The following is a 57,159-nucleotide window of genomic DNA, read 5'->3' on the forward strand; positions in this document are numbered from 1 at the left end:
CATACTCTTTCCAGACCCTTTCGATCACCAGTTCGCTCATGCCTGCTTCTCCAGCTCCGACCAGGGGAAGACGGCGATGCGGATGCGATCGAGGATATAATTCATGATCACGGCGAGCAGCGTGATCCAGACGACATAGGGGAAGATGACGTCCATCGAGAGATAGCGGCGGACGAGGAAGATGCGGTAGCCGAGACCGGAATCCGACGAAATCGCTTCGGCGGCGATCAGGAACAGCCAGGCAGGCCCGAGCTGAAGCCTGAGGCAGGTGATCAGCCGCGGGAGGATCTGCGGCAGGACGACACGAAGGCCGATCTGCCAGGAGGAGCCGCCGAGCGTTTCAGCCTTGACGATCTGTTCGCGCGGCAGCTCCAGCGCCTTCAGCGCAAGGTCGCGGATCATCGTCGGCGCAACGCCGATGACGATGAGCGCGATCTTCGAAGCTTCGCCGAGCCCCATGGCGATGAAGAGGATCGGCAGCAGCGCCAGCGGCGGCACCATCGAGATGACGGCGACGAAGGGCGAGAGCAGGGCTCGGAGATAAGGCAGCATACCGATCAGCATGCCGATGACGAGCGCCGTGACTGTGGAGATGCCGAGGCCGGCAAGCAGGCGGATCAGGCTCGCCCCCGTATCGGACCAGAGCAGGTATTGGCCGGTGCGCGGATCGGCGATGAAGGCGAGGCGGTCGATCGCATCGGCAAAACCGGCAAGACCGGGCAGCAGCTTGTCGTTGGCGTTTTCCGCCAGCCGTGCTGCTGAGCTGAAAGTATAGGCAACAATCAGCAGCACGAAGGGCAGCAGCGTCAAGGTAAGCTGCGCGCCCCGGCTCGGCCTCGTGTTGATCCAGCGCATAGGGGAAAGCTCCGCTGATGAAGGGTAGGGCGGTGCGGTCAACGCCGCACCGTTGCTTTGACATGGCTCAGAGCGAACCGTCGGCGGCGGCCTTCATGTAGGTCTCGGTGAAGCGCAGCTTGACGTTGCCGCTGTCGCCGAGGATCTTGCCATCAGGCATTTCGATGCCGATGACGTCGGCCGATGGCGCGCCATTGCCGAGCAAGCCTTTTTCGAACAGGAAGTTGCGGACGAGATCCATTGTCTTCGGCAGGCTGCCCGACGAAGTGAAGGCAACGGCATCGGCCGGCTTGGCAAACAGCTTGGTGGCGGCAAGCTGGGATTCGAAGCCCTTGAGATCGGTGCCCGATGCCTGGCCCATCGCCTCGCGGGCAGCCTTGCCGTCGGCACTGTCGGCAGTCAGAAGTGCTGCGGTTTCATACCAGATGCCGGCGAGCGCCTTACCGAAATTCGGATTGTCCTTCAGCACGCCTGAATTGGCGACCATCAGGTCGATGATCTCGCCCGGCACTTGCGAGCTGTCGAAGACCTTCTTGGCCGTGGGATCCTCGAGAATGGTCGAGACCAGCGGGTTCCAGGTGACGACGGCGGTCACGTCAGCCGTCTTGTAGGCGGCGACCATATCGGCGTCGGAGGTGTTGACCACTTTCACGTCGCGCTCGGTCAGCTTGATGCTTTCGAGCGCGCGGGCGAGCAGGTAGTGCGAGACGGAAAATTCGACGAGATTGACGTTCTGGCCCTTGATGTCGGCAAGGCCCGCCTTGTCCTTGAGGATGACGGCATCATTGCCGTTCGAGAAGTCGCCGACAATTACGGCTGTCGTATCGACGCCGCCGGCGGCCGGGATCGACAGGCCGTCCATGTTGGTCAGCGTCACGGCGTCGAAGGCGCCTGCGGTATACTGGTTCATCGATTCGACGTAGTCGTTGAACTGGGTGACCTCGATCTTGATGCCGTATTTGTCGGCCCATTTCTTGACGATGCCGTGATCAGCAGCATAACCCCAGGGCATCCAGCCGACATAGATCGACCAGGCGACCTTGAAGTCGGTCTTCTGTTCGGCCCTGGCGATGGAGCCCAGTCCCAGCGCCAGGGACGCCGTCAGTGCGGTAATCGATAGGATCTTCGAAAAAGTCTGCATTGAAATTCCCCTTTTGCTTTTCTTCAAAAGGGATCGGCAATGACCATCGTGCCGCCAATCCCTTGGCTTACGAGGTCTCCCGGGCTTTTGTCCCGCCGTGCACCCGGCGGGATGTCTCCCCTGCCGGTGGCAGCTCTCGGACCAGCCACGCCTTGCGACGCCGGAACCCTAGCCACCAACTCTGCAACTGTCGAAGCAAAGTGTGTGCCAAATTTTAAATCATTGATTTTAATGAGGGTGCGATGGCATCAATTCCCTGACAAATGCAATAGTGCATGCACTTGCACAGAAAATGTGCGTATTCTGCCGCCACCTTAGGCGTTGGTTCTTTTTTGCCCAGTGAAAAACAAACACAGGCAGAACGCACAGAACGCCGAATTGCGGCTGGGCCTGAGCTAGTTCCGGAAAGCGCCGGCCGGGACCGTCGTCACCAGCCGGATATCGCGGCGGAAGTCCGACGGCGACATGCCGGCGATATGGCGGAAGGACTTGTTGAAGGCGCTGATCGAGCCGAAGCCGCTGTCCATCGCCACCTGCAGCACATTGGCGCCCTCACTCATCAACATCGCCTGGGCGCGCGACAGCCGCAGCAGCGTCACATATTTGCTGAGCGTCATGCCGGTCGATCGCTTGAACAGGTTCATCGCATATTTCGGATGCAGGTCGGCGGCGCGGGCGATATCGACCGAATCGATGTCGTGCAGGAAATTGGCGGCGATGAAATCACACATGCGCGCGACGCTGCGCGAGGAATGCGGGTGCGGGTGATCGCCTTCGAGACTGATGATGGCTTGCGACGTCATCGAATAAGGTTCGAGCGCGATCCGCTCGATGCGCAGCAGCAACTCGTCGACGGCGTGCTGGGCCTTGGCGGCATCGCCTGAATTGGCATAGCGGAACCAGCGGGTGAAGTTTTCGTTGTCGGCGGCATCCGTTGCCGAGGTCAGCAGCGTCTCACCCTTCATCAGCCGGCTGGAAACGCTGATCGGCAGGCGCAGCCGGAAGAAATAGACGAGCGGCAGATGGGCTCCGGCATAGAGCGAATCGTCTGAGGATTCGTCCATCTGATGCGGCTGACCACCCCAGAAGAGGCACATTTCGCCGGCGTTCAGCCGGAATTCGTGATCGCTCATCCGGTAGTGCACGGTGCCGCGCATCACGTAGTTGACCTCGACCTGCGCGTGCCAGTGCGGCATGGCCATAACAGGCGGATGGGCATGGAACATCTGCAGCGCTGTCGGCAAACCCTCGATGCTGCTCGCGCCGGGCTGATAGATTGCACGTGTCCCGACCTTACTTTCCGCCAAATTCATGTTCCCTTTTTAGGAGACACCCGCTCCCTTACAGATAGTCTAACCGCGTTCGTGAAAGATCGGCAATTGAAAAGGGAGGATTTTCAATGCGCTTCAAACTTCTCGCTGCGACCGCAGCTGTCGCAGTGCTTGCTTCCGGCTCCGCATACGCGCAGTCGGCCAATCTCACCATCTGGAGCTGGAATGTCGCCGCGTCGGCATTGAAGTCCACGCTTCCAGGCTTCAACAAACAGTTTCCCGATATCAAGATCACCGTCGAGGACCTCGGCAACAGCCAGGTCTTCGATAAGACGCTGGCTGCCTGCGCGGCCGGCGGAGACGGCTTGCCTGACATCGTCAGCATCGAGAATTTCGAGGCTGAAATCTTCTGGAGCCGTTTCCCGGATTGCTTCGCCAATCTGAAAGAGCTCGGCTACACGGCCGATATCCAGGCGAAATTCCCTGATTTCAAGCGCACCGAGCTTGAAGTCGGCGATGTCGCCTATGCCATGCCGTGGGATTCCGGTCCTGTCGCCGTCTTCTACCGCCGCGATCTCTACGAAAAGGCCGGCGTCGATCCGAGCACGATCAGCACCTGGGACGATTTCATCGCTGCCGGCAAAAAGATTTCCGCCGCCAATCCCGGCGTCGTCATGGCGCAGGCCGACTTCAACGGCGACAGCGAATGGTTTCGCATGATCGCCAACGAACAGGGCTGCGGCTACTACTCGACCGACGGCCAGAATATCACCATCAACCAGCCGGCCTGCGTCGCCTCGCTGCAAAAGGTGAAGGAGATGAAGGATGCCGGGACGCTGACGTCGGCCAACTGGGACGAAAAGATCCAGGCCAATACCGCCGGCAAGGCTGCAAGCCAGCTGTATGGCGGCTGGTATGAGGGCACCGTGCGCTCGACCTCTCCCGATCTCAAGGGCAAGTGGGGCGTCTACAGAATGCCGAGCCTGACGGCCGATGGCCCGCATGCGGCCAATCTCGGCGGTTCGTCGCTCGCCATTTCGGCGACATCCGCGAATAAGGAAGCCGCCTGGAAATTCGTCAACTACGCCCTCGGCACGGATGAGGGCCAGATCACCATGCTGAAGGAATTCGGTCTGGTCCCGTCGCTGCTTTCGGCTGAGAAGGATCCCTTCGTCAATGAGCCGCAGCCCTATTGGGGCGGCCAGAAAGTCTGGGCGGATATTCTGGCGACACTGCCGAAGATCGTACCGAGCCGCGGCACCGCCTTCCAGAGCGATGCGGAAGCCATCTTCAAGGCAACGCAGACGAAGTTCTTCGCTGGCGGCTATCCCGATGCGAAGGCGGCTCTCGACGACGCCGCCAAGCAGATCGCTTCGGCGACCGGCCTTCCGATCGCGCAATGAATGACGATGCCGGGCGCTTCAGGCGCCCGGCTTTCCCCCGGTTTGCAAAGCGGCCGGTCATTCGTTCGTGAGGAGGAGGCTTGATGCCGTTCAGAACCCGGAGCGCCTATGCGTTCCTCGCCCCCTATCTGCTGGTCTTTGCCACCTTCTGGGTCTGGCCGATCATCAATTCGTTCCTGATTTCGTTTCAGAACACGCGAATCAATCCGTGGAAATTCAGTTTCCAGGCCAATTGGGGCCGGCTCTTCTATGACCCGGCTTTCTACAACGCTCTCTACAATACGCTGATCATCCTGGTGATCCAGGTGCCTGTGATGATTGCGCTTGCGACGGTCATGGCCGTAATGCTCAATTCGCCGCTGCTGAAAGCGCGGCCGCTCTTCCGCTTCGCCTTCTTTGCGCCTGTCGTCGTCGGCGAGGTCGCCTATGCTGCCGTCTTCCGGCTGATGTTCAGCCTCGATTTCGGCATCATCAACAAGCTGATCTCGGCCGTCGGTCTCAGCCCGGTCTCCTGGTTCGACAATGCGAATGCCGCCATGGCGCTGATCATCCTTGCCGTCACATGGCGCTGGGCGGGCTACAACGCAATCATCATCCTCGCCGGTCTGCAGTCGATTCCCGACGATGTCTACGAGGCAGCGACACTCGACCGGGTGAGCAAGATCCAGCAATTCTTTCATATCACCCTGCCGCTTCTGAAACCGATCATCCTCTTTTGCGTGGTTCTTTCGGTGATCGGCACCATGCAGCTGTTCACCGAGCCCTTCCTGATCACCAATCGTGGCGGTCCCGGCGGCGGCACCGAGACGCTCGGCCTGCTGCTTTATCGCCAGGGCTTCACCTCGCTGAACTTCGGCTATGCCTCGGCGATCGCCTATACGATGGCTGCCCTTGCCGTGGCGATCTCGCTTCTCAATCTCTGGGTCGGGAGGGATCCGAAATGAAATCCAAATCGCAATCCCTTCTGCTGCGCCAGATCGCGTTGCATGCCGCACTGGCTCCGCTTGCGATAATCTGGCTGTTTCCGCTCTGGATGATGTTCGTCTTCTCGACCATGCCCGACAACGGCATCTTCAGTCCTGACATCGTGCTCTGGCCATCGACCAATTTCGTCGAGAATTTCAAGAACCTACAGGCCGATACCGATTTCATCGGCGCCATGGTGATCTCCGTTGGCGTCGCGCTCATCTATACGGTCCTGTCGGTACTGCTGACCTCGATGGCGGGCTGGGCGCTGGCGCGTTACCGTTTCGTCGGCCGCTCCATCGTCATCGCCATCATCCTCGGCACGATCACGCTGCCGTTTTCGGTGGTCGTCATCCCGCAATTCATCATGGTGGCACGCGAATTCAAGCTGGCAAACACCTGGGTGGCGCTGATCGTGCCACCGCTGTTCAATTCGCTCGGGGTGCTGTTCATGCGGCAATCCTTCTCGATGATGCCGGGCGAGCTCTTTGATGCGGCCCGGGTCGAAGGCGTCAAGGAATGGCAGATCTTCCTGCGCATCGCCCTGCCGCTGGCGCGTCCGACCATGGCGGCACTGGCGATCATCCTCTTCCTCGCCTCGTGGAACAACTATCTCTGGCCGCTGCTGATCAATTCCAAACCGGGAATGATGACGGCGCCGGTGGCATTGGGAACGCTGATCGGTCTCACCAAGGTGTCATGGGGCGGCATCATGGCCGGCGCGGTGCTGCTGACGGCGCCGATCCTCGTCGTCTTCGTGGCTCTCCAGCGCCATTTCATCGCCGGCATCGCGGCCGGCGCAATCAAATAATCGAACAATAGGGAGGCCGCATGGCAGAGCTTTCACTCAGCAACATCGTCAAGCGCTTCGGCGGCTTTGAGATCATCCACGGCGCCAATCTGGAGGTGAAGGACGGCGAATTCGTCGTCTTCGTCGGCCCCTCCGGCTGCGGCAAGTCCACGCTGCTCAGGATGATCGCCGGCCTCGAGGACATTACGTCAGGCGAGCTTCAGATCGGGGGTAGAGTCGTCAACGACGTCGAGCCGGCCGATCGCGGCATCGCCATGGTGTTCCAGTCCTACGCGCTCTATCCGCATCTGACGGTCGAGGAAAATTTGAGCTTCGGCCTGCGAATGAACGGCAATCCGAAGGCCGATACCGAGCGGCGCGTGCGCCATGTCGCCGAGATCCTGCAGATCACCGAGTTGATGAAGCGGCGGCCGAAGCAGCTTTCCGGCGGCCAGCGCCAGCGCGTCGCCATCGGCCGCGCCATCGTCCGCGAACCCCAAGTCTTCCTGTTCGACGAACCTTTGTCGAACCTCGATGCGGAACTGCGCGTGCAGATGCGCGTCGAAATCTCCAGACTGCACAAGCAGCTCGGCACGACGATGATCTACGTCACCCACGACCAGACGGAGGCGATGACACTCGCCGACAGGATCGTCGTGCTGCGCGCCGGCAATATCGAGCAGATCGGCGCGCCGCTCGACCTTTACGACGACCCCGCCAACCAGTTCGTCGCCGGTTTCGTCGGTTCGCCGAAGATGAATTTCCTGAAGGCGGTGGTGGTCGAGACGCAGCCGGGCCGGGTGGTGATTGCCCTGGAAAGCGACGCCAATACGCGCCTGCCGCTGCCTGTCGCCGATCCGATCGAAGCCGGCGCAAAGGTGACACTCGGCATCCGTCCCGAACATTTCGTCGATGCGGGCATGGGTGATGCCGATCTCACCGTCACCATCGACGTCGCCGAACACCTCGGCAATACCAGTTACATCTACGCCACCATCGGTCCCGAGCAACTGATCATCGAGCGGCCGGAATCGCGCGTCGCCGGCAATCGCGAGACGCTGACAGTCGGCCTTCCCGCCAACCGCACATTCCTTTTCGACGGCGCCGGTAAACGGCTTCGCTGAACCAAATCCCAGGACAGAAAGACGAAAGAGGATTTTCCATGACTTCAGATCAACCGATCCGCTGGGGCATCATCGGCCCCGGCACCATCGCCCGCACCTTTGCAGACGGCGTCGCCCATTCGCGCACCGGCAGACTGGTGGCGATCGCCACTCGCAATCCGGCAAAGCCGGGCCTTGCCGAAAACTTCCCTGGCGCCCGCATCGTCGATGGTTACGAGGCGCTGCTCTCCGATAAGGAGATCGATGCGATCTATATCGCCGTCCCCCATACCGGCCATGCCGAATGGGCGATCAAGGCGGCACGTGCCGGCAAGCACATCCTGGTGGAAAAGCCGATCGCGCTCTCGGCCCATGATGCCGAAGCGGTTTACTACGAGGCGAAAAAAGCCGGCGTCTTTGCCGGGGAAGCCTTCATGTACCGCGTGCATCCGCAGACCGAGAAGCTGGTCGAACTCGTCAAAAGCGGCGTCATCGGCACCGTTCGCATCATCCGCTCGAGCTTCGGCTTCAACATGGGTAGCTACAAGCCGGAACACCGGCTTTTCGCAAATGATACCGCCGGCGGCGGCATTCTCGATGTCGGCGGTTATCCGGTCTCGATGGCCAGGCTGATTGCTGGCGCTGCAGAGGGCAAGGCCTTCCTCGAACCGGAAAAGGTTTCTGGCGTCGCCCATCTCGGCCAGAGCGGCGTCGATGAATGGGCATCTGCCGTGCTCAAGTTCCCGAACGAGATCATCGCCGAAGTCTCCTGCTCGATCATGGCGCAGCAGGACAATGTGCTGCGCATCATCGGCTCGGAAGGCCGGATCGAGGTCCAGGACTTCTGGTTTGCCTCCGGGCACAAGGGCGGCGTCGGCAAGATCGAGATCTTCAAAGGCGGCAGCCGAGAAACCGTCGAACTCAGGGAGGATCGCTGGCTCTATTCCTTCGAGGCGGATGCGGCAGGCGATGCCATCCGCGCCGGCAAGACCGAATTCAGCTCTCCCGGCATGAGCTGGGCAGATTCGATCGGAAACCTGCGTGTACTCGACCAGTGGCGTGCCTCGGTCGGCCTCGAATACGGCGTGGAAAAAGCCAGCAAACGCACGACAAACATTGCCGGCGGCGCGATCGCGCGCGGCAACAGCGTTCCGCAGCGTCAAATTCCCGGCATTTCCAAGCCGGCTTCGGTTGTGACGCTCGGCTTCGAGTTCTTCCCGAACTTCGCTGCGGCCTCGCTGACGCTCGACGCCTTCTACGAGGCCGGCGGCAATGCCTTCGACACGGCCTATGTCTATGGCGGCGGCAAGACGGAAGCGATCTTCGGCGACTGGCACACGAGCCGCAAGGTGCCGCGCGAGGAGATTGTGCTGATCGGCAAGGGCGCGCATTCACCGCTCTGCTATCCCGATATGATCGCAAAGCAGCTCGACCAGTCGCTTTCGAGGCTGAAGACCGACTATGTCGACATCTATTTCATGCATCGCGACAATACCGACGTGCCCGTCGGCGAGTTTGTCGATGCCATGGATGCCGAGGTCAGGCGTGGACGCATCCGCGGCATATTCGGTGGTTCGAACTGGACGCGGGCGCGCTTCGACGAGGCGATCGCCTATGCCGAAAAGACCGGCAAGACGGCGCCGGCAGCACTTTCCAACAACTTCTCGCTCGCCGAGATGCTCGACCCGATCTGGGCCGGTTGCGTTGCCGCTTCCGATGACGACTGGAAAAAGTGGCTGAACGAGAAGCAGATCCCGAACTTTGCCTGGTCGAGCCAGGGCCGCGGCTTCTTTACCGACCGCGCCGGCCGCGACAAGCGAGATGATGAGGAGATTGTCCGGGTCTGGTATTCCGAGCGCAATTTCGGACGTCGCGACCGTGCTATCGAGCTTGCCAACAAACTCGGCCGCAATCCGATCCACATCGCACTTGCCTATGTGATCGCCCAGCCTTTCCCGGTCATTCCGCTGATCGGGCCGCGCACCGTCGCCGAACTGGAAGACAGCCTCTCGGCGCTCGACATCAAGCTGACGCCCGATCAGGTGAAGTGGCTGGAAGGCTGAAGCAACAGGAAAGGGCGCGGTTTGAACCGCGCCCTTTGCTTTTCTACTTGTGCGGCTCGGAAGCTTTCTTCCTGGCCGCGTCGTCCATCAACTCGTACCACATGGCGTTGAGGACGGCGAAGGCTGCGGCCAGCGGCAGGCCGAGCATCCATGCAAAATACCACATCGTTTGGTCTCCCTCAGAGCAATTCCAGGAAAAGTGCGAAGCGGTTTTCCGTCCGGAATTGCGTAAAAACAAAAGGTTAGAGCGGTTCTCCTGAATCGCTCTAGTAAGCGTGGCTATTTTTATCGGTGATCGACTTCTCATCGACCTTGCCCCACAGAACCTTGTAGACCCAGGCCGTGTAGGCGAAGATGATCGGCAGGAAGATCACCGTCACCACAAGCATGATGAACAGTGTCATGTGGCTGGAGGATGCATCCCAGACCGTCAGGCTTGATCGCGGATCGAGCGAGGAGGGCAGGATGAACGGGAACATCGACAGGCCGACCGTCGAGATGATGCCAAAGATCGCCACCTTGCTGAAGAGCAGCGTCATGACCTCGCGCCTTGCCCGCATGGCAATGAAGGCCAGTGCCGCGCCGACGAAGCCGAGGACGGGCGCGATGATCATCCAGGAATGAGCGGCGTAATTGGTAAGCCACGCGCCTTTCTCCAGCGCCACGGTCTTCAGCAGCGGATTGGAGGGGCCGATCGGGCTGATATCGCCGGTGATGCGATAGCCACCGACGCCGATCCACAGGAAGAGGCCGCCGAGTGCGAAAAGCACGATGACGGCAAGGGCGGCGATGCTGCCATAGCTTCTGGCACGCACTGCGACCGGGCCACTCGACTTCAACACCAGCCATGCCGCACCATGCATCGTCAGCATGGCTAGGGAAAGCAGGCCGCAGAGCAGAGCATAGGGGTTGAGCAGGGCGAAGAATGAACCCTCATAGAAGATCCGCATATCGTCGGCAAAACGGAAGGGCACGCCCTGCAGCACATTGCCGACGGCGACGCCGAAGATCAGCGACGGCACGAAACCGCCGATAAAGAGCGCCCAGTCCCAGCCGCTCCGCCAACTGGCGCTTTCCCGCTTCGACCGGTATTTGAAGCCGACCGGGCGTAGGATGAGCGCGAAGAGGATCGCGAACATCGCCAGATAGAAGCCCGAGAAGGACACCGCATAAAGCGGTGGCCAGGCAGCAAAGATGGCGCCGCCGCCGAGGATCAGCCAGACTTGGTTGCCCTCCCAGGTGGCGCCGATGGTGTTGATCGCCACGCGCCGTTCCGTATCGGTCCGGGCGACGAAAGGCAGAAGTGTGCCGACGCCGAGATCGAAACCGCCTGTCGTCGCAAAGGCGATCAGCAGGACGCCGAGTAGCAGCCACCAGATGAGACGCAGGGTTTCATAGTCAATGAGTTCGTGAAGGATCATGGCAGGTCACTCCGCGGCCGGGACGAGGGTTTCGGAAATCAGAACCGCTTCCGGCTCGTCGTCCGGCTCCGGTCCTTGCTTGATTGCCTTGATCATCAGGCCCATCTCGATGACGATCAGCGTCGTGTAGAGCGCCGCAAAACCGATGATGGTCAGAAGCACGGTGCCGGCGCCGAGGCTGGAGACGGCGGCGGCCGTCGGCAACACGCCTTCGATCACCCAGGGCTGGCGGCCGAACTCGGCGACGACCCAGCCGAGTTCAATGGCAACCCAGGGCAGGGGGATCGCCAGCACGGCAATCTTCAGAAGCAGCGGATATTTGTCGAGATGGCGGCGCGCCGACAGCCAGAAGAAGGTGGCGGTCAGCAGGATGAAGAAGATACCGAGGCCGACCATGATGCGGAAGGACCAGAAGAGCGTCGGCACGTGCGGGATCGTATCACGCGCGGCCTGAACGATCTGCTCCTCGGTCGCCTGGCGCGGATCGTCGACATAGCGCTTCAGAAGAAGAGCGTAGCCCAGATCATGGCCGAGATCCTCGAAGGAAGTGCGCACTTCCTGCGCAACCTGACCCTGCGCCGGTACTGCACGGATCTGCGTCAGCGCGTCGTAAGCCTTGATGCCGTCGCGGATCCGGGTTTCGGCCTGCTGTTCGAGCTTGTCGATGCCGGGGATTTCGGTGGTCAGCGACCGCGTGCCGATCAGGCCCATGACCCAGGGAATGTGCACGGCAAAATGCGTTTCGCGGGCCTCCTGATCGGGGAAACCGAAGGCGGTGAAGGCCGCCGGCGCCGGTTCCGTCTTCCACATGCCCTCGATTGCCGCGAGCTTCATCTTCTGGTTCTCGGTCGCGAGATAACCGCTCTCATCGCCGAGGACGACGACCGAAAGCGCCGAAGCAAGGCCGAAGGAGGCCGCAACCGTCATCGAACGCTTGGCAAGCTCGATATGCCGCCCCTTGATTATATACCAGGCCGAGACGCCGAGCACGAAGATCGAGGCGCAGACGTAACCTGCCGATACCGTATGGACGAATTTCGCCTGGGCAACCGGGTTGAAGACCACATCGAAGAAGCTTGTGATCTCCATGCGCATCGTCTGCGGATTGAGCGCCGATCCCACCGGGTTCTGCATCCAGCCATTGGCAATCAGGATCCAGAGCGCGGAGAAGTTCGAGCCGAGCGCCACAGCCCAGGTGGCGACCAGATGGCCGACCTTCGACAGCTTGTCCCAGCCGAAGAAGAACAGCCCGACGAAGGTCGCCTCGAGGAAAAAGGCCATCAGGCCTTCGATCGCCAACGGCGCACCAAAGATGTCGCCGACATAATAGCTGTAATAGCTCCAGTTCATGCCGAACTGGAACTCCATGACGATGCCGGTGGCGACGCCGATTACGAAATTGATGCCGAACAACGTGCCCCAGAATTTTGTCATCTGCCGCCAGATCTGGCGGCCAGTCATGACATAGACGGTTTCCATGATCGCCAAGAGCACGGACAGGCCGAGCGTCAAGGGCACGAACAGGAAGTGGTAAAGCGCCGTCAGCGCGAATTGGAAGCGCGAAAGTGCTACGATATCTAGTTCCATTGTCTTCTCCCACGGTCCCACGGGGTACGGGCGTTCCTCAGCGCCGACGGCGCGTGAGGGCATGCAGTCTTGCCTAGATCCGGATGATTTTAGGCCGATCCGACCTAAAATCTGAATCCGTATCTAAATCAAAGAAGTAGAGCATGATGTCGTCCGAAAACCGCTCACACTTCTCGGCATCATGCTCTAGTCCGGCCGAAGCCGGTCGAGCGCCTTTTCGAACGCCGCCTCTCCGCGGCGCGAAATTTCTGTGATGCGACCGCCGTCGATGACGGCGATGCGGTCTGCGATCGCAGCCTCCCGGCGGATATGCGTGGCGATCACCAGCGAGCGGCCCGCCGCCATTGCCGACAGCCGGAGGAGCACGTCACGGGCGGTGACGCCGTCAAGGCCCTCGGTCGGCTCGTCGAGAAGCCAGAGCGGCGTGTCGCGCAGGAAAAGCCGGGCAAGCGCCAGCCGGCGCGATTGGCCGCCCGAAAGGCCGAGGCCACCTTCGCCGAGCGGCGTATCGATCCCCCCAGGCATGGCCTCGATATCGGCAAGCAGGCCGGCGGCAGCGAGCGCTTCGCGAAGGCGGGCCTCGTTCGCATCCGGGTTCGCAAGGAGTAGGTTGCCGCGCAGGCTGTCCTCGAAAAGCTCTGTCCGTTGCGTCAGCAGTGTCGCCGTCATCGCGGCAACATTTCCCGTCCTTGCCGGCAATTCGCCGGAAAGGAGGGCAAGCAGGCTCGACTTGCCGGCGCCGCTGCTGCCGATGACGGCCAGTCGTTCACCCTGTTGAAGCGCTAGTTCGATATCCTCGAGCGCCGGCACGGCGGAGTTTTCATGGAAGGCCGACACCTTCGCCAGTGAAAAAGCGCATCCCGGCAACGGCGGCGCCAATGCTTCGGGTGCCGCCGCAACGGCAAGCCGCGGCGCGATGCGTCTTGCAGCAAGCAGCGTCCTGCCGAGTTCCAGGGCGCCGCGACGTAGCGCTGCGAAGGGTTCGACTGCCGCAAAGGCGACGAGCAGGCCGAGTGCGGCAACAGGAGCGGTAATCACCTTCGTTTCCGCTAGTACCGCAACGGCAAGCAGCGATGCCGTCAACAGAAGTGTTGAAACGATGCCGAAGCCGAATGTCAGGCCGGTTTCGACGCGGTTGAGCCGGTCGTCGGCGCGGCCGGCGTAACGATCGGCTGCGGCAATCGCCTCCCTCTGCGCGGCAAGCCGACCGGCCATCAGGAGATCGGTCTGGCCGGCAACGAGATCGATCGTTCGAGACCGCAGCGCCTCGATGCCATGAGCGCGTCGGCGGGCATGTTTGCGCGCCGCCCGGCCGGCGATCAACGGCAGGCCAAGGCCGGCACCGGCGAGAAAAAGGCCGAAGCACAGGCCGAACAAGGGATGCATCAACCCCAGCACGAGGCTTGCCGCCAGCGCTGCACCGATCGCGACAACAGCCGGCACGAGGATGCGCAGGTAGAGGGAATCGAGCGCATCGATATCGGCGGTCAGCCGGAAGAGCAGCCGTGCGGGACGGTGTGACAGGGCGCGGCCAGCACTCGGTTCGGCAAAGCCGCGAAACAGCCTTTCGCGCAGGGCGGCGAGCACGCCGAGCGTTGCATCATGGGTCGCAAGCCTTTCGCCGTAGCGCGCGGCCGTACGGAGGATGGCGAGCAGGCGGATGCCGGCGGACGGCGCAAAGACGTCGAAGGTGATGGCGGCAGCGGTCGAAAGGCCGGCGAGCGAGGTGGCGGTGATGAACCAGCCGGACAGGCCGAGCAGGGCGATGCCAGCTGTCACCGTCGCAGCCGAAAGTGCTGCGCCGAGCAGCAGCGCCCGCCGGCGCTCGGCAAGGAACAGACGCAGGATCGGCTTGAGGTCTGCAGCAGATCCGCTCATTCGGCGGCCTCCCTGATAACGATGTCGGCATCGACGCGCATGGCGCGATGCATGCGGGCGGCAAGCAGCGGATCGTGAGTCGCAACGATCAAAGTACGGCCCCTGGAGAGCGTAAGCAGGCTCTCGGTAACCTCCGCGGCGGTGGCGGCGTCGAGATGCGCGGTCGGCTCGTCGGCCAGGATGATCCGGAGATCCGGATTGCAGGCGGCACGCGCGATCGCCAGCCGCAACGCCTCGCCGCCGGAAAGCCCGATCCCGCCTTCGCCAAGCGGCCGGTTGCCATAGGCGGCGGCGACCTTTCCGAGCCTGGCGGCGCCGAGCGCATCCGTCACGTCGCCACTGGAGATACCGGGCCTGCCGAGCGCGATATTGCCGGCGATGGTGCCTGCGAAAATATGCGGTCTCTGGCCGATCCATGCCATGCTGGCCCGCAAGGCGGCGGCGGTGTCATCCACAAGTTCGATGCCGCCGATGACGATGCGTCCGCCGGTACAGGGCGCCAGCCCTGATATGAGCGAAAGAAGCGTCGACTTGCCGGAACCGCTTGCGCCGAGAAGCGCCAGATGTTCGCCGGCTGCGATCTCGAGGTTGAAACCGTCGAGGATCAGCGGCTCAGCGGAGCCATAGTGGAAATCGAGATTTTCAAGGTGGATGGCCGGCGCTTCGGCGTCGGCAGAAGCCGTGGGCGTGGCTTCGGCCGCTCCCTGGATGGGCAGGCCGCCCTCGGAGAGAGCGTCCATGGCCTTCAGCGCCGCTTCGCCGGCCGCCCGATCATGCCAGACAGCCGAGAGTTCGCGCAGAGGCTCGAAGAAGGCCGGTGCGAGCAGCAGGATGAACAGTCCCTCGGTCAGGTCGAGCCGGCCCACCCAAGTGCCGAAGCGGATCTCGCCGAGCAGGCTGAAGCCGACGTAGACGGCAATCATCGCCACGCCGAGGGCGGCGAAAAGCTCGAGCACCGCCGAGGACAGGAAGGCGATCTTCAGCACCGCCATGGTGCGCGCACGCAGCGACTCCGCCTCCGACCGCAGGCGGAGTGCCGTTGCATCGACAGCGTCGAGCGCACGGATGGTCGCCAGTCCGCGCAGCCGATCGAGCAGGAAGCCGTTGAGGCCGCCGGTCGCGACGAGTTGCCTTTCGCTGGCCGCCTGGGCACGCCAGCCGATCAGCGCCATGAAGATAGGGATCAGCGGCGCGGCAAACAGCAAAACCAGCGCGGCGATCCAGGAGACCGGCAGAATGAAGGCAAGGATCACGAGTGGCACAAGGCTCGCCTTCATGCGCGCCGGCTGGAAACGGGCGAGGTAGGGCACGATCAGTTCGGCTTGTTCGCCAAGCACGCTTGCGGCTTTGCCCGAGGCAGGCCGGCCGCGATCGACCGGCGACGACATGGTAAGTGCCGCGGCAGCAATCTTCCGCCTGCGGCTGAGCTCGCCGCGGGCGGCCTGAAAGGCCATGCGGCCACCAGCCGCGTCGAGACAGATTCTTGCAAATCCGAGGACAAGGATGCCGAGGGCTGGCCAGAGAACGTCATGCATTCCGCCGCCATCGGCGATGCGGCCGACCGAGATGGCCAGCAACCCGGCCTGCGGGATCCAGACGGCGGCGCCCAGCGCCTGCAGCATTGCCGCTCTGCGCAGCCCGCCTTTCGCATCATCTAGGCCGGTGACAGGCAAGACTGTATCGCCGTCCGGCAACGGCTCGGCCTCTTGTGTGTCCTTCGCGTCGAAGAAAGCAGTGCCCATGGCGCTAACTCTTGTTCGCAGGATTCGGCCGGCGGCTGCGGCCGAGCGAAACGACCCGGTCCTTGGCCTCCAGAAGCTTGGTCACTTTCGCGCCCAGCGAGAGTAGCGTTGCAAGCCTTTCTGTTTCAAGTTGTTTTACGTCTTCATACCAATGCGTCAGTTGCTCGATCAGCGTGTGCATCTCGCTCATGCGTTGCTGCGCATGCCGCTCGGCTTCGCTGGCCGGCCGTTGCATCAGGATTTCACGCAGAACCGACAGCGTCGGATCGACTTCACGCTTCTTTCTCTCCTCGGCAAGCGTCCTCAATATGTGCCAGACGTCATCCGGCGTGGTGAAGAAATCGCGGCGATCGTCCGGCTTGTGTTTCAGGATGACGAGGTTCCAGGCCTGCAGTTCGCGCAGGCTCATCGAAACATTGGAGCGCGAGATGCCGAGCGACTCGGCGATCTCCTCCGCGCAGACCGGCGCGGGCGAAACGAAGAGCAGGGCATAGATCTGGCCGACCGTGCGGTTGATTCCCCAGCGCGATCCCATTTCGCCGAAATGGAGAACGAAGGACTGGACGAGAGGCGGAAGGTTCATGGTTGTTTCCGTTGCGTCTGTGATTTCAGAAATTTCTGAAATCACTATACTGACTTTCGCGTCTCGCCGCCAACCGGCAAGGCGGCCCTGCGTCAATTTGGATGTCCGTTCGTTGATCGTGAGTTGGGTATACCCAGGCGCGACGAGGCTGGATTTGACCTGGGTCAAGTCCGCAGCACTTTCCCGCAATGACGCAGAAACGCCCGGCATGCGCTACGCATACCGGGCGTTCCGTCGGATTGGGACGTCTAGGCCGCTGCTGCCCAGTTTTCGTTCAGGAATGCCGTCAGGCTCAGATCAAGCCGGCCAGAAGGCCGACGCCAGCAATGGCGGCAATGCCACCGGCCGTGCGCGTCACGAAGACGCCCTGACGTTCACCGGCGCCGCCGATGACGTAACCGACGGCGAGACCGGCGACATGCAGCAACGCCGTCGCGGCCATGAAGCCGGCGGCATAGGCGGCACCGGCGGCATCTTCCGGCATTTCGACGCCATGTGCATGACCGTGGAAGATGGCGAAGAGGCCGATGATGCCGAGCGCTGCGGCGAGCGGCGCCTTGACATTGAGCGCAACAACGGCGCCGAGGACGACGACGGAAAGCGCGATGCCAATTTCAACGAAGGGAACGTTGATGCCGGCAACGCCGAGAGCACCACCGAGTGCCATCACCAGAACGAAGGTGGTCGGCACGAGCCAGGTGGCGCGGCCGCCGAGCTGAAATGCGAAAACACCGACCATCACCATGGCGAGGACATGATCGAGGCCAGACATCGGATGGGCAAAGCCATGGCTGAAGCCTGCAGCTTCGCCGATAGCGGGATGGGCGGAGGCGACGGCTGGAAGCGCTGCGGCAGCCAAGGCAAGCAGGCCGCTCTTGATTGCTGATTTCATTGCTCATTCCCCTCGTGAGTTTTCGAATATCCCGCGGCCGCCGAACACAGGCATGGTTCCAAGTCGCGCGCATCACGCTAGTTCAAAGAATTCGCGCCGTCAACGAAAAGTCCACGAAATACCAAGCCAATTCAACTGCTTATCCGATAGGCAGATGCCGCTTTCGATAGCTTCTCTCAGCGCGCCGCACCTCAAGATCGAGCTGGAAACGGTTTCCGACAGGGGCTATCAATCGTTCGGCAGAGACGGCGCAACCCGCCGTGATGGAGGAGACGCCATGACGAATACCGAACGGCCGCTGGCGATCAGCGCGCCCGAACCGCGCACGCTCGATCTGATCTTCAGCGACAAGGCGCGCGCCGAACTGCATGCGAAATACGAGATCGTCGAGGCCGATCCCGAGAATATCGCCGGGCTCGGCGACGAGATCCTCGGCAGGGCACGCTACATCATCGGCCAGCCGCCGCTTTCGGCGGACACGCTGGGACGTATGCCGGCCTTGCGCTCGATCCTCAATGTCGAAAGCAATCTTCTCAACAACATGCCCTATGACGTGCTCTTCCAGCGCGGCATCCATGTCGTCACGACAGGCCAGGTCTTTGCCGAGCCGGTCGCCGAAATCGGTCTCGGCTTCGCACTGGCCTTGGCACGCGATATCGTCGATGCGGATGTCGCCTTCGGCCAGGGCACCGAACTCTGGGGCGGTGAGGGCAATTCGAGTGCGCGGCTGCTCGCCGGTTCCGAGATCGGCATCGTCGGCTTCGGCGATCTTGGCAAGGCGCTGCGCCGGCTCCTGTCCGGCTTCAGGGCGCGCATCAGAGTGTTCGATCCCTGGCTGCCGCGCTCGATCCTCGAGGAAAACGGCGTCGAGCCGGCAAGCCTGCAGGACGTCCTGACGAAGAGCGATTTCGTCTTCGTCGTCGCCGCCGTCACCAGCGAAAACAAGGGATTTCTCAGCACGGAGGCCTTTGCCAGCATGCGCAAAGGCGCGGCCTTCATCCTGCTCAGCCGCGCCGATGTCGTCGATTTCGATGCACTGATGGCCGCAGTCTCGTCAGGCCATATCGTCGCGGCGAGCGATGTTTATCCGCAGGAGCCGCTGCCCCCCGACCATCCGGTGCGGAGCCTGAAAGGTTTCATCCGTTCGGCGCATAGGGCCGGCGCGCTCGACAGCGCCTTCAAGAAAATGGGCGACATGGTGCTCGAAGACATGGACCTGATGGATCGCGGCCTGCCGCCGATGCGCTGCAAGCGGGCGGAACGCGAGACGGTTTCCCGCATGCGTTCCAAACCGGTGGCGGTGAATTAAAGCATGCCGCGCAAAAGTGTGCAGCGGGTTTAGACCAAAATGCCGATTTGGCGCGCCGCCTTAGGCAGCGCGCTGCTCGGCACCCTGGATCGCCGCAAGCTTCCAGTCGGCGCCAGACTTGCGCACGAAGGTCCAAATCTCGGTGCTTTCGCTCGGACGGCCGTCGTCGCCGGAAACGACGCGGCCGCTGTCGCGTTCGACCACGGCGTCGACCGAGGAATAACGCATGGCGAGCGTCGCATATTCCTGGCCGTCTTCCCGCCAGGCCTCGGCGATATCGCCTTGCAGCAGCTTGACGTCGGAGACGCGGTTGCGCACGCCGTTGGTAGCGTTTTCGCCGAGTTCCTCGGCAAGATAGGACATCGCCTCCGGCGTCGTCAGCCGGCGCAGCGTGCCGTAATCCTCAGCGCCGTAAGCGGTCTGCACTTGGGTCAGCAGTTCCTCGAACTGATCGAGATCGGCCTGCGCCAGCCCGATCTCGTCGCTCGGCCGATTGCTGCGCGACTGCCCGCCGAAACCGGCGCCCGAACCGATTGTCGGGATATGGAAGGACGACTTATTCGTGGGCGACATGTTATAGGACTGGCTCTGGCCGCCGACGCCGTAGGAAGGCTGGCGGCGGTTGGCGAAATAACGCATGGCGAGCATGACGGCGCCGCCGATCAGCGCGATCTGCAACAGCATGCCGAGGAATCCGAAGCCGCCGCCGAAACCGTGGCCGAGCAGCATACCGAGAAGACCGCCGGCAATCAGACCGCCGATCATCGAGCGGCCGAAGCCGCCGAAGAGACCAGGGCGCTGGGCGCCGAGAGGCTGCTGCGCGGTGGCAGGTGCCGTGGTCTGCGGACGCGGCGTCATCGACCGTTCGATCGGTGCTGCGGTCCCAGGCGCGGTGCTGGTGACAGGCGGAGCCTGGAAGGTGCGCGTGCCGCGGCTTCCGAAACCGAAGCTGCCCGCGCGGCGGGCTTCTGCATCGTCAAGGGAAGCAAAAACGGTAGCGCTCGTCAGTGCGGCAATGGCCGCGATCTTGGCAAAACGCGAAACGGCACTCGGCATTCCTGATCTCCTGTCATGCACAATCACGGCATATCGAGAGCTAATATAGGTACTCTTTCCCGAGTGTGAAGCTCTCCGGATGCGTTACTGGCAGACGTCGACCCAGTTGGCGCCGGTCAGCTCAGCCAGCCGTCCGGTTTCGATGCGGACGGCCGAGTTGGTCGAGCCGGCCGCCGGCACGACTTCATCGAAGCGTTTCAATGAGATATCGCAATAGATAGGCAACGGCGAGGGCAGGCCGAAGGGGCAGACGCCGCCGACCGGATGGCTGGTGACCGCCACGACCTCTTCGGCATCGAGCATGCGCCCCTTGGCTCCAAACGTGTCCTTGAACTTGCGATTGTCGAGCCTTGCCGTGCCGCCGGCTACGACCAGCATCATCTGCTCGCCGACGCGCAGGCAAATCGTCTTGGCGATCTGGGCCGGCTCGACGCCATGGGCTTCGGCGGCAAGTGCCACCGTCGAGGAACTCTCGGCGGTTTCGATGATTTCGACATCGGGTGCGTGGGCGCTGAGAAAGGCGCGAACAGATTCAAGGCTCATGGCGCAATGCTAGACCAGGAAAAGCGCAATTTGAAGCGTAAAAGACGCTCGTCGAAAACCGCCGCTTGCAAGTCGTGCGGACATCGTCATAATAATTTTGCACACGTGCTCAATTTTGTCATTCGGCCGTTACGTTCAACCCCTAGAGCGGGATACGCCACGTTTTCGTGGGGTTTCGGAGCGGTCATCATCAGCAGTGCTGACCCGTCAAGAGGCCTCACACTGCTCTTCTAGGGAGACGAAGAAGATGACCATTTTGCCGACACTGAAATCCTTTGCCGTCGCAGCCGCCATCCTGGCGTCGACCTCTGCAATTGCACTCGCCAAGGACGTTCACATCAGCGTCTGGGCCGGCGGCACCGGACCGAACGACGTCTATCGCCTCGACGCCATCGAGATCGCCGCCCAGCAGCTGCAGCGTGAAGCCGCTCTCAAGGGCGAAGACCTGAAGATCACCGTCGAGAAGAAGCCCTATTCGGCCTGGGAGGACTTCAAGCAGGCGCTGACCCTTGCCGCCGAAGCCAAGACCGCCCCGAATATCGTCGTCAGCGGCCATGAAGACATCGCACCCTGGTCGCAGGCCGGATTGATCGTTCCGATCGAGGATTATGTCGATCTCGACTCATGGCCGCTCAGCGATATCTATGAAAACCTGTTGCAGATCGCATCCTACAACGGCACCGTCTACGGTATCCCGCAGGACGCCGAATCCCGCCCGATGTTCTTCTGGAAGCCTTACATGAAGGCGATCGGTTACAGCGATGCCGATCTGGACGCGCTGCCGCAGAGCGTCCAGGACGGCAAGTACACCATGAAGAACCTGCTCGAAGACGCCAAGAAGATGCAGGACAAGGGCCTCGTCCAGGCCGGCTACGGATTTTATCCGCGCACCAGCAACGGTCCTGATTACTGGCAGTTCTACACCAGCTTCGGCGGCACGATGGAAGAAGGCGGCAAGCTCGTTTTCGACAAGGCCGCGATGACCCGCACCTATCAGTTCTTCGCCGATGCGGTGAAGGCCGGTGTTACCAAGAAGAACCACATCGGCATGCCGGGCGACCAGTGGTGGAAGGAAGTCGCCACCGGCAAGGCCGGCATCTGGGACGGCGGCACCTGGCACTATGCCCGCCTCGTCAACCAGGAAGGCTTGAAGGATTTCTTCGGCAACGTGATCTTCACGCTGATCCCCGCCGGCGAAGGCGGCAAGGCCAACACGCTGACCCATCCGCTCGTCTACCTGCTGACCGCAGGCCACGACAAGGAAGACACCGAAATCGCCGCCCAGCTGGTCAAGATCGCCTCCGAGCCGCGCACCAACGCGCTGCATGCGGTCAAATCAGCCCATCTCGGCATCTCCAAGTCGGAATCCACCGTCGAATTCTACTCGGCCGACCGCTGGACCCGCGAAGCCACCGAGCGCCTGCTGCCGCATGCCAATGCGATGCCGAACAATTCCGATTTCGGCAAATATTGGAACATCATGTGGAAGAACCTCGAAGCATCCTGGACCGGCGCCAAGACCGTAGACGCCGCGGTCAGTGATGCAGAGAGCGAGCTGAAGAGCACGCTCGGCGACAAGATCGTCATCCGCTAGAACAGGATGATTTCATGCCGACTCGGCCTGAAATCTGAATCCTGTTCTAAATTAAAGGGTTAGAGCATGATGGCGTCCGAAAACCGCTCACACTTTTCGGCATCATGCTCTAGGATCGAAGCACTCTTCCGGGCGGCGGCAGCGCTGCCCGGTCGGTCCGCGACGAGGGGGCTTCCATGAAATCGTCCAGAACGCTCGGACTGGTGATGATCGCGCCTGCGGCGATCATGATCATCCTCTTCTTCCTGATGCCGGTCGTTCTGACGGCGGTCTTCTCGATGACCAGCATGACGACAGCGACTGGCATATCAGGCGGTGTCTACCAGATCGCACCGAATTCCCTGATCGCGCTGAAATCGGCGATACCAGACATTGCCGCCGAGATGGCCGAACCGCGCTACACGATCGACGAGGCAGGCCTCAAGGCCATCGAAGGTCTCGGGCTTGCGCCGGGGATTGCTGGGGAATTGCGCGCCAAACATGCAGGTGAGGTGTTCACGGCACGCCGCGACGTCGAGCGCATGATCAAGGATCTTGCCGACCGGCCTTCGACGCGCGACGTCAAGCAGATTTCCGAACAGTTCAACCGCTCAGTCCTCAACACCCGCTTCGACAGCAAGGAGCAGCTCTTTTCGGCGCTGGATGGCCTGGGTTTCAAACTGACATCGGAGCAGAGGGAAACGGTCGCCAAGGCCACTTATACCGGCTGGGTTTGGACGACCGACAATTTCTCGCGCATGACCACCTCGCCCGACATGGCGCGCGTGCTCTTGAATACCGTGCTCTACGTCGCGCTGGTGCTGATGCTGTTCAATGTCGGCTATGCGCTGCTGCTGGCCATCTGGACGCATTACATGCCGCCGACGCCGGCCTCGATCTTCCGCGGCATCTGGCTCCTGCCGCGCATTACCCCCGTCGTCATCTACGTCATGCTATGGAAGTGGCTTGCCTGGGATACCGGCTTCATTTCGATCCTGATGGGCAAGTTCGGCTATCCGCCGAAGAACTACCTTCTCGACAACGCCTATAACGCCTGGTTCTTCGTCGTGCTGATCAACGGCTTCATCGGCGCCTCCATGGGCATGCTGGTCTTCTCCTCGGCGATGAAGGCCATTCCGAAGAGCCAGTTCTATGCGAGCGAGGTCGACGGCGCGTCGCGCTGGCAGCAGATCCGCTATATCATCCTGCCGCAGATGCGTTGGCCGATCCTCTTCGTTACCTGCTACCAGACCTTGTCGCTGCTTGCCTCCTTCAATGAAATCCTGCTTGCCACCAATGGCGGACCGGGCAATGCGACCGAGGTCTGGGCGCTCTCCGCCTATCACACTGCGCTGAGGAACTATGCCGGCAACCTGGAATATGGGTTGGGCGCCGCCATGGCATTGGTGCTCGTCGTCATCGGCGTGATGCTGTCGCTCCTCTATCTGCGCGTCTTCAGTTACGGCACGCTAGTCGCCAAGCCCTTGATCGAGGATTGACCATGGCCGAACGATCGCAGCCCTCGGCAAATTACCGCAACTGGCCTGTCATAACGGCGTTGACGATCGTCAGCCTGCCGCTGCTCCTCATGTATCTCTATCTCTTCCTCGACACCGTGACGGTGAAGCAGGCGGACGCGCTGTTGCCTTCGGGCTTGACGATCAATCACTGGCGCTTCCTGTGGCAGACGACAGAGGGCAAGGCGAACATCTGGCAGGTGACTGTCAATACGCTGCTCTTTGCGGCCTGCACCACCAGCCTCGTGCTTATCGTCTCGTCGATGGCCGGCTATGTTTTGTCACGACTGAACGTGCCGGCGCGCGGCTTCTTCCTTGCTGGCGTCATGGTGTTGCATGCCTTCCCCTCTGTGACGCTGATCATCGCCATCTTCATCGTGCTGCAGATGATCGGCCTCTACAATTCGCTGATCGGCGTCATTCTGGTGAAGGCGGCAATCGATCTGCCGCTCGGCATTTGGTTGATGAAGGGCTTCTACGACACAGTGCCGTGGGAAATCGAAATGGCCGGCGTCGTCGACGGCGCCTCGCGCTTCCGGGTCTGGCTCAGTCTCGTGCTGCCGCAGGTCAAGCCTGGCATCATGGCGCTCGGCCTCTTCTCTTTCCTCTCCGGCTGGGGCGAGTTCATCCTGCCGCAGGTGCTGGCGCCCGGTAATCAGGTGCAGGTGCTCTCGGTCTATCTCGCGGCCTTCCTCGCCGACGACAACAATTATGATTTCAACATGTTCAAAGCGGTCGGCGTCTTCTACCTCGTTCCGGTGTTGATCGTTTACGCGCTCTTCAACAAATATCTCATGAACATCTATGGCGGCGGGAGCAAAGGCTGATGCGCATCCTCCTCGACAATTTTTCGAAGAGCTTCGGCTCCACCAAGGTCATCGAGAACATGACGCTCGAAGTCGGCAACGGCGAAATGCTGGCGCTGCTCGGCCCTTCTGGCTGCGGCAAATCGACGACGCTGTTTTCCGTCTGCGGCATCCACCGGCCGAGCGGCGGGCGCATCCTCTTCGGCGACCGCGACGTCACGGACCTGCCGAGCCAGGCTCGCAATGTCGGCGTCGTTTTCCAGTCCTATGCGCTCTATCCGCACATGACGGTTACCGATAACATCGGCTTTCCGCTGAAGGTGAAGGGCATGCCGACCGCCGAGATCCGCAAGGAAGTCGACCGTATCGCCGCCCTCGTGCAGATCGGCAACCTGATGGGCCGCAGGCCGGCCGAGCTTTCCGGCGGCCAGCAGCAGCGCGTGGCGCTCGCGCGCGCGCTGATCCGCAAGCCGGATGTGCTGTTGCTCGACGAACCGCTCGCCAATCTCGATGCCAAGCTGCGCCTCGAAATGCGATCGGAGATCCGCCGCCTGCAACGCGAAACCGGCATTACCGCCATTCTCGTCACCCATGACCAGGTGGAGGCGATGAGCATGTGCGACCGCATCGCCATCATGAAGGAAGGCGAGATCGTCCAGATCGCCACGCCGGCTGAAATGTACAATGATCCAAAGACCGCCTTCGTTGCCGGCTTCCTCGGCAATCCGCCGATCACCTTCCTGCGCGGCGTCGTGGACAAGGGCGCCTTCACAATTCCGCAAAGCGAGATCCGCGTGCCGCTGCCTGATACCGTCGGAGCCGCCGAGGGCACGAAGCTGATGCTCGGTGTCCGGCCGGAGCATTTTACGCCGGCAGGCGACATCACCGTGCCCGGCAAGATCACCTTCGCCGAAACACAGGGTCGCGAGAACCTCTACGACGTGGCTCTTGCCGGCGGACCGCTGCTGCGCTCCATCCAGCCTGTACGCAGCGATATTCACGTCGGCGACGACGTCCGGTGGGCGATCGACAGCCGCGGCATATTTGTCTTCGACGAAAATGGCAGGAGGCTCTGATGACCCGCGACTTCTCGGCATTTTTCCAGCGTTACGGCTGGCCGTCAGGCAAGGGCCGGCTTCCCTTTTGCATCGGCCATCGTGGCGCAAGCGGCCATGAACGCGAGAACACCCTTGCCGCCTTCCGCCGCGCTGCCGAACTCGGCGCTGAGATGTGGGAGCTCGATACGCAGCTGACCAAGGACGGCGTGGTCGTCGTCTCGCATGACGACCATCTCGAGCGTGTCTTCGGCATCGACCGCCGCATTTCCGAAATGACGGCGGCGGAGCTTGGCGCACTCGACGGCGTCGACGTGCCGAGTTTTTCAGAGGTCGCCGCTCTCGGTCGCGAGACCGGGACCGGCCTCTACGTCGAGCTGAAGGTGCCTGGGACCGGCATGCGCTGCTGGCGGCACCTTGTCGAGATGAACCAGCGTTTCGCCTGTCTCGGCTCGTTCGACACGGCGCAGGTGCGCGAGCTCCGCGATGCGGCCTGCGATTTTCCGCTTTCCGTGCTGATCCGGGTCGACCACGATCCGCATGCGCTCGGCGACGAGGCCCGCGCCGATATCCTGCATCTTTGCTGGGAAAGGGCAGGCGAGCGTCCGCAGGATCTGGTGACCGACGCGCTGATGCGCCGCGCTTTCGATGCTGGCCGCGAGATCGTGCTCTGGCACGAGGAACGGCCGGCAATTCTCGATGACATCATGAAGCTTCCGGTTCTCGGCATCTGCACGGATCTGCCCGATCTGATGCGATCACCGGCGGTTAAGGAAAAAGCAATTGGCAGACGGGGATAAGGGACCGCGCAAGGTGACCTCCTTCGACGTGGCGCGCGTGGCCGGCGTTTCGCGCGCAGCCGTGTCGCGCGCCTTCACGCCGGATGCCAGCGTCTCGCCGAAGACACGCGAAAAGGTCTACCAGGCAGCCAAGGAACTCGGCTACCGGGTCAACTATCTTGCCCGAAGCCTGACCAACAAACGCTCCGATCTCGTCGGCGTCGTCGCCGCCGGCCTCGACAATCCGTTCCGTACGCTGCAGATCGAGAATCTGGCGAGGGTGCTGCTCGCCCGCAATTTCCGTCCCATCCTGCTGCCGACCTCGCCGGAGGCGGATACTTCGACGGTCATCGGCCAGCTGCTGCATTACGCCGTATCAGGCGTCATCGTCACCTCGGACGCACCGCCGACCGAGATCTGCGAGCAGTGCGCGGCCGAAGGCGTGCCGATCGTGCTGATCAACAAGGGCAATGACATCCCCTTCGTCGACCGCATCATCTCCGACGACCGCATGGCCGGCCATCTCGCCGCCACCCACCTGATCGACAGCGGCGTGCGAAAGCCCGCTGTAATGGCCGCACCCGCCATATCCTATACGGCACGGCGACGCAGCGAGGCCTTCATCGCACGCTGCAAGCAGCTCGGCGCCGAGGCCCAGTTCCTGCAGATCAGGATCAACGACTACAGGAGCGGCTATGATGCGGCGGCCGAACTTGCCGCATCCGGCATCGACGGGCTGTTCTGCGCCAACGACTACATGGCCTGCGGCGTGATCGACCACGTCATGCAGGGCCGCGGCCGCGGTGATGTGCCGCCGCTCTCCATCATCGGCCATGACGACATTCCCCAGGCGAGCTGGACCGCCTACGATCTCACGACCATCCGTCAACCCTGCGACGTCCAGGCCGAAAAGACGATCGACCTGCTGATGAGCCGGATGGCTGAACCGGACCTGACGGCGCGTGTCGAATTCACGCCGGTGACACTGATCAAAAGAAGGACCGCCTGATGAACTCCGCATTCGACGCCGCTGCCATCCGCGCACGGGCGGAGGTCGCCATCACCGTTGCCCTCGAGGTCGGACGGGAAACGGCCCGGTTTCGGCACGACTCTGAACTCGGCTCGCTTGCTGTCGAGAACAAGGGATTGCAGGATTTCGTGACCATCGCCGACAGGAGGGCCGAGCAGGCGATCCGCGAGGGGCTGCTCTCGCGCTTTCCGGATGATAGTTTCATGGGCGAAGAGAGCGGCGGACAATCGGGTAAGGGCGGCACCTGGGTCGTCGATCCAATCGACGGCACGACCAACTATATCAGAGGCTTCCGGCACTGGGGCGTCTCGATCGCCTTCGTCGTCGGCGGCAAGGTCGAGATCGGCGTGGTCTACGACGCCGCCGGAGACAAGGTCTTTCACGCCGTCCGCGGCGGGGGCGCCTTCAAGGATGACCTGCCGGTGCACGCGGCGGCGACCGTCGATCCGGCCAATGCGCTTGTCATTCTCGGCCATTCCCGCAAGACGAGCTTCGACGATCATCTCGCGCTCTCGCGGCGGCTCCACGAACGCGGCATGGATTATCGCCGCATGGGCGCGGCGGCGATCGACCTCGTTCGTGTCGCCGAGGGTGCTGCCGATCTTTATTATGAACGCCATCTCAATGCCTGGGACATGCTCGCCGGCGCGCTGATCGCCGAAGAGGCCGGCGCTGTGGTGGCGATGCCGCCGGTCGACAGGCTGCTTGCGCAGGGCGGACCCGTCATCGCCCATTCCCCGGGGCTTGCCGGCGAATTCGCGTTCATCCTCGACATCGAGGGGCTATAGATACACCGTCCCAGAGACGCGATCCGCCCGATTGGCGAAGCTGCGAGCGTTACGCAACAACGCGATTGCGACCGCTGTTTTTCGCCGCATAGAGATTCTGATCGGCGATCGCCAAAATCTCGTTCGGAGACTTGGCAGACAGGGTACCGGCGACACCGATGCTGATCGTCACGTGCAGCCCGTTGCAGATCTCAGACCAATCCCATCGTTCAATGGCTGAACGCAGTCTCTCGCAGAGATCTGCGGCCCCTCGGGGAGCGCCGGCGAACAGGACGACGAATTCCTCGCCGCCAAACCGAATTGCCTGATCGGTAATGCGCAACTGGCCGCGCAATATAGTTCCAATGGCACTCAGGACCCGGTCACCGATCATGTGAGAGAAGTTGTCGTTGATCGACTTGAAGTGATCGACATCCAGCATCGCGATGGAATATGGGCGCTTCTCAGATGTCAGCGCTTTAAAGCGGCTGTCGAGATATTTGCGGTTATAGAGCCCGGTCAGCGCGTCGAGATAGACGGCATTGGCAAGGATATCGGTTTGCTCCTGCAATTTCTGGTAGGAGGCCTCCAGCGTTTCTGCGCGCTTCGACTCCGTTTCGGCAACTTCCTTGAACCGTTTGGTTTCATAATAGATTTCGGCGAGACGTGCGCGTCGCTGCGTACTCTCGGCACTATTGCGCAAATAGGCTTGGTGGTATTTCTTATGTGCCTCCAGCGCCGGATCGAACTGCCCCAGCCCCTCATAGGCTTGCGACAGATAAAGATAGATCTGCACATAGGAATCGAAACTGCCGCCGGCGTCGATCAGCTCCACCGCCTCGAGCAGCGGCGGCAGGGCTTCGGTGAATTTTCCGGAATTGTTGTAGATCTGGCCCAAAGTGTAGAGATATTGCTGCCTGTCCCTGACATAGCTGTTCTCTTGAAACAGCCGATAGCGGGCCATGCACTGGAGCGCCTTCTCATGCTCGCCCAGGTGGCTGTAGAACTCGGCCTGGTTGCCGAGACAGAGGCGAGCGGCCCAGCTGTCGCCGATCTCGATTGCGATGTCGAGCGCCTGTCCGGTCAGTTCCAGCGCTCTGACCAGCATCCGGTGTTCTTCCTCCGGCTGGCCGAGCGCCCGCGCGATATATCCGCCTTCCGAATGAGCGCCGCCGAGATTGATGAGCCACCAGCATTCAAAGTTCTTATTGCCAATCGATCTGGCGAGTTCGACAGACCTCTCGCTCATCAAGATGGCCCGGTCGGGCTGTTTGTTGCACCAGAAGATAATTCCTATGACGTTGGTGGCCAGGCTTTGTGCTTTCGGGTCCGCGGCCTTGTCGGCCAGATCCAACGCGCGGGTAGCTTCTTCGATTGCTTCCTCCGGCAAGCCCAGTTCCAAGAGCAGCCATCCGAAATAGGCCCGGGCAACGGCTTCCTCTTTGCGCTCCCCGGTCAATTTCCAGAAGTCTATCGCCCGCCGGACATGCGTCAGTCCAAGTTCGGCCTTGCCGATTTGAAAACAGTACCAGGCAATATCCGTGTCGCATTGCGCGGCGAGCCGGTCGTCGCCCCGCGCCTTGGCATCAACAAGAATTTCTCCGGCCAGTGTAAGGGCCTCAACCGAACGGCCTGTACATCCACGATGCCACGCTTCCTGTAAGTTGGAATGTGCTTGTCGAGTATTTGCTTCGGCATCAACAACTTGCATATCGGACACCAACATTTGTCTGCTGGCTATGGATAGCATCAGAAGTTTAAAATGATGCAAACTGCAAAAAGCAGGCGACAAACCTAGAAACAGGGTATCGAAAGCCTCTCTCACCTTTCGCCATCATGCTCCAACGTCCGCCGGTTAATCCGCCATGCGGCGGCGCCAGGCGCGTTCGGTCGCCGGTGCCTCGTCCGTGGTGATCTGATCCGGCTTCAGGGCCATCAGCGTCGAAAAGCCTAGCCATTCCTCTTCGCTGAAGCCGGTATCCGGATCCTTCAGGGTGAAGGTCCAGGCATCGACGCGTTTGCCTTCGTCCTGGCAGAGCGCAATCATGTCGAGGCCTTCATTGGCGGCATCAAGGATCAGCGGCCAGTGGAGATAGATCGTGTCCGGTTCGGTCGGGCCGCGCAGGTCGGCACGCAGTTCCGTCTCGACCGCCTTCCAGCCGTTGGCCTTTTTGATATCGTAGAGCTTGTCGGTCGGATCGATCCCTCGCAGGAGATGCGGAAGCTTCTCCTTGACCGCGACGATGAGGTCGAGGCTGCCGCCGCTGACGATCACCGAGGCGGCGATATCTTGGAAATGCGCGGCCAGATGCGCAATGCCCCTGGCGCCGATCGCTTCAAAGTCATCCTTCATGTCGAATTGCAGCAGCGCGGCCGGGTGGGCCGATTGGAGCATGGCGGCGAGATCCTCGCTCAAGATCAGCGGCCGGTCGCCCTCCTGCATCCTGATAGCGGTGAGGTCGCCGATGCTCTTCTTGGCGATCGCTCCCTGCCCAGTCGTTTCACCTTCGAGCTCCTCATCGTGCAGCACGACGAAACCGCCGTCGGCGCGGACGCGCAGATCGAGCTCCATCGAGGCGCCTGCTGCAAATCCCTTCGCCATCACTTCGGCTGAGAACAACGGATCGGCAAACCGCTTGCGCAACCGGTGCCATTTCAGGCGGGTGCGATGCCCCTCATGTGAAATCTCCAGGCCCTGCGCATCCAGCAATCTTGTCATCTGCACCAAGTCTCCGCGATTGCTACTCTCCTGCCTTGATGAACCATGATTATCAAGGGCCGAATACGGCTTTCATCGACTGTAAGCTGCGGATATTGCCTCCGAAGCGGCTGATATATCCGAGGGATGGCCTGCCTGCCTGAGGGCGGCGCCATACGCCACGACATTCGACAGCACCGTCTGGAATGCAGCGCGCGGACCCGTGTGGTTCAGCCGCACGAGACGGGCCGGCGCGGTTCCGACGCCTTCGGTCAGCTCAACCCCGAGCTGCCCGGCAGCTGCGATCAGCGCGGCAGGCGCCAGCGCCTCCGGCACCGGCACGGCCGTCACCAGGTTCGACGCCTTTACTGCCGGCACCCAGGCTGGGGCTCCGAGTGCGGCAAGCCCCGCTCGCGTCGCCGATGCTGCCAGCGCATGGCGGGCGACGACATTCTCCAGGCATTCAGCCTCGATGCGGTCGAGCGCCGCCTCCAGCGCGAAGAATTCCAGCGGCGCCGGTGTTCCCGGCAGGCCGCTTCGGCCGCCATCGACCCATGACTTCTGATCCGCCAACGACAATATCGAATCGCGCGCGGCGCCATCTCTGAGAATGAGATCCCAGGCGCGGCCGCTGACCGAGAGTGCGGACAGACCGGCCGGCCCGCCGAGCGCTTTCTGCGGGCCGATCACGGCGATGTCGATGCCGAGATCGTCGACATCGAGCCGGTGGCCACCGACCGAGGCGACCGCATCGACGACGGTGACGACGCCGCGAGCCCGGGCAAGCGCCAATATCTCCGGCAGGGGGTTGAGAATGCCGCTCGCGGATTCGGCATGAACCAGCGCGAGCACGTCGATCTTCGGACCCGTCTGAAGTGCTTTGGCGACTGCTTCGATCTCGATCGGAAGGCCCGATTCGGCGACAACATCCTCTACTGTCGCGCCACCCCGCCGCAGCCATTGCCCGAACCAGCCGCCATAGGTGCTGGTGACGATGTTGAGTGCTGTCAGGCCAGGGCGCGCAAGGCTGACCGCCACCGCCTCGAGCGCCACCACCGCTTCTGCTTGCACCAGCAATATATCGTTGCGGCTGTGCAATATGCCGCCGATCCTGTCGGCGAGGACGGCGTAGCGCTCCGCGGGATAGGAGGGCACTCCATGCAGGGGATTCCAACCAAGATCGGGCATGGATACTTCCTTCAGCAAGGATCGGTCACGAGACGAGGGACGGCGGCAACGAGTGCGCGGGCGGCCTCCGATTGCGGCGCGGCAACGACCGCCGCTGCCGGGCCGGTCTCGACGATCCGCCCGCCATCCATGACGGCGATGCGGTGGGAGACGGCCCGGACCACGGCAAGATCGTGCGAAATGAACAGACAGGCAATGCCCTGTTCTTTCTGCAGATCGACCAGGAGCTCGAGGATCCGGCCGCGCACGGTCACATCGAGCGCCGAGACCGCCTCGTCGAGCACCAGCAGCGATGGCCGCGTCGCAATCGCCCGCGCAATCGCCACACGCTGCCGCTGGCCGCCGGAGAGTGCCCGCACCGGACGTGCGGCATGATCTGCGGTGAGGCCGACACGCTCGAGCAGCATGACGATCTCGCCGGGGCGCTGGTTCTTCGCGGCGACGCCGTGGATGCGAAGCGGATCGTCGAGCACCGTGCTGACGGTCGCCAACGGATTGAAGGCGGCGAGCGGATCCTGAAACACCATCTGCATTCGGGCCCGCCGGCGGCGCAAAGGCGCGCCATTCAGCGCGAGCCAGTCCTCTCCCTCGAAGCGAATCGAGCCGGCATCGGCAGCAACAAGCCGCAGCAGGATGCGCGATAGCGTCGATTTTCCACTACCGGAGGCGCCGACGAGACCGAGCGTTTCCCCAGGCGCGATCGTCAGCGATACATTGTCTAGAGCGGCAACCTGGCGGCCCGCAGAAGAAAAACCTTTCGACAGGTTTTCGATGGAAAGCAGCCTGTCGTTCATGACGGCACCTCCGCGATCAGCGGCGGCGTCGCGAGATCGCGATGGCTGGCGATGAGGGCGGCGGTATAGTCGCTTTTCGGCGCAGATAGCACTGAACGGACAAGGCCTGCCTCGACCAGCCTCGCATTGCGGAAAACGGCGATGCGATCGACGAATCCCGAGGCAAGCGCGATGTCGTGGGTGATGAAGAGCAGCGTCATGCCGTCTTCGAGTACGAGCCCGTCGAGCAGGCCGATGATCTCGGCCTGGACGACGACGTCGAGCGCGCTGGTCGCCTCGTCGGCAATCAGCAGCGCAGGCCTCGCGGCGATGGCCGCGGCAATCGCCACGCGCTGGCGCTGGCCGCCGGAAAGCTGATGCGGAAAGGCTCGTATCGCCTTGTCAGGCTGCTGTATCCGCACCCGCCCGAGCAATTCCTCAGCCCTGATATAGGCCTGTTTCCAGCTGAGGCCGAGATGGCGCCTGGCGCCTTCAGCGATCTGCTCGCCGATCGTCAGGACGGGATTGAGGCTGGAGCCTGGATCCTGGAAAACCAAGCCGAAATCGCGGCCTGGGCGGGGCGGATGGCCAAGGCCGGGCCAAAGTATCTCGCCGCCGACCTTCGTTCCCTCCGGCAGCAGACCGGCAAGCGCGCGGGCAAGCGTGCTCTTGCCGGAACCGCTTTCGCCGATGATCGCCAGCCTTTCGCCGGAGGCGATATCAAGATCGATATGGTCGAGCGCGGCTGCACCGCTGCTGCCGCGCCCATAGGTGACCGAAAGCTGTCGCAGGCTGCAGAAAATACTCATGCCGCCCTCACGCCATCATCGCCGAGCGCCTTGCCCAGACCCTCGCTGAAGAGATGGACGCCGAGCACGGTCACGGCGAGTGCCGCACCCGGTATGACCGAGAGATAGGATGCCGAACGCAACACGCTGCGGCCCTCTGCGATCATCGAACCCCAGGTGGCGATATTGGGGTTGCCCAGACCCAGGAAGGAAAGCGCTGCCTCGGTGAGGATAGCACCGGCGACGATGGTGGCCGAAAGCGCCAGCACCGGCGGCAATGCGTTCGGCAGGATTTCCCGGAGGGCGATCTCGGCCGGATGCATGCCGATCACCCTTGCCGAGGCAACGTAATCCTGCTCGCGGATCGCCAGCACCTGCGCTCTCGTCAGCCGGGCCGGATCGGCCCAGGTGCCGAGCGCAATGGCAATGACGACGACAGGCGTCGACACCCCGATGGTGCTGACGAAGGCAAGGGCGAGCAAAAAAGCCGGCACGATCTGGAAGGCGTCGATCACCCGCATCAGCGCCTCGTCGACGAGCCCGCCGGCAAAACCGGCCGCCATGCCTACGCACAGCCCCAGCACCATGGCCGAAAACGCTGCCGCCAGGCCGACGGCGAGCGAGGTTCGCGCGCCATAGAGCAGCCCCGCCAGGACGTCGCGGCCGAGACGGTCGGTGCCGAGCGGAAAAGCTGGATCGGCGAATGGCGTCAGCAGTGCGCGGCCGGCAATTTTCAGCGGATCGCCCGGCGAAATGACGGGTGCGAGCAGCCCGGCCGCAAGCAGGACGAAAAGGATCGCAAGTCCGGCCGCACCTTCCGGCGTGCGCAGCAGGCGCCGCAGCCAGCTCATACGCCGCCCTCCGAAGCGCCGATGCGCGGGTCGAGCGCGGCATAGACGAGATCGACGAGGAAATTGACCGAGATGACGAGGACGGCGCTGGTGACGACGATGCCCATCAATAGCGGCGCGTCGCGGCCGTTGACCGCCTCCTGCGCCAGCCGGCCGAAACCCGGGATCGCAAAGACGCTCTCGATCACCACGCTGCCGCCGAGCATGGCCGCCGATTGCAGTCCGAGCATGGTGATGAGCGGTAGCAGCGCATTGCGCGCCACGTGACGCAGCACGATCCGGCTGCGCGACAGCCCCTTGGCCCGGGCGAAGAGCACGAAATCCAGCTTCCACGCCTCGGCCATGCCGCTGCGCATCACCCGCAGGAACAAGGCGAGATAGATCAGGGCGAGCGTGCCGACCGGCAGAACCAGATGATCTGATATGTCGAGCGCGCGCGAAAAACCCGTCTTGCCGGAAGCGATCGTCTCAATGCCGGCGATCGGAAACCAGCGCAGCTTCACCGAGAAAGCGATGCTCAGGACCAGGCCGAGCCAGAAACTCGGAATGGCATAGACGATCAGCGAGCCGATCGACAGCAATCGGTCGCGAAAGCTTCCCGGCCGCGCCCCAGCAAGGATGCCGAACGCCGAGCCGAGACCGAAGGAAAGCGCCGTCGCGCTACCCATCAGGAGCAGCGTATTGGGCAGGCGTTCGGCAATGAGCGCCCCGACCGGCCTGTTGAAGGCGACCGACCAGCCGAGATCGAAGCGTGCGAGCGAGGAAAGATAGAGCCAGAGACGCGCGAGAACGGACCGGTCGAGACCGTAGCTCTCGCGCAGTGACTGCCTAAGTGCGGCATCGCCGCCGCCGATCGAGCCGAGATAGGCGTCGACGGCATCGCCCGAGGCGGATTCAAGCAGGAAAAAGGTGAAGATCACCACGATCAGCAGCACCGGAATGCTGCTGATCGCCCTGCGCCTCAGGAGGATGATTGCACGTCTCACGCCGGAGAGAGCCTCTGAAAGAGAATTGCCGCCGATCCTATCACGATTGCAGCGCGGTATCGCCCCAGTTCGAAACGGCCCAGCGCGGATTGTCCGCGACGTTGAGCACGGTATCGCGCGCAACGGTGATGAAACCCCATTCCGCGACGTTGATCAGCGGCAGGTCGGCGACGACGAGCTGCTGGAACTTGCGGTAGAGATCGGTGCGCGCCGCAGTGTCGACCGTCTCGGAGGCCTGCTTGATGATCTTGTCGAGCTCCGGATTGACGTAGCCGCCCTGGTTGGAGAAGGGCACACCATCAGGGGTGCCGGACTGGACGAGAATGGTGGTGGAGATCGCCGGATCGCCACGGAAGACCGGCGGACCGACGGCGAGGTCGAAGTCGTGATCGGTATAGACCGCCTTCTGGTGCGCGGCCGCATCGGCATTGACGATCTCGGCATCGATACCGATGACGGCAAGCGCCTGGCGAAGGTAATCGCCGAACTGGCGCGTCTCGTTGAAATAGGGCGCGGGACGGAGCTTCAGCGAGAAGCGGTTGCCGTCCGGCCCTTGGCTGTAACCCGCCTTGTCGAGAATGTCGTTGGCGGCCGCAGTGTCGAACGTGTAGGCCGCGACATCTGATGTATAGAACTGCGGCGCATTCTTCGGCACCGGGCCGGTCGAGGCGGCGGCGTAACCGAGGAAGATCGTGTCGACCACGAATTTCTTGTCGATCGCCTGGGCGATTGCTTGGCGCACCCTGAGGTCGGCCAGCTCCTTGCGGCGGTGATTGATCTCGACGACGAGCTGATAGGTCAAAGCCTCATAACCCTTCGAGATCACCTTGATGCCGGCGACCTTCGAGATGCGGTCGAGATCGGCCAGCGGCACTGCCGAGAAGGCGGCAAGCTGGATTTCCTCGGCTTCGAGCGCCGAACCCGCCGCTTCGCGATCGGGCAGCACGCGGAAGACGATCTCGTCGAGTTTCGGCTGGTCTTTGTCCCAATAATTTTCGTTGCGCGTCAGCCGGTAATATTCGCCCGGCTTGTGTTCGGCGAACTTGAACGGGCCGGTGCCGACGAGCGTGTTGTTGGCCGGGTTGGTGGCGATATCGGTTCCGTCGAAAATGTGCTTGGCGACGACGCTGGTGACAACAGGCAGTGCGTTGCGGATCAGCTGGAACGGCGTCGGCTTGGAGAAGCGGAAGATGGCGGTGTAATCGTCGGGCGTATCGACGGCTTCGAGATTGGCCAAGACCAGGCGGCCGAGATTCTGCAGCGGCTTCCAGATGTTGAGCGCCGAGAAGGCGACATCGACCGAGGTAAACGGCTTGCCGTCGTGCCAGGTGACGCCATCGCGGAGCTTGAAGGTGACGGAGAGGCCATCGGCCGAGCCCTCCCAGGAGGTGGCGAGGCGCGGCGTAAGCCCATCCTTGCCATCGAACGACGCTTCGGCGAGCGGCTCGATCACCTTGCTTGCGACGAAAAAGACACCGTTCGAGGCGACGATGGCAGGATTGAGGTTCTTCGGCTCGGAATCGGCCGCAACGATCAGCCGGCCGCCGGCAGGAGCAGCTTGCGCGAGCGCCTGCCGGGCGAGCGCAGTCGAGGCAAGGAGCAGGGCGGTGCCCTTCATCAGCGTACGCCGCGAGATGGATGATACGGTCATGATCCCTCCTGATCGGTAAAATTCGAGTGCCCATATTCAGGGCGAAATGCCAATTGTCATAGAGGTTAGATTCGAATGGTCGGGCTGGGCGAGATATTTTTTGTCACCCAGCCATTATTCGCTCAGCAGTTGGCCGCGACACGGGCGGGCGCGGTGAAGAGATTGCGATAAGCGGCACCGGGATGGGGCGCGACGAGCCGCGGTCCCGCTCCCCCGAGTTTTTCCCGCAGCGTTCCCTTGGCATATTCGGTCTTGTAGACGCCGCGCTTTTGCAGTTCCGGCACCAGCAGATCGACGGCATCCTCGAAGCTCTCGGGTGTCACGGCATAGGCAAGGTTGAAGCCGTCGACATCGGTGTCTTCGATCCATTCCTGCATCAGATCGGCGACCGTCTGTGGCGAGCCGACGAAGACAGGGCCGAACCCGCCGATGCCGACCCAGTCGGCCATTTCGCGCACCGTCCATTCCTTGGTGGGATCGATGGTGGTGAAAGTCTCGACGGCCGATTGCACCGCATTGGTATGGCGGTGCCGCAGCACTTCGTCCGGCCCGAACTGGCCGAAATCGATACCGGTCCAGCCGGAGATCAGTGTCAGCGCGCCCTCGAAGGAGGCGTATTTGCGGTATTCGTTGAACTTGCGCTGCGCTTCCGCATCCGTTTCGCCGAGGATCACGGTCTGCAGGTTGAAGGCAAGGATTTCGCGTGGGTTGCGGCCGGCGCGTTCGGCCGCCTCGCGGACATTGGCGACGTAACGCTTCAGCACGGGTTTCGACGGAGAGGCGACGAAGATGCATTCGGCATGGGCGCCGGCGAAATCCTTGCCGCGGCTGGAAGCGCCGGCCTGGTAGAGCACCGGTGTACGCTGCGGCGAAGGTTCGCTCAAGTGAATGCCCGGCACGTTGAAATGCCTGCCGGAATGGCGGATCGGATGGACTTTTTCCGGATGGGTGAAGATGCCGGTTTCCCGGTCGCGGACGACCGCGCCGTCATCCCAGCTTCCCTCCCAGAGCTTGTAGCAGACCTCGAGATATTCCTCGGCGAGGTCGTAGCGGTCATCATGCTTCGTCTGCGCCGGCTGGCCGATATTGAGCGCGCCGCTGTTGAGATAGGAGGTGACGATATTCCAGCCGACACGGCCTTTGGTCAGATGGTCGAGTGTCGAGATGCGGCGGGCGAAGGTGTAGGGATGCTCGAAGGAGAGCGACGCCGTCAGGCCGAAGCCGAGATGCTCGGTCTCGTAGGACATGGTGGGGATGAGCTGCAGCGGATCATTGACCGGCACCTGCGCCGAATGGCGAAGTGCGGCGTCGACATTGCCGTTCAGCACGTCGTAGACGCCGAGCACGTCGGCGATGAACAGCCCATCGAACTTGCCGCGCTCCAGCGTCTTTGCCAGATGCACCCAGTAGTCGAGATCCTTGTAGGTCCAGGACTTGTCACGCGGATGGCGCCAGAGCCCCGGCGACTGGTGTCCGACGCAATTCATGTCGAAGGCGTTCAGCCTGATTTCGCGGGTCATGTCTTTCTTCCTTGGAATTAGGGATTGCTGCGGCCGAGGCCGTAGGTCAGCGCTAAGGCTCCGACGAGCACGGCGCCCTTGACGAAATCCTGGGTGTAATAAGGGGCGTTCAGCATGGTGAGACCGTTCAGCAGCACGCCGACGAAGACGGCGCCGGCAATGGTGCCGAGCACGTTTGGACGCCGCAGGTTGAAGACGGCAAAACCGATCAGCGCGGCGGCGACCGAATCCATCAGCAGCGAGCCGCCGGAGGAAACATCGCCACGCCCAACGCGGGCGGCAATGACGATGCCGCCCAGCGATGCCAGCGTGCCTGAAATGACATAGGCGAGCGTCTTCAGCCGGACTGTGGACGCGCCGGCAAGCCGGGTCGCGACCTCATTGCCGCCGGTCGCAAACAACAATCGGCCGATGCGGGTGCGTTCAGTGAGAATGAAGAGTGCGACGGCGACCACCGCCATCAGCACCACGGAGACGGGCAGGGTGCCGAGGATGCTGTAGCGGCCAATCAGCAGAAAAGCCGGGTCGTAGGCGCCGGTCGCCTTCGACCCGTCGGGCAGGGTGAGGCCGGCGGAAATCGATCGGCCGGCGGTTGGGATCAGCTGCAGGCCCGAAAGCAGGAACATCATCGCCAGCGTCGCCAGGAGATCCGGCACCTTCAGGCGGACGATGAGGAAGGCGTTGACGAGGCCGATCAGGGCGCCAAAGGCGAGCACGAGCGGCACCGTCGCATAGGCATCAAGGCGCCAGACGATCATCGCGTAACTCGCCGCCATCACGCTCGATGCGGCGACCGCGCCGATCGACAGGTCGAAACCGCCGACAGCAAGTGTGACGGTGACGCCGGCGCCGAGAATGGCGACGACGGACACCGCCTGCAGGATGCTCATCAGATTGGCGATGTTGATGAAGGCGGGTTGGGCGATGGTGAAGCCGACGATGAGCAGTGCCAGCAGGATGAACACCGCGCCTGCCCGGAGGAACGCCCCGAGGGCGGCGAGACGGCCGTGATCGGCTTGCGGCGATGCCTTCGGCCGGGCGCTTGGCTGTGGAAGAGTGTCGTCGTCGATCGTCGTCATGCGGATATTCCCTGGATAGCGGAGGCAAGAGCGACCCCGTCTGCCGCGGGCCCCAGCACGTGGCGGTCGATGACGAGGATGCGGTCGGCCACCTCATGGGCCTCCTCAGGATCGGAGGTCGCGATCAGCGTCGCCCGGTCGGTGCGGGCGCGAATTGCCCGGATGATGTCGTGACGGGCGCCGACGTCGACACCCTGGAAGGGTTCGTCGAGCAGCAGCAGCCGGCTCGGTTCCGCCTCCCAGCGGGCGATCACCGCCTTCTGCTGGTTGCCGCCCGACAGCGACCAGATCGAGGCGAGTGGACCCGCGGCCTTGATGCCGAGACGAGTGATCGCCTGTTCGGCCTCGCGTCGCTCGCGGCCGCCGACAAGGAAACCGTGCGGATACCATTTGCCAAGATGCGGTAGGCTGATCGTCGCCGATAATGAATTACCGGGCCATGCCGGCGGCATCAGCGAGGAGCGATGACGGTCTTCGGCCGCCATCGCCACACCTGCGGCGATCGCTTCGGTCGGGCTTTTCGGCCGGTACGGCCGGCCGTCGAGAGACATCGTACCGCCGGCAAGCGCAGTCACGCCAAAGATCGCCTGGAGCAGCCGGCTCTTACCGGCGCCGAGCACACCGGTCACCGCGACCACCTCGCCCTCATGCAATGACAGATCGAAGGATGCGGCTTCAGGGAGCAGGCTGATATCACGCATCTCGAAAATCGCCGGACCGGTCGCAGGCCGCGCATCCGGCCGGGCTGCCTCCAGTCTGCGGCCGATCATCGTCTCGATGGCGCTCGAAAAATCGATCGGCCGCGAAAAGGTGCCGACGACGCGGCCGCCGCGCATGACGAGCGCGCGGTCCGCGATGGCTTCAAGATCGGCTGTACGGTGCGATATATAGAGGATCGCCAGGCCGCGCTTGCGAAGCCTAAGCAGAATATCGAAGAGGCGGCGGCTTTCCTCTCCGGAAAGGCTCGCCGTCGGCTCGTCGAGGATGAGGAGGTCGGCGCGGTTGGCAAGCGCGCGGGCGATTGCCACCAGTTGCCGGTCGGCGCTGGTGAGTTCGCCGAAATCACGGTCCAACGGCAGGCTGAAGCCGGCGGCATCGAGCATGGACTGAGCGGCACGGCGGATGCCGGCGCGCGAGACGAAGAAGGGCGTGCTGCGATCGGCGAACCGTTTGAGAAGCAGGGCATCGGCAACACTCAGGCCGGCCGCGCCGACGAGATCCGTCGACTGATGCACCGTGACGACGCCGGCCTTTGCCGCTTCGGCCGGGCTGCGAGGCGCAAAGGGGTGGCCATCGAGACTGACCGTGCCGCCATCGGCCGGAAGTACGCCGGAAAGGATCTTGACCAGCGTCGATTTGCCTGCGCCGTTTGCACCCATCAGCGCCACGATCTCACCGCGCTCCATCGAAAGATCGGCACCGGCAAGAGCCCGCGTCGACCCGAAACTGCGGGTGATATTTTCAATGTGAAGAAGCGGCATCGATAGTGTCCGGGACTGCATTCGAAGCGGGAGTGTGCCCTGTCCGGGCGGTCGAACTCCAGGCACGCCTTTCCCTCACAAACTGTCCTCGGGAAACAAAGAATCTCCCGCAGCCCGTAAAATCGGATCATTTACTCTACTAAAAACATAGAGATTATATCTAAATAATCTGACGCGTCGCGAGGGCTGTCACACCTGTCAGACGACGCTCCCGATTGCTAAAGGAACGCGACGATGAAATCCCTCGCACGGCTCGCACTGTCTGCCGCCGTCATTCCATTCATTTTCATACAAGGCGCAAAAGCCGATGGTCTGTCCGGCGCTCCTGCCCCTTTCGACAAGGGCGGCGTCAAAGTAGCGTTGATCAGCTACATCTCGGCCGGTGACTTCTTCCAAGCTTACCAGGCTGGGGCTGAAGCCCAGGCCAAGGCGCTGGATATCGACCTGCGCGTCTTCCCCGGACGGCAGGACGCCGCCGAGCAGCGAGAACAGATCCTGCAGGCGATCAATCTCGGCGTCTCCGGGATCGTCATCGACCACGGCCTGCCGGAATCGCTCGGCGACGTCGTGCAGCAGGCGCTCGACAAGGGCATCAAGGTCGTGGCCTTCGACGTCAACCTCAACAATCCCAAGATTCCGCAGGTGGAGCAGAGCGATCACGAGCTTGCCTCGTTGGCACTAGAACAGGTGGTAAAGGACAACGGTAGCAGCTTCAACGCCGGCTACGTTTATGTCGCCGGCTTTGCGCCGCTCGATCGCCGCAACGAGGTCTGGGATAAGTTCAAGTCGGACAATAAAGACGTGGTCGAAAAGGCCCGCTTCGGCAATGTCAGCGACACGACGGCGACCTCGACCGCCGACCAGGCGAAGGCCGCACTCACCGCCAATCCCGATATTTCAGTCGTCTTCGCTCCCTATGACGAATTCGCCCGCGGCGTGAAGCTCGCCGCCAACGACCTCGGCATAGCAAGCAAGCTGAAGATCTATTCCGCCGACGTCTCTACGGCCGATATCCAGGAAATCACCGAGGAAGGCAGCCCCTGGGTCGCGACCGTTGCAACCAATCCGGCCGTCGTCGGCGCCGTCTCCATTCGCGCCGCCGCCCTTGAGATCGCCGGGCAGACGGTTCCTCACCAGATCACCGTGAAGCCGACGCTTCTGACGCAGGAAAGCCTGCGCGCAGCCGGCGTCAAGACGATCGAGGAACTGGCCGAAAAGATCCCGGCCTTCAGCACGAGCGATGCGGCAACCGCCAGCTGGATCCCGGACAAGCTGTTCTGAGACTACGCACTTCGATCCTTCCGGCGGAAGCCTCTGCGGCTTCCGCCGGATCATCTTTTTGGAGAATTGGAGTTCCGCCCATGAGCCAGTCCAATGTCATCTTCGCGGCCAGCCGCAACCCGACGCGCGAAGACCTCTTTGCCCGTGCCGAGGAGATCTCTGCCGACCTTTCCAGGCGCGCCGCAGACCTCGACCGCGAAGGCCGCCCGCCGCTTGCCGAAATCATCAAGTTGAAAAATGCCGGGCTGCTCAATGCGCTGCATCCCACGCAAATCGGCGGCGGCGGCCTCGATTGGGTCGACGGGCTGAGGCTGGTGCGTATCCTCGCCCGTGGCGAGAGCTCGATCGGCCAGTTGCTCGGCTACCACTATGTCAACAGCCAGTACATCTATTGGGCCCTCGATGCCGCACGCGCCCATGCGCTGGGCAGCGATACCGTCGCCAGGAACCTCTATTGGGGTGCAGCCGTCAATCCGCGCGATCCCGGGCTGGTGCTCACCCGTCGCGGCAACGGTTATGTGTTGAACGGACGCAAGTCCTTCTCCACGGCGGCGCGGGTCTCCGACTATATCAATGCCAATGCGGCGCTCGACGACAAGATCGCCGGCTTCGCCGTGCCAACCAATCGTCCAGGCTACGTCGCCAACGACGACTGGGACAATATCGGCCAGCGCCTCTCCGACAGCGGCAGCGTCGAGTTCCGCGACTTCCCCGTCTACGAGGAGGATTTCGTCGGTGCGCCCGCTGCACCCGATGTGGCGCCGCCGGTTCTGTCGACCTTCAATACGCCGTTCATCCAGCTGGTCTTCGTCAACTTTTATCTCGGCACCGCCGAGGGCGCGCTGCAGGCGGCCGTCGATTACGTCCGCACGACAACCCGGCCGTGGATCACATCAGGTGTCGAGCGGGCAGCGGACGATCCCTATATCCTCGAACGCGTCGGCGAATTCACCGCCGCGCTGAAGGCTTCGGCGGCCCTTGCCGACAGTGCGGCATCAGCCGTGCAGGCGGGCCTTGCTCGCGGCAGCGATGTGACCGCACGCGAGCGCGGCGAGGCGGCGGCGGAAGCCTATGCCGCCAAGGTCCACGCCACTCATGTTTCGCTCGACATCACCTCGCGCGTCTTCGAGCTGACGGGCGCGCGCTCGACGGCCGACAAATACCGCTTCGACCGTTTCTGGCGCAATGTGCGCACGCACACGCTGCACGATCCGGTCTTCTACAAGGCGAAGGAAGTCGGTGAATTCGTGCTGAACGACAAGATACCGGAGGTCAGCCTCTATAGCTGAGGTTGCCACGCTGTCATCGAAAATGAATAACCCCATTGCCGGCACCGGCAATGGGGTTTTCGTTTGGAAGAGAGGGAGATCTCAGAGCGCGCCGTTCTTCGGCGGCGTTACACCGTTCAAATGGTAGTTGCCGACGACGTGGTATTTCCAGCGCACGGGATCGTGCAGCGTATGGGTGCGGGCATTGCGCCAATGGCGGTCGAGGTTGAGGCCAGCCTGCACCGACGAGGTCCCGGCAAGCTCGAAAAGCGTGTTCGAGGCCTCGAGCGCCACTTCGGTGGTCAGCACCTTGGCGGCGGCAACCGCAAGCGTCGCCGCGACCACCTTTTCCTCTGTCGTCTCGACCTGCGCGGCATCGACCTTGTGCCCTGCGCGCTCCACCAGAGCCGTTGCGGCTTCCAGCCGGATGGCGATCTGGCCGACTTTGGCGATCGTCAGCGGATCGTCGGAGGCACGCTCAAGGCCGCTATCCATCCAGGGGCGCGATTTCGTCCTGACGAACTCCAGCGTTTCAGCAAAGGCCGCCCGCGCAATACCGAGATCGACACCAGCATGGATGATCTGGCCGACCGAGCCGATCGTCGTCGGCCGCTCGAAACCCTTGTGATGGAAGACAACGGAATCGGCGCTGACATAGACATTGTCGAGGATGGTCGTGCCGCTGCCGGTGGTGCGCTGGCCGAAGCCGTCCCAGTCGTCGACGATCTCGACGCCTTCGGTGCCCTTCGGCACGAAGGCCATGGTCAGCCGATCCTCCGGATCGAGCGCAAAGATGGTGATCCAATCGGCGAAGAGGACGCCGGTCGAATAGAATTTGCGGCCGTTGATCCGGTAACCCGGACCGTCGCGGGTGATGCGCGTGTTGTAGTGGCCGACCGTCTTCGTGCCGCGCTCGGAAAGCGCATTGCCGAAACGGTCGCCGGCCAGCACCCGGCCGAAGAAATAGCGCTGCTGCTCCTCGCCGCCGTCGGTTCTGAGCGCCTCGAGAATATAGAAATGGTTCTGCGGGATCTGGCCGATCGAACCGTCCGCCTCAGACAGGATCGCGGTGATCTCGGCAAGCACGGCGTTGGAGACGTCAAGCCCGCCATATTGCGCTGGCACGGTGATCGCCAGAAGGCCGGACTGGGCGAGAAGATCCAGTTCGCTAAATGGCAGGATCCGCTCGGCGTCGCGCTCGGCTGCGCGTGCGGCAAATTGTGCCGCCAGTCTGCGGGCGGTGGCGATCGCCTCATCATCGCTGCCGATACGGTCGGCCACGGGCCGGATCTGATCTGCTTGCCTCAGCACGGTGTTCATCGATGTCTCCAATTCTGACGAGCTTATCGGTGAAAGAAATTAAGCGTCGAGATAAGAGCACAAATTCTATAGATGCGATGGAAAATGAAAAGTGTTTGCTTATCAGGCTTGGACCGCCGCCATTAGTGTTGCGGTCCGGCACTCGTGCGACGTGGTCGCCTGGGAAGCGATAAAATTCCTGCCCAGAACTGGCGCTCCCGGTCTCGTTTTGACGACGGCGACCTCCTACGTAACCGATGTCAGGTGCGTCACCGCGCCGGTTGCAGAAAGAACGCCCAATGCGGGGCAGGGCGGCCGCCTTGCCCGATCCATGAGGAAAATCATGACCCGTTCACGGCAGTTGCGCCTCGGCGCCTTCATGCGTCCCGTCAGCCTGCATACCGGCGCCTGGCGCTATCCCGGTTCTTATCCCGACGCCAATTTCAATTTCGCCCATCTGAAGTCCTTCGCGCAGGCGTTGGAGCGGGCGAAATTCGACGCCTTCTTCATGGCCGATCATCTTGCCGTGCTCAACATGCCGGTCGAGGCGCTGAGGCGCAGCCACACCGTGACCTCCTTCGAGCCCTTTACGCTGCTCTCGGCGCTGGCAGCGGTGACGGAGCGCATCGGCCTCGTCGCCACGGCCTCCACCACCTTCGACGAGCCCTATCACATTGCCCGGCGTTTCGCCTCGCTCGACCATATCAGCGGCGGCCGCGCCGGCTGGAACATCGTCACGACGTCGAACCCTGATGCCGCGCTCAATTTCGGCCTCGACGAACACGTGGAGCATGGCGAGCGGTATCATCGCGCCCGGGAATTCTACGACGTGGTAACCGGGCTCTGGGACAGCTTCGCCGACGATGCCTTCATGCGCGACCGGGAAAGCGGCCTGTTCTTCGATCCGGCAAAGATGCATGTGCTGAACCACAAGGGCGAGGAACTGAGCGTGCGTGGGCCGCTCAATATCGCCCGGCCGCCGCAGGGCTGGCCCGTCATCGTCCAGGCCGGCCAGTCGGACCCCGGCCGCCAGCTTGCCGCGGAAACCGCCGAGATGGTCTTCTGTTCGCCGCGCGATCTTGCCGCCGGCAAGGCGCTCTATGCCGATATTAAAGCCCGCATGGAAGCCATCGGCCGCAACCGCGACCATCTGAAGATCCTGCCCGCCGCCTTCGTCATCGTCGGCGACAGCATCGAGGAGGCTCGCGCCAAACGCGCCACGCTCGACAGCCTGGTGCATTATGACAGCGCCATCGCTTCGCTTTCGATCGCGCTCGGCCATGACGCTTCGGGTTTCGATCCCGACGCACCGCTGCCGGCCGATATTCCCGACACCAATGCCAGCAAGACCGGCCGCGCCCAGGTGCTGAAACTTGCCGCGGAAGAAAATCTGACGGTGCGGCAGCTGGCGCAGCGTTATGGCGGCTATGCCGGCCTTGCCTTCGTCGGCACGCCGGCCAGCATCGCCGACGAGATGGAAAGCTGGCTGGAGGAGGAAGGTTCGGACGGCTTCAACGTGGTCTTCCCCTATCTGCCCCAGGGTCTCCTCGACGTCACCGAACGGTTGGTTCCGGAGCTGCAGCGCCGCGGCCTGTTCCGCAGCGAATACGAAGGCACGACACTGCGCGAGCATCTCGGATTGCCGCGGCCGGAGAACCGGTTCTTTGCATCAGGTACATGAAGGGGCCTCGCTTCTGCTTTCCGGAAGCAAGCCGATCGCGTTCAGGCCATGACCCCAACCCGAAATGCGTCGCTTTCGCCCGCCATCAGTTCGAGCGGCCAGATAATATTGCGCCCGTTGCCTGGATAAAACTCTCGATAGACCGGCATGTTGGCGAGAAGCATGCGGCCGAGTTCGACACCGAGATCGTAGAGCGACATGCGAAAGCAGCTGAGCGAGGGCTGCAGGAACCGTGCGCGCGGAGCGTCGCGGAAGCCGATCACCGCAAGGTCACGGCCGGGCATGACGCCCGATTCCATCAGGCAGCGATAAAGGCCGATCGCCATCAACTCGTAGATCAGGATCACTGCCGTCGGCCGCTCTTCGAGCAGCAGCAGTTCATGAGCCGCCTGATAGCCGCCCTGTTCACTCGACTTGACGCGAATGACGAGCGAGGGGTCGAAGACAATATCGTGCCGCTCAAGCGCCCGGCGATAGCTATCGATAAAGAGATAGCCGAGGTTGGCCTCGCCCGACGGCGCGGTGATCGCGATCCGACGGTGGCCCAGCGCGATCAACCGCTCGACGGCATGGTCGGCCACGCCCTCGAAATCGAGATCGATCCATGGAAAATTGCCGGCCGAAAGGCTGCGGCCGAGCGCGACGAAGGGGATCTTCGCCCTCGACAGAAAATCAATGCGCCGATCGACGCGCTGCGTGTCCGAGATGATCATCGCATCGACGATGCGCCGCGCCACCATCCGCTTCAGATATTCGTGCGGGTCCTCGTCGCTCGGGCAGGGCAACATGAGGAGGTCGAGCTTGTGGCGCGTAAAGACGCTCTGCAGGCCGCTGGTGACGCCGAGGAAGAAGTTGTCGGCGTTCTCGACCGTCTCCTTGCTGGATTCGATCATCAACCCGATAACCTTCGTCTCCCCCTGCCTCAGGCTCCGCCCAGACTGGTTGGCGACGTAGCCGAGTTCCTCGGCCGCCGCCAGCACCCGCCGGCGGGTTTCCTCATTGACATCGGGCTTGCCGTTCAGCGCGCGGGAGACCGTGCCGATCGAGATATTCAAGTGTTCGGCAAGCTGGTGAATCCCCTTCATCGCTGACGATTTTCCTCCCGTCCGCAATTTCCCATTTTGCCTCTATTGACACCGCAAAATGTTTCCGCATACAGTCGTAAACGTTTACGGAGTGCGTGTCACGAGGAGAGTTGACACCGTTCCCCTGGAGGAAATCGTGAAATTCAGTGCCATTCTGTGCGGGTGCGGAGCTATGTCCAAAGGTTGGTTGCGAGCCATCGCTTCCAATCCTCTGCTGGCCGATTCCATCACCATCGTCGGCCTTGTCGACCTGAGCCGGGAGACGGCCGAAAAGCTTGCTGCGGAGTTCGGCCTTGATGGCGCCGTCATCGGTTCGGACCTGTCCGAAGTCATCGCGGCCACAAAGGCCGACCTGGTCTTCGACATCGTCATTCCGGCTGCACGCTACGACGTCGTTTCCATCGCACTCAAGGCCGGCTGCCATGTGCTCAGCGAAAAGCCGATGGCGGCCTCGCTTGCCGAGGGCGCCGCTCTGGTCGATCTTGCCGCCGAGACCGGCCGCATCCATGCCGTCATCCAGAACCGCCGCTTCATATCAGGCGTCAGGCGCTTGCGTCGCTTCGTCGAAAGCGGCGCGATCGGCGAACTCACCGGCATCCATTGCGACTTCTTCCTGGCGCCGCATTTCGGCGGCTTCCGCGAAGATATGGACAACGTCCTGCTTCTCGACATGGCGATCCACACTTTCGATGCGGCGCGCTACGTCGCCGACAGGAAGCCGCTTACCGTCTATTGCGTCGAGCGCAATCCGAAGGGTTCATGGTACCGGCACGGCGCCTCGGCCAATGCCATCTTCGAATTTTCCGACGACATCGTCTTCACCTATCGCGGCTCCTGGTGCGCCGAGGGCGAGCGCACCAGCTGGGAAAGCCAGTGGCGCCTCGTCGGCTCGAAGGGAATGCTCACCTGGGATGGCGAGGAGAGCTTCAAGGCGGCTGTAGCCGGCGAAGAGCCCGGCCTTTTGCACGGCTCTGCTGCCGTAAACGTTCCCGGTCCGGAACATGACGAGGAAACCCATGGCCACGCCAGCGTCATCGCCGACTTCATCGCGGCGATCGGCACCGGCAAACAGCCCGAGACGGTCAATTCCGACAATATCAGAAGCCTCGCCATGGTCTTCGGCGCAATCGAAAGCGCGAAGACGGGCAGGCGCGTCGAAATTTCAGCATAGGATGAAGTGACGTGAGCAACCCTGCAAAATCCATTCGTATCGGCACTATGGTCAGCGGCAACAAGGGCGATGCCGCAGCCCGCATCGGCGAGATCGCCGACATGGGCTTCGAAAGCTTCGAACCCTTCTTCTGGCAGACGACCAAAGGCCAGGACCTTGCCGAACTCGGCAAGCGCTGCCTCGATGCGATCGGCGACCGCGACATTACCATCTCGACGCTCGGCATGTTCGGCAATCCGCTGGAAGAGACCACTATCGACCTCGAGACGTTGCAGGGCTGGAAGCACTGCATCGACAATGCCCATCACTTCGGCGCCACCTGCGTTGCCGGCTTCACCGGCCGCATCCGCGGAAAGCCGCTGACCGACAGCCTGCCTCGCTACAAGCAGATCTGGAGCGAACTCGCCAAGCGGGCGGCCGACAAGGGCGTCAAAATCGCTTTCGAGAATTGCGCCATGGACGGCAACTGGGCGACCGGCGACTGGAACATTGCGCATAATCCGGATGCCTGGGAACTGATCTTCAACGAGACGCCGGACGATAATATCGGGCTGGAGTGGGAGCCGTGCCATCAGATGGTCTATCTGATCGACCCTTTGCCGCAGATCCGCAAATGGGCGCACAAGTTCTTCCATGTCCACGGCAAGGACGCGACCATCCGCTGGGAGGTCATCAAGGAACACGGTATCTTCGGCAGGGAGAAGTTCGTCTTCATGCGCACGCCGGGCTTCGGCGACAGCAACTGGACTGACATCATTTCCGAGCTGCGTCTTGCCGGCTGGTCCGGCTCGATCGACATCGAAGGCTGGCACGACCCGGTCTATCGCGACGCGCTTGAAATGACCGGCCAGGTCTATGCGCTGAACCACCTCAAGCATGCCCGGGGCGGCGAATTCGTCGTCGATCCCATCTGATGATATCGTTTCCGGCAAGGAGGAATTGCCGGAAACGGGGATAACCACAAAGGAGGAGAATCATGGCTATCCGCAAATATGCAATTCTGGGCGCTCTAGCGCTTGCAGGCGTCTCGCTGTTTGGTCTTTCGGCCAGGGCTGAGGACGTCACGCTGACGCTCTGGTCGCTGGACAAAGACACCCAGCCAGCGCCGAACCTCGTCAAAGAGTTCAACGCCCAGAACAATGGCATCAAGATCGAATACCGGCTGATCCAGTTCGACGACGTCGTCACCGAGGCCATGCGCGCTTACGCCACCGGCCAGGCGCCCGACATCATCGCCGTCGACAATCCGGAGCATGCGCTGTTCTCGTCGCGCGGCGCCTTCCTCGATCTTACCGACATGATCGCCAAGTCGACCGTCATCAAGCCGGAGAATTATTTCCCCGGCCCGCTGAAATCGGTCGAGTGGGACGGCAAGTATTTTGGCGTGCCGAAGGCGACCAACACGATCGCGCTTTACTACAACAAGGACATGTTCAAGGCCAAGGGCCTCGATCCGGCGAAGCCGCCGCAGACCTGGGACGAGCTCGTCGAAGACGCGCGCAAGCTGACCGACCCCGCCAAGAACGTCTACGGTCTCGCCTTCTCGGCCAAGGCCAACGAGGAGGGCACCTTCCAGTTCCTTCCCTGGGCCCAGATGGGCGGCGGCAGTTATGAGCACATCAATGCCGAGGGCGCAGTGAAGGCGCTCGGGATCTGGAAGACGATCATGGACGAGAAGCTCGCTTCTCCCGATACGCTGACGCGCGGCCAGTGGGATTCGACCGGCACCTTCAATTCCGGCAATGCAGCAATGGCGATCTCGGGTCCGTGGGAGCTCGACCGCATGACGCAGGAAGCGAAGTTCGACTGGGGCGTCACGCTGCTCCCGGTTCCCAAGGAAGGGGCTGAACGCTCCTCGGCCATGGGCGACTTCAACTGGGCGATCTTCGCCACCAGCAAACATCCGGCCGAAGCCTTCAAGGCGCTCGAATATTTCGCCTCGCAGGACGACAAGATGTTCAAGAACTTCGGCCAGCTTCCGGCCCGTTCCGACATCTCGATCCCCGAGACCGGCCAGCCGCTGAAGGATGCAGCCCTCAAGGTCTTCCTCGAACAGCTGAAATACGCCAAGCCGCGCGGCCCGCATCCGCAATGGCCGAAGATCTCCAAGGCGATCCAGGACGCCATCCAGGCAGCACTGACCGGCCAGATGAGCCCGAAAGACGCGCTCGACCAGGCAGCCGACAAGATCAAGGCAGTACTAGGCTGATCATTGGCTGCGAGCGAGCCGCTTGCTCCCTCTTCTCCCCAGCGGGGAGAAGAGGAACGGGAAGCAACGCGTCTTTTAACCGGATGAACCTCGGTTCATCCCATCATTTCCTCCCGGCAGGGGCCGTCTTCCGCATCATGCGCCAGGCGGCCCCGTTCGGAGTATCGGAGGACGCATGAAAAGGATCCTGATGAGCGTCAGGGACGGTCGCGGTTTCGATATCGTGCTAGTCGCTTTCCCGCTCGGCTTTCTGTTCCTGATGGCGGGGCTGCCGCTGATCTACAATGTCGTGATGAGCTTCCAGGAGGTCGACATGTTCAGCCTCGGGACCTTCTCGCGTCCCTTCGTCGGCTTCAAGAATTATACCGACCTCTTCGCGCAGCCGGAAACGCTGCCGATCCTCTACAACACCGTCATCTTCGTCGTCGGCTCCATCGCCGGCCAGTTCCTGATCGGCTTCGGCCTGGCGCTGTTCTTCTGGGTCAATTTTCCCGGCGCCTCATGGATGCGCGGCCTGTTCCTCGTCTCGTGGGTGATGCCCGGCCTCGTCGTCGGCGCCATCTGGAACTGGATTCTCTCCGGTGATTTCGGCGTGCTGAATTTCATTCTGAAGGAAAGCGGCATCATCTCGGGCAACATCTTCTGGCGCTCGGATCCGCATTATTCGCTCTATGCCGTCATCATCGCCAATGTCTGGCTCGGCACCTCGTTCAACATGATCCTGCTTTCCGTCGGCCTTGCCGGCATTCCCGCCGATCTCTACGAAGCGGCCGAACTCGACGGCGCCAATGTATGGCAGCGCTTCTGGACGATCACGCTGCCGATGATGCGCTCGACCATCGGCGCCATCATCGCACTTGGCTTGATCTTCACCTTGCAGCAGTTCGATCTCTTCGCCGCGATCACGTCGGGCGGGCCGAACAATTCATCGAATGTCACGCAATACTGGGCCTGGGATCTCTCCTTCCGCCAATACGACTTCGCCAAGGGCGCAACGATCTCCGTCATCATGATCGTCTTCGTCATGTTCGCGTCCGTCGTCTATGTCCGGTCCACACGCCACGAGGTGCGGGGATGATTACGACGAACCGCGACCGCCTGATGCTCGCCATATCGATCGTCATGGCGGCGATCTATCTGTTCCCGCTCTACTGGATGTACATCACAGCGCTGAAAAGCGGCTCGGAGATGTTCGCGACGCCGCCGAGCTTCTGGCCGACGGCACCCCAATGGGGCACCTATGCCTATGTCTGGGAAAGCCGCGACATGGGCCGATATCTCTGGAACTCGCTGGTCATCGCTCTCGGCTCCATGGCGCTCATCACCCTGCTCGGTGTCGGCTGTGCCTATGTGCTCGCCAGATACCGCAATGTCTGGGTGGATATCGGCCTGTTCCTGATCCTGATGCTGCAGGTCCTGCCGGCATCGCTGATGATTACGCCGATCTTCGTCGGCTTCTCGCAGATCGGCCTGCTTTCCACTCCACGCCTTGCCGTCATCATCGCGGTCGCGGCAAAGAGCATGCCCTTCTTCGTCATCCTGGTGCGCGCCACCTTCATGAGCGTTCCCCAGGAGCTGGAGGAGGCGGCCCTCGTCGACGGCAATTCGCGCGTCGGCGCCTTCTTCAACATCGTGCTGCCGCTTGCCCGCAACGGCATCCTGGTCAGCGCCATCCTGATCTTCATGCAGGCCTTCGGCGAATTCGTCTATTCGAAGTCGATGATCCAGGCAGTCGACCTTCAGCCGGCAAGCGTCGGTCTCAATTCCTTCATGGGGCCGAACACCAACGAGTGGAACAACATCATGGCCTACGCCACGATGTATGTGACGCCGATCCTTGCCATCTTCGTTCTCTTGCAGCGCCGCATCGTATCCGGCCTCACCTCTGGAGCCCTCAAATGACCACACAGATCGAGCTCAGAGGCGTCAACAAATATTACGGCGCCTTCCACGCCCTGAAGAACATCGACCTTTCGATCGCCAAGGGCACTTTCGTCGCGCTCGTCGGCCCCTCGGGCTGCGGCAAGTCCACGCTGCTGCGCTCGCTTGCCGGCCTCGAAAGCATTTCGTCGGGCGATCTCAGGATCGCCGGCGAGCTGATGAACGGCGTGCCGCCGCGCAAGCGCGACGTCGCGATGGTCTTCCAGTCCTATGCCCTCTATCCGCATATGACGGTCGAGGAGAACCTGACCTACAGCCTTCGCATCCGCGGCATCGCCAAGGCGGAGGCCAAGAAGGCCGCCGAGGACGTGGCGGCGACGACAGGTCTTTCGCATCTCCTGAGGCGCTATCCGCGCGAGCTTTCCGGCGGTCAGCGCCAGCGTGTCGCCATGAGCCGCGCCATCATCCGCCATCCGAAGGCCTTCCTGTTCGACGAGCCGCTGTCCAATCTCGATGCTGCGCTTCGCGTTCACATGCGCAAGGAAATCCGGTCGCTTCACGACCGGTTGCACGCAACTTTCGTCTACGTCACACACGACCAGGTCGAAGCGATGACGATGGCCGACCATGTGGTTGTCATGCGCGACGGCATCATCGAACAGCAGGGCGCGCCGCTCGACCTCTACGACCGGCCGGCGAACCGGTTTGTTGCCGGTTTCATTGGCTCGCCGGCCATGAATTTCATTCCCGCGATTGCCGCGGAAGGCGGCAAGAGCCTGATCCTGGACTTCGGCGCGGTGAAGCAGACGCTTGCGATCACCCGCGCCGTCGAGCCCGGACGTAAGCTCATCGCCGGCATCCGGCCGGAGCATATCGGCGTCGTCGAGCCGGGGCATGGCAGCTTCGACGTGCCGATCGCCTTCGTCGAATCGACCGGCTCCTCGACCTTCATCGTCGCAGAGACCCAGCCGGAACTGACGATCGTCGAGACGCGCCGCGACAGGGTCAAGGCAGGAGACATGATCGGACTTTCGGTCGATCCGGACCAGATCCATCTCTTCGACGCGTCGACGGATCACGTCATATAAAGGCACCAGCCCGTCGGCTTGGAATTGTCATAAATCGAACCGGGTGACGCCGTCGAGCCAGATCTCGAAAGCATCACCGGCGACTGGCTGCGCGACAAGCTCGACCCGACGATCGCCTGAGGGCCTGTCCGGTCGAGCTGGATCGGATCGCAAGAAAAACAAATCCTGCACGATCATCGCTGTTGACAACGTCGAGCAATCGATATTGTCTTGTAAACCGCTTTACTAAACCGCTTTACAATAGGTCCAGTCAATGGCCAAGGGAACGACACCAAGCTTGAAGGATGTTGCGGCGGCCGCCGGCGTGTCGGTCACCACCGTGTCGCGCTTCGTCAACGGCAGCCTCGATCTTCCGTTTCAGACCAAGAAACGCATCGAGGATGCGATCAAGACGCTGAACTACCGGCCGAACCCGCATGCGCGGCGGTTAAGCAGGGGGCGCTCGGATACGATCGGCCTCGTCGTGCCCGATATCGCCAATCCCTTCTTCGCGACCCTCGTCGCCGCCGTGGAGCAGGCGGCCGATGAAAAGAAGCTCGCGGTCTCCTTGCACGCGACGCTCAACCGGCCGGGGCGCGAGATCGAATATCTGCAGTTGATCGAGCGCAATCACGTCGACGGCCTGATCTTTGTCACCAACCACCCCGACGATGGCGCGCTTGCCGCGCTGATCAACGGCAGCGGCAAGGTCATCATCGTCGATGAGGACATTCCCGATTCGAAGGCGCCGAAGCTGTTCTGCGACAACGAGCAGGGCGGTTATCTTGCCGGCTGGCACCTGGCCGAGCAGGGCCATCGGCACGTCCTTTTCATCGGCGGCGACGAGCGCATGATCAGCGCCCGCAGGCGCTATGACGGCCTGCTGAAGGCGCTCAGGGAACGGCATGGCGATGAGGCCCGGGCCGACCGCTATGCCGGCGAATATACAATCGAATACGGCCGTGCGGCTGCGCTTGACTATCTCTCCGGCGATCGAAAAGCGACGGCGATCTTCGCCAGCTCCGACGAGATCGCCATCGGGCTGGTCGAGGTCTTCAGAAGCCAAGGCGTCTCGATCCCCGATGACATCTCGGTCATCGGCTTCGACGATGTCGGTCCGCTTCATCTTTTTGCACCACCGCTGACGGCCATCCGCCAGCCGGTGCGCCAGATCGGCCGGCGGTCGCTGGAGCTGCTTCTGGAAACCAATTGGCACGAGTGGAAACCATCCGCCTCGGAAGAACTGGTGCCTGTCGAAATCGTGGTGCGGAACTCTGTTGCGCCGCCTGCGAAATAACAATCAGCAACGTCAAAAAACCAAAAGAGGATGAGAACATGACACTGAATTTGACAAGACGAACGATGATCGTCGCCGCCGGCTTCACGGCATTGACCTTCATCGGCCTGTCCAGCGCTGCGGCACAGGAAAAGAAGACCGTCGCATTGGTGCAGATCAACCAGCAGGCGCTTTTCTTCAATCAGATGAATGAGGGCGCCCAGAAGGCGGCTGACGCCGCCGGCGTCAAACTGGTGATCTTCAACGCCAACAACGAAACGACCGCGCAGAACAGTGCGATCGAAACCTACGTCCAGGAAAAGGTCTCCGGCCTTGCCGTCGTGGCGATCGACGTCAACGGCATCATGCCGGCGGTCAAGCAGGCGGCCGATGCCGGCATTCCTGTCGTCGCCATCGACGCCATCCTGCCGGACGGCCCGCAGAAGGCGCAGATCGGCGTGGACAATGCCGCGGCCGGCGCTGATATGGGCAAATATTTCCTCGACTACGTCAAGGCGAACATGGGCGGCAAGGCCAAGCTCGGCGTTGTCGGAGCGCTGAACTCGTTCATCCAGAATATCCGCCAGGACGGCTTCGAGAAGACCCTGAAAGGCGTCGACGGCATTGAAATGGCCGGCGTCGTCGACGGGCAGAACATCCAGGACAACGCCCTTGCGGCGGCAGAAAACCTGATCACCGCCAATCCTGACCTGACCGCGATCTACGCCACCGGCGAGCCGGCCCTGATGGGGGCGATCGCCGCCGTCCAGAGCCAGGGCAAGCAGGATAAGATCAAGGTGTTCGGCTGGGATCTGACTGCCGAAGCCATTGCCGGCATCGATGCCGGCTTCGTCGTCGCCGTCGTCCAGCAGGATCCGGCCGCAATGGGGGGTGCCGCCGTCGACGCGCTCGTCAAGGCCTCGGCCGGCGAAGCCGTCACCAAGACGATCTCGGTGCCGATCACCATCGTGACCAAGGAGAATGTCGAGCCGTACCGGGCCGTCTTCAAATGATCGAAAGCGGACAGCGTGACATCGCTGCCGCCGGTTCCGGAGGGGTCGCTCCCTCCGGAACCGGAATATCCGGCGGCACCCGATCCGACCCGCGCATCTCGCTGCGCGGTATCCGCAAGTCGTTCGGCTCGCACCAGGCCCTGCGCGGCGTCGATCTCGACATCTTCCCCGGCGAATGCCTGGGCCTTGTCGGCGATAACGCCGCTGGCAAGTCGACGCTGACGAAAATCATCTCGGGAACCTACATTCCCGATGCCGGCACCATCACCATGGAAGGCGAAGAGGTTCGCTTCTCCGGCCCCGCGGATGCGCGTGGCAGAAACATCGAAATGGTGTTCCAGGATCTCAGTCTCTGCGACCATATCGATGTCGTAGGCAATCTCTTCCTCGGCCGCGAACTCAGCCGCGGGCCGTTTCTCGACACCAGGACGATGCTGTCCGAAGCCCGCAAGATGCTGGATTCGCTTGAGATCCGCATCCCGAGGCTGACCGGCAAGGTCGCCCAGCTCTCCGGCGGGCAGCGTCAGGCGATCGCGATCGCACGCGCTGCCTCCTTCAAGCCGAAGGTGCTGATCATGGACGAGCCGACGTCGGCACTTGCCGTCGCCGAGGTCGAAGCGGTTTTGGCCCTGATCAACCGCGTCAAGGCGAACGGGGTTTCGGTGATCCTCATTACCCACCGGCTGCAGGATCTCTTCCGGGTCTGTGACCGAATTGCGGTGATGTACGAGGGCACGAAGGTGGCCGAACGGCAGATCGGCAGCACCAATCTCGAAGATCTCG

General features: G+C 62.2%; 51 protein-coding genes and 1 riboswitch (2 of these 52 only partly in view). Of the genes, 25 read left to right on the top strand and 26 right to left on the bottom strand.

From position 1 onward, the window contains the following. The 4 genes from CUJ84_RS35630 to CUJ84_RS35645 all read right to left on the bottom strand — a co-directional run. Positions 1–40 carry the 5' portion of an ABC transporter ATP-binding protein gene (locus CUJ84_RS35630; protein ID WP_105010136.1) on the bottom strand. 791 nt of this gene lie to the left of the window's left edge, so only the first 40 of its 831 coding nucleotides appear in the window; it begins with the start codon at positions 38–40; its stop codon lies off the left edge, out of view. Beyond that, a complete protein-coding gene (locus CUJ84_RS35635; RefSeq protein ID WP_105010137.1) occupies positions 37–855 on the bottom strand; it encodes an ABC transporter permease in 819 nt (272 codons plus the stop codon). The genes CUJ84_RS35630 and CUJ84_RS35635 overlap by 4 nt, the downstream gene beginning before the upstream one ends. Positions 856–922: 67 nt before the next feature. Then, complete coding sequence (locus tag CUJ84_RS35640; protein WP_105010138.1) at positions 923–1,996, bottom strand: putative urea ABC transporter substrate-binding protein; 1,074 nt, start codon at positions 1,994–1,996, stop codon at positions 923–925. 74 nt (positions 1,997–2,070) lie between these two features. Next, positions 2,071–2,179: riboswitch (guanidine-I (ykkC/yxkD leader) on the bottom strand. 212 nt (positions 2,180–2,391) lie between these two features. Next, the gene (locus tag CUJ84_RS35645; RefSeq protein ID WP_105010139.1) at positions 2,392–3,309 is read right to left on the bottom strand and encodes a helix-turn-helix domain-containing protein; all 918 of its coding nucleotides are present in this window, start codon (positions 3,307–3,309) and stop codon (positions 2,392–2,394) included. Positions 3,310–3,395: 86 nt separating this feature from the next. Here CUJ84_RS35645 and CUJ84_RS35650 point away from each other — a divergent pair, with 86 nt between their 5' ends. The 5 genes from CUJ84_RS35650 (at position 3,396) to CUJ84_RS35670 (ending at position 9,592) form a co-directional block, all read left to right on the top strand. Beyond that, complete coding sequence (locus tag CUJ84_RS35650) at positions 3,396–4,670, top strand: extracellular solute-binding protein (RefSeq protein WP_027688812.1); 1,275 nt, start codon at positions 3,396–3,398, stop codon at positions 4,668–4,670. Positions 4,671–4,753: 83 nt separating this feature from the next. Continuing rightward, positions 4,754–5,614 (top strand): carbohydrate ABC transporter permease, encoded by an 861-nt coding sequence (locus CUJ84_RS35655; protein ID WP_012760014.1) that lies wholly within the window; start codon positions 4,754–4,756, stop codon positions 5,612–5,614. Next, positions 5,611–6,447, top strand: a complete 837-nt coding sequence (locus tag CUJ84_RS35660) for a carbohydrate ABC transporter permease (RefSeq protein ID WP_063476083.1) — start codon at positions 5,611–5,613, stop codon at positions 6,445–6,447. The genes CUJ84_RS35655 and CUJ84_RS35660 overlap by 4 nt, the downstream gene beginning before the upstream one ends. Positions 6,448–6,467: 20 nt before the next feature. After that, complete coding sequence (locus CUJ84_RS35665) at positions 6,468–7,550, top strand: ABC transporter ATP-binding protein (RefSeq protein ID WP_105010140.1); 1,083 nt, start codon at positions 6,468–6,470, stop codon at positions 7,548–7,550. A gap of 38 nt (positions 7,551–7,588) precedes the next feature. After that, the gene (locus CUJ84_RS35670; RefSeq protein ID WP_105010141.1) at positions 7,589–9,592 is read left to right on the top strand and encodes an aldo/keto reductase; all 2,004 of its coding nucleotides are present in this window, start codon (positions 7,589–7,591) and stop codon (positions 9,590–9,592) included. A gap of 43 nt (positions 9,593–9,635) precedes the next feature. Here the strand turns inward: CUJ84_RS35670 and cydX are convergent, their stop codons facing one another. The 7 genes from cydX to CUJ84_RS35705 all read right to left on the bottom strand — a co-directional run bounded on the left by cydX (position 9,636) and on the right by CUJ84_RS35705 (position 17,695). Next, positions 9,636–9,758 carry a cytochrome bd-I oxidase subunit CydX gene (gene cydX / locus CUJ84_RS35675; RefSeq protein WP_105010142.1) on the bottom strand — a complete coding sequence of 41 codons (123 nt, stop codon included), beginning with the start codon at positions 9,756–9,758 and terminating at the stop codon, positions 9,636–9,638. Between the two features lie 100 nt (positions 9,759–9,858). Continuing rightward, positions 9,859–11,013: a cytochrome d ubiquinol oxidase subunit II gene (gene cydB, locus CUJ84_RS35680; RefSeq protein WP_105010143.1), complete on the bottom strand. Its 1,155-nt coding sequence runs from the start codon at positions 11,011–11,013 to the stop codon at positions 9,859–9,861. Positions 11,014–11,019: 6 nt separating this feature from the next. Further along, complete coding sequence (locus CUJ84_RS35685) at positions 11,020–12,600, bottom strand: cytochrome ubiquinol oxidase subunit I (RefSeq protein ID WP_105010144.1); 1,581 nt, start codon at positions 12,598–12,600, stop codon at positions 11,020–11,022. A gap of 186 nt (positions 12,601–12,786) precedes the next feature. Further along, a complete protein-coding gene (locus tag CUJ84_RS35690) occupies positions 12,787–14,478 on the bottom strand; it encodes an amino acid ABC transporter ATP-binding/permease protein (RefSeq protein WP_105010145.1) in 1,692 nt (563 codons plus the stop codon). After that, complete coding sequence (gene cydD, locus CUJ84_RS35695; RefSeq protein WP_105010146.1) at positions 14,475–16,220, bottom strand: thiol reductant ABC exporter subunit CydD; 1,746 nt, start codon at positions 16,218–16,220, stop codon at positions 14,475–14,477. The genes CUJ84_RS35690 and cydD overlap by 4 nt, the downstream gene beginning before the upstream one ends. A 4-nt stretch (positions 16,221–16,224) precedes the next feature. Continuing rightward, positions 16,225–16,803, bottom strand: coding sequence for a GbsR/MarR family transcriptional regulator (locus tag CUJ84_RS35700; RefSeq protein WP_018448951.1), 579 nt, complete (start codon positions 16,801–16,803; stop codon positions 16,225–16,227). Positions 16,804–17,095: 292 nt separating this feature from the next. Beyond that, positions 17,096–17,695, bottom strand: coding sequence for a HupE/UreJ family protein (locus CUJ84_RS35705; RefSeq protein ID WP_105010147.1), 600 nt, complete (start codon positions 17,693–17,695; stop codon positions 17,096–17,098). 277 nt (positions 17,696–17,972) lie between these two features. Between CUJ84_RS35705 and CUJ84_RS35710 the strand changes: the two genes are divergently transcribed. After that, the gene (locus tag CUJ84_RS35710) at positions 17,973–19,004 is read left to right on the top strand and encodes a hydroxyacid dehydrogenase (protein ID WP_105010293.1); all 1,032 of its coding nucleotides are present in this window, start codon (positions 17,973–17,975) and stop codon (positions 19,002–19,004) included. 60 nt (positions 19,005–19,064) lie between these two features. Here the strand turns inward: CUJ84_RS35710 and CUJ84_RS35715 are convergent, their stop codons facing one another. Together CUJ84_RS35715 and CUJ84_RS35720 are read right to left on the bottom strand one after the other, a co-directional pair. Beyond that, complete coding sequence (locus CUJ84_RS35715) at positions 19,065–20,060, bottom strand: Tim44 domain-containing protein (protein WP_105010148.1); 996 nt, start codon at positions 20,058–20,060, stop codon at positions 19,065–19,067. Between the two features lie 84 nt (positions 20,061–20,144). Then, positions 20,145–20,603 carry a YbaK/EbsC family protein gene (locus CUJ84_RS35720; protein ID WP_105010149.1) on the bottom strand — a complete coding sequence of 153 codons (459 nt, stop codon included), beginning with the start codon at positions 20,601–20,603 and terminating at the stop codon, positions 20,145–20,147. 247 nt (positions 20,604–20,850) lie between these two features. Here CUJ84_RS35720 and CUJ84_RS35725 point away from each other — a divergent pair, with 247 nt between their 5' ends. The 7 genes from CUJ84_RS35725 to CUJ84_RS35755 all read left to right on the top strand — a co-directional run bounded on the left by CUJ84_RS35725 (position 20,851) and on the right by CUJ84_RS35755 (position 28,151). Then, on the top strand, positions 20,851–22,197 hold the full coding sequence (locus CUJ84_RS35725) for an extracellular solute-binding protein (RefSeq protein WP_105010150.1): 1,347 nt from the start codon (positions 20,851–20,853) through the stop codon (positions 22,195–22,197). A 176-nt stretch (positions 22,198–22,373) separates the two neighbouring features. Beyond that, positions 22,374–23,675, top strand: a complete 1,302-nt coding sequence (locus CUJ84_RS35730; protein ID WP_105010151.1) for a carbohydrate ABC transporter permease — start codon at positions 22,374–22,376, stop codon at positions 23,673–23,675. Positions 23,676–23,677: 2 nt separating this feature from the next. Beyond that, complete coding sequence (locus tag CUJ84_RS35735; RefSeq protein ID WP_105010152.1) at positions 23,678–24,520, top strand: carbohydrate ABC transporter permease; 843 nt, start codon at positions 23,678–23,680, stop codon at positions 24,518–24,520. Next, positions 24,520–25,575: an ABC transporter ATP-binding protein gene (locus tag CUJ84_RS35740; protein ID WP_105010153.1), complete on the top strand. Its 1,056-nt coding sequence runs from the start codon at positions 24,520–24,522 to the stop codon at positions 25,573–25,575. The genes CUJ84_RS35735 and CUJ84_RS35740 overlap by 1 nt, the downstream gene beginning before the upstream one ends. Next, positions 25,575–26,354, top strand: coding sequence for a glycerophosphodiester phosphodiesterase (locus CUJ84_RS35745; RefSeq protein ID WP_105010154.1), 780 nt, complete (start codon positions 25,575–25,577; stop codon positions 26,352–26,354). The genes CUJ84_RS35740 and CUJ84_RS35745 overlap by 1 nt, the downstream gene beginning before the upstream one ends. After that, complete coding sequence (locus CUJ84_RS35750) at positions 26,338–27,342, top strand: LacI family DNA-binding transcriptional regulator (RefSeq protein WP_105010155.1); 1,005 nt, start codon at positions 26,338–26,340, stop codon at positions 27,340–27,342. Before CUJ84_RS35745 ends, CUJ84_RS35750 begins: the two co-directional genes overlap by 17 nt. Continuing rightward, positions 27,342–28,151 carry an inositol monophosphatase family protein gene (locus tag CUJ84_RS35755; RefSeq protein WP_105010156.1) on the top strand — a complete coding sequence of 270 codons (810 nt, stop codon included), beginning with the start codon at positions 27,342–27,344 and terminating at the stop codon, positions 28,149–28,151. Before CUJ84_RS35750 ends, CUJ84_RS35755 begins: the two co-directional genes overlap by 1 nt. Before the next feature lie 49 nt (positions 28,152–28,200). On the opposite strand, the gene CUJ84_RS35760 is transcribed toward CUJ84_RS35755, so the two are convergent. The 11 genes from CUJ84_RS35760 to CUJ84_RS35810 all read right to left on the bottom strand — a co-directional run bounded on the left by CUJ84_RS35760 (position 28,201) and on the right by CUJ84_RS35810 (position 41,145). After that, entirely contained in the window at positions 28,201–29,856 is a 1,656-nt protein-coding gene (locus CUJ84_RS35760; RefSeq protein WP_105010157.1) for a GGDEF domain-containing protein, read from the bottom strand. Positions 29,857–29,985: 129 nt separating this feature from the next. Next, positions 29,986–30,849 (bottom strand): glycerophosphodiester phosphodiesterase, encoded by an 864-nt coding sequence (locus CUJ84_RS35765; protein WP_199788893.1) that lies wholly within the window; start codon positions 30,847–30,849, stop codon positions 29,986–29,988. A gap of 72 nt (positions 30,850–30,921) precedes the next feature. Further along, positions 30,922–32,016: an aminotransferase class V-fold PLP-dependent enzyme gene (locus CUJ84_RS35770; protein WP_105010159.1), complete on the bottom strand. Its 1,095-nt coding sequence runs from the start codon at positions 32,014–32,016 to the stop codon at positions 30,922–30,924. A gap of 11 nt (positions 32,017–32,027) precedes the next feature. Next, positions 32,028–32,810: an ABC transporter ATP-binding protein gene (locus tag CUJ84_RS35775; protein ID WP_105010160.1), complete on the bottom strand. Its 783-nt coding sequence runs from the start codon at positions 32,808–32,810 to the stop codon at positions 32,028–32,030. Further along, positions 32,807–33,598, bottom strand: a complete 792-nt coding sequence (locus tag CUJ84_RS35780) for an ABC transporter ATP-binding protein (RefSeq protein ID WP_105010161.1) — start codon at positions 33,596–33,598, stop codon at positions 32,807–32,809. The genes CUJ84_RS35775 and CUJ84_RS35780 overlap by 4 nt, the downstream gene beginning before the upstream one ends. Then, positions 33,595–34,428, bottom strand: a complete 834-nt coding sequence (locus tag CUJ84_RS35785) for an ABC transporter permease (protein ID WP_105010162.1) — start codon at positions 34,426–34,428, stop codon at positions 33,595–33,597. The genes CUJ84_RS35780 and CUJ84_RS35785 overlap by 4 nt, the downstream gene beginning before the upstream one ends. Then, positions 34,425–35,414 carry an ABC transporter permease gene (locus CUJ84_RS35790; RefSeq protein ID WP_105010163.1) on the bottom strand — a complete coding sequence of 330 codons (990 nt, stop codon included), beginning with the start codon at positions 35,412–35,414 and terminating at the stop codon, positions 34,425–34,427. The genes CUJ84_RS35785 and CUJ84_RS35790 overlap by 4 nt, the downstream gene beginning before the upstream one ends. Positions 35,415–35,454: 40 nt before the next feature. Further along, positions 35,455–37,065: an ABC transporter substrate-binding protein gene (locus CUJ84_RS35795; RefSeq protein ID WP_105010164.1), complete on the bottom strand. Its 1,611-nt coding sequence runs from the start codon at positions 37,063–37,065 to the stop codon at positions 35,455–35,457. Between the two features lie 122 nt (positions 37,066–37,187). Beyond that, on the bottom strand, positions 37,188–38,585 hold the full coding sequence (locus tag CUJ84_RS35800) for an LLM class flavin-dependent oxidoreductase (RefSeq protein WP_105010165.1): 1,398 nt from the start codon (positions 38,583–38,585) through the stop codon (positions 37,188–37,190). A 17-nt stretch (positions 38,586–38,602) separates the two neighbouring features. Further along, entirely contained in the window at positions 38,603–39,664 is a 1,062-nt protein-coding gene (locus CUJ84_RS35805; protein WP_105010166.1) for an ABC transporter permease, read from the bottom strand. Further along, on the bottom strand, positions 39,661–41,145 hold the full coding sequence (locus CUJ84_RS35810; RefSeq protein WP_105010167.1) for a sugar ABC transporter ATP-binding protein: 1,485 nt from the start codon (positions 41,143–41,145) through the stop codon (positions 39,661–39,663). Before CUJ84_RS35810 ends, CUJ84_RS35805 begins: the two co-directional genes overlap by 4 nt. 234 nt (positions 41,146–41,379) lie before the next feature. On the opposite strand from CUJ84_RS35810, the gene CUJ84_RS35815 reads away from it, so the two are divergent. Together CUJ84_RS35815 and CUJ84_RS35820 are read left to right on the top strand one after the other, a co-directional pair. Beyond that, positions 41,380–42,426, top strand: coding sequence for a substrate-binding domain-containing protein (locus CUJ84_RS35815; RefSeq protein ID WP_105010168.1), 1,047 nt, complete (start codon positions 41,380–41,382; stop codon positions 42,424–42,426). Between the two features lie 80 nt (positions 42,427–42,506). After that, a complete protein-coding gene (locus tag CUJ84_RS35820; RefSeq protein ID WP_105010169.1) occupies positions 42,507–43,715 on the top strand; it encodes an acyl-CoA dehydrogenase family protein in 1,209 nt (402 codons plus the stop codon). A gap of 81 nt (positions 43,716–43,796) precedes the next feature. On the opposite strand, the gene CUJ84_RS35825 is transcribed toward CUJ84_RS35820, so the two are convergent. Then, positions 43,797–45,014: an SfnB family sulfur acquisition oxidoreductase gene (locus CUJ84_RS35825; RefSeq protein ID WP_105010170.1), complete on the bottom strand. Its 1,218-nt coding sequence runs from the start codon at positions 45,012–45,014 to the stop codon at positions 43,797–43,799. Between the two features lie 322 nt (positions 45,015–45,336). Here CUJ84_RS35825 and CUJ84_RS35830 point away from each other — a divergent pair, with 322 nt between their 5' ends. After that, the gene (locus CUJ84_RS35830; RefSeq protein WP_105010171.1) at positions 45,337–46,674 is read left to right on the top strand and encodes an LLM class flavin-dependent oxidoreductase; all 1,338 of its coding nucleotides are present in this window, start codon (positions 45,337–45,339) and stop codon (positions 46,672–46,674) included. Between the two features lie 41 nt (positions 46,675–46,715). Here CUJ84_RS35830 and CUJ84_RS35835 read toward each other — a convergent pair whose 3' ends face one another. Continuing rightward, positions 46,716–47,759, bottom strand: a complete 1,044-nt coding sequence (locus CUJ84_RS35835) for a substrate-binding domain-containing protein (RefSeq protein WP_105010172.1) — start codon at positions 47,757–47,759, stop codon at positions 46,716–46,718. 136 nt (positions 47,760–47,895) lie between these two features. Here CUJ84_RS35835 and CUJ84_RS35840 point away from each other — a divergent pair, with 136 nt between their 5' ends. The 9 genes from CUJ84_RS35840 to CUJ84_RS35880 all read left to right on the top strand — a co-directional run. Continuing rightward, positions 47,896–48,930 carry a Gfo/Idh/MocA family protein gene (locus CUJ84_RS35840; protein ID WP_105010173.1) on the top strand — a complete coding sequence of 345 codons (1,035 nt, stop codon included), beginning with the start codon at positions 47,896–47,898 and terminating at the stop codon, positions 48,928–48,930. Between the two features lie 11 nt (positions 48,931–48,941). Further along, entirely contained in the window at positions 48,942–49,844 is a 903-nt protein-coding gene (locus CUJ84_RS35845; protein WP_105010174.1) for a sugar phosphate isomerase/epimerase family protein, read from the top strand. Between the two features lie 62 nt (positions 49,845–49,906). After that, entirely contained in the window at positions 49,907–51,139 is a 1,233-nt protein-coding gene (locus tag CUJ84_RS35850; protein WP_105010175.1) for an ABC transporter substrate-binding protein, read from the top strand. A 175-nt stretch (positions 51,140–51,314) separates the two neighbouring features. After that, complete coding sequence (locus CUJ84_RS35855; protein WP_003552007.1) at positions 51,315–52,217, top strand: carbohydrate ABC transporter permease; 903 nt, start codon at positions 51,315–51,317, stop codon at positions 52,215–52,217. Then, positions 52,214–53,041 (top strand): carbohydrate ABC transporter permease, encoded by an 828-nt coding sequence (locus CUJ84_RS35860; RefSeq protein WP_105010176.1) that lies wholly within the window; start codon positions 52,214–52,216, stop codon positions 53,039–53,041. The genes CUJ84_RS35855 and CUJ84_RS35860 overlap by 4 nt, the downstream gene beginning before the upstream one ends. Continuing rightward, positions 53,038–54,108 (top strand): ABC transporter ATP-binding protein, encoded by a 1,071-nt coding sequence (locus CUJ84_RS35865; RefSeq protein WP_105010177.1) that lies wholly within the window; start codon positions 53,038–53,040, stop codon positions 54,106–54,108. Before CUJ84_RS35860 ends, CUJ84_RS35865 begins: the two co-directional genes overlap by 4 nt. Before the next feature lie 253 nt (positions 54,109–54,361). Continuing rightward, positions 54,362–55,384 carry a LacI family DNA-binding transcriptional regulator gene (locus tag CUJ84_RS35870; RefSeq protein ID WP_105010178.1) on the top strand — a complete coding sequence of 341 codons (1,023 nt, stop codon included), beginning with the start codon at positions 54,362–54,364 and terminating at the stop codon, positions 55,382–55,384. Positions 55,385–55,422: 38 nt separating this feature from the next. After that, entirely contained in the window at positions 55,423–56,376 is a 954-nt protein-coding gene (locus CUJ84_RS35875) for an ABC transporter substrate-binding protein (RefSeq protein WP_105010179.1), read from the top strand. Next, positions 56,373–57,159, top strand: partial view of an ATP-binding cassette domain-containing protein gene (locus CUJ84_RS35880; protein WP_105010180.1) — the 5' portion only. The gene runs 35 nt beyond the window's last position; only the first 787 of its 822 coding nucleotides appear in the window; its start codon is at positions 56,373–56,375; its stop codon lies off the right edge, out of view. The genes CUJ84_RS35875 and CUJ84_RS35880 overlap by 4 nt, the downstream gene beginning before the upstream one ends.

The organism is Rhizobium leguminosarum, from assembly GCF_002953715.1.
Classification (GTDB): domain Bacteria; phylum Pseudomonadota; class Alphaproteobacteria; order Rhizobiales; family Rhizobiaceae; genus Rhizobium; species Rhizobium leguminosarum_V.

Bases quoted from the DNA above. Each gene is read 5' to 3' on its own strand.
- CUJ84_RS35765 (WP_199788893.1), bottom strand. From the start codon at position 30,849: ATGACAAGATTGCTGGATGCGCAGGGCCTGGAGATTTCACATGAGGGG.
- CUJ84_RS35820 (WP_105010169.1), top strand. From the start codon at position 42,507: ATGAGCCAGTCCAATGTCATCTTCGCGGCCAGCCGCAACCCGACGCGC.
- CUJ84_RS35860 (WP_105010176.1), top strand. From the start codon at position 52,214: ATGATTACGACGAACCGCGACCGCCTGATGCTCGCCATATCGATCGTC.
- CUJ84_RS35745 (WP_105010154.1), top strand. From the start codon at position 25,575: ATGACCCGCGACTTCTCGGCATTTTTCCAGCGTTACGGCTGGCCGTCA.
- CUJ84_RS35815 (WP_105010168.1), top strand. From the start codon at position 41,380: ATGAAATCCCTCGCACGGCTCGCACTGTCTGCCGCCGTCATTCCATTC.
- CUJ84_RS35640 (WP_105010138.1), bottom strand. From the start codon at position 1,996: ATGCAGACTTTTTCGAAGATCCTATCGATTACCGCACTGACGGCGTCC.
- CUJ84_RS35715 (WP_105010148.1), bottom strand. From the start codon at position 20,060: ATGCCGAGTGCCGTTTCGCGTTTTGCCAAGATCGCGGCCATTGCCGCA.
- CUJ84_RS35705 (WP_105010147.1), bottom strand. From the start codon at position 17,695: ATGAAATCAGCAATCAAGAGCGGCCTGCTTGCCTTGGCTGCCGCAGCG.
- CUJ84_RS35875 (WP_105010179.1), top strand. From the start codon at position 55,423: ATGACACTGAATTTGACAAGACGAACGATGATCGTCGCCGCCGGCTTC.
- CUJ84_RS35685 (WP_105010144.1), bottom strand. From the start codon at position 12,600: ATGGAACTAGATATCGTAGCACTTTCGCGCTTCCAATTCGCGCTGACG.
- CUJ84_RS35800 (WP_105010165.1), bottom strand. From the start codon at position 38,585: ATGACCCGCGAAATCAGGCTGAACGCCTTCGACATGAATTGCGTCGGA.
- CUJ84_RS35710 (WP_105010293.1), top strand. From the start codon at position 17,973: ATGACGAATACCGAACGGCCGCTGGCGATCAGCGCGCCCGAACCGCGC.
- CUJ84_RS35720 (WP_105010149.1), bottom strand. From the start codon at position 20,603: ATGAGCCTTGAATCTGTTCGCGCCTTTCTCAGCGCCCACGCACCCGAT.
- CUJ84_RS35780 (WP_105010161.1), bottom strand. From the start codon at position 33,598: ATGAGTATTTTCTGCAGCCTGCGACAGCTTTCGGTCACCTATGGGCGC.
- CUJ84_RS35795 (WP_105010164.1), bottom strand. From the start codon at position 37,065: ATGACCGTATCATCCATCTCGCGGCGTACGCTGATGAAGGGCACCGCC.
- CUJ84_RS35670 (WP_105010141.1), top strand. From the start codon at position 7,589: ATGACTTCAGATCAACCGATCCGCTGGGGCATCATCGGCCCCGGCACC.
- cydB (WP_105010143.1), bottom strand. From the start codon at position 11,013: ATGATCCTTCACGAACTCATTGACTATGAAACCCTGCGTCTCATCTGG.
- CUJ84_RS35700 (WP_018448951.1), bottom strand. From the start codon at position 16,803: ATGAACCTTCCGCCTCTCGTCCAGTCCTTCGTTCTCCATTTCGGCGAA.
- CUJ84_RS35650 (WP_027688812.1), top strand. From the start codon at position 3,396: ATGCGCTTCAAACTTCTCGCTGCGACCGCAGCTGTCGCAGTGCTTGCT.
- CUJ84_RS35870 (WP_105010178.1), top strand. From the start codon at position 54,362: ATGGCCAAGGGAACGACACCAAGCTTGAAGGATGTTGCGGCGGCCGCC.
- CUJ84_RS35735 (WP_105010152.1), top strand. From the start codon at position 23,678: ATGGCCGAACGATCGCAGCCCTCGGCAAATTACCGCAACTGGCCTGTC.
- CUJ84_RS35825 (WP_105010170.1), bottom strand. From the start codon at position 45,014: ATGAACACCGTGCTGAGGCAAGCAGATCAGATCCGGCCCGTGGCCGAC.
- CUJ84_RS35755 (WP_105010156.1), top strand. From the start codon at position 27,342: ATGAACTCCGCATTCGACGCCGCTGCCATCCGCGCACGGGCGGAGGTC.
- CUJ84_RS35775 (WP_105010160.1), bottom strand. From the start codon at position 32,810: ATGAACGACAGGCTGCTTTCCATCGAAAACCTGTCGAAAGGTTTTTCT.
- CUJ84_RS35760 (WP_105010157.1), bottom strand. From the start codon at position 29,856: ATGTTGGTGTCCGATATGCAAGTTGTTGATGCCGAAGCAAATACTCGA.
- CUJ84_RS35635 (WP_105010137.1), bottom strand. From the start codon at position 855: ATGCGCTGGATCAACACGAGGCCGAGCCGGGGCGCGCAGCTTACCTTG.
- CUJ84_RS35785 (WP_105010162.1), bottom strand. From the start codon at position 34,428: ATGAGCTGGCTGCGGCGCCTGCTGCGCACGCCGGAAGGTGCGGCCGGA.
- cydD (WP_105010146.1), bottom strand. From the start codon at position 16,220: ATGGGCACTGCTTTCTTCGACGCGAAGGACACACAAGAGGCCGAGCCG.
- CUJ84_RS35725 (WP_105010150.1), top strand. From the start codon at position 20,851: ATGACCATTTTGCCGACACTGAAATCCTTTGCCGTCGCAGCCGCCATC.
- CUJ84_RS35665 (WP_105010140.1), top strand. From the start codon at position 6,468: ATGGCAGAGCTTTCACTCAGCAACATCGTCAAGCGCTTCGGCGGCTTT.
- CUJ84_RS35655 (WP_012760014.1), top strand. From the start codon at position 4,754: ATGCCGTTCAGAACCCGGAGCGCCTATGCGTTCCTCGCCCCCTATCTG.
- CUJ84_RS35805 (WP_105010166.1), bottom strand. From the start codon at position 39,664: ATGACGACGATCGACGACGACACTCTTCCACAGCCAAGCGCCCGGCCG.
- CUJ84_RS35730 (WP_105010151.1), top strand. From the start codon at position 22,374: ATGAAATCGTCCAGAACGCTCGGACTGGTGATGATCGCGCCTGCGGCG.
- CUJ84_RS35850 (WP_105010175.1), top strand. From the start codon at position 49,907: ATGGCTATCCGCAAATATGCAATTCTGGGCGCTCTAGCGCTTGCAGGC.
- CUJ84_RS35855 (WP_003552007.1), top strand. From the start codon at position 51,315: ATGAAAAGGATCCTGATGAGCGTCAGGGACGGTCGCGGTTTCGATATC.
- CUJ84_RS35770 (WP_105010159.1), bottom strand. From the start codon at position 32,016: ATGCCCGATCTTGGTTGGAATCCCCTGCATGGAGTGCCCTCCTATCCC.
- CUJ84_RS35645 (WP_105010139.1), bottom strand. From the start codon at position 3,309: ATGAATTTGGCGGAAAGTAAGGTCGGGACACGTGCAATCTATCAGCCC.
- CUJ84_RS35830 (WP_105010171.1), top strand. From the start codon at position 45,337: ATGACCCGTTCACGGCAGTTGCGCCTCGGCGCCTTCATGCGTCCCGTC.
- CUJ84_RS35865 (WP_105010177.1), top strand. From the start codon at position 53,038: ATGACCACACAGATCGAGCTCAGAGGCGTCAACAAATATTACGGCGCC.
- CUJ84_RS35660 (WP_063476083.1), top strand. From the start codon at position 5,611: ATGAAATCCAAATCGCAATCCCTTCTGCTGCGCCAGATCGCGTTGCAT.
- cydX (WP_105010142.1), bottom strand. From the start codon at position 9,758: ATGTGGTATTTTGCATGGATGCTCGGCCTGCCGCTGGCCGCAGCCTTC.
- CUJ84_RS35740 (WP_105010153.1), top strand. From the start codon at position 24,520: ATGCGCATCCTCCTCGACAATTTTTCGAAGAGCTTCGGCTCCACCAAG.
- CUJ84_RS35690 (WP_105010145.1), bottom strand. From the start codon at position 14,478: ATGAGCGGATCTGCTGCAGACCTCAAGCCGATCCTGCGTCTGTTCCTT.
- CUJ84_RS35835 (WP_105010172.1), bottom strand. From the start codon at position 47,759: ATGAAGGGGATTCACCAGCTTGCCGAACACTTGAATATCTCGATCGGC.
- CUJ84_RS35810 (WP_105010167.1), bottom strand. From the start codon at position 41,145: ATGCCGCTTCTTCACATTGAAAATATCACCCGCAGTTTCGGGTCGACG.